The 57,671-nt window shown below is 62.2% G+C and carries 43 protein-coding genes and 23 tRNA genes (1 of these 66 cut by a window edge); 49 read left to right on the forward strand and 17 right to left on the reverse strand.

The features are described from left to right. The 11 genes from HUW10_RS01625 to thyX form a co-directional block, all read left to right on the forward strand. On the forward strand, positions 1 to 1,107 hold the 3' portion of the coding sequence (locus HUW10_RS01625) for a GspE/PulE family protein (RefSeq protein ID WP_174501923.1). Its footprint begins 780 nt before the window's first position; the window shows 1,107 of its 1,887 coding nt (coding positions 781-1,887); its start codon lies off the left edge, out of view; the stop codon is at positions 1,105 to 1,107. A 1-nt stretch (position 1,108) separates the two neighbouring features. Next, a complete protein-coding gene (locus HUW10_RS01630; protein WP_174501924.1) occupies positions 1,109 to 2,377 on the forward strand; it encodes a type II secretion system F family protein in 1,269 nt (422 codons plus the stop codon). A 69-nt stretch (positions 2,378 to 2,446) separates the two neighbouring features. Next, the gene (locus tag HUW10_RS01635) at positions 2,447 to 2,962 is read left to right on the forward strand and encodes a type 4 pilus major pilin (protein ID WP_174501925.1); all 516 of its coding nucleotides are present in this window, start codon (positions 2,447 to 2,449) and stop codon (positions 2,960 to 2,962) included. A 51-nt stretch (positions 2,963 to 3,013) separates the two neighbouring features. Further along, a complete protein-coding gene (locus HUW10_RS01640; protein ID WP_174501926.1) occupies positions 3,014 to 3,982 on the forward strand; it encodes an ATPase, T2SS/T4P/T4SS family in 969 nt (322 codons plus the stop codon). Between the two features lie 100 nt (positions 3,983 to 4,082). Then, a complete protein-coding gene (locus HUW10_RS01645; RefSeq protein WP_174501927.1) occupies positions 4,083 to 4,478 on the forward strand; it encodes a hypothetical protein in 396 nt (131 codons plus the stop codon). Between the two features lie 3 nt (positions 4,479 to 4,481). After that, the gene (gene pilV / locus HUW10_RS01650) at positions 4,482 to 6,119 is read left to right on the forward strand and encodes a shufflon system plasmid conjugative transfer pilus tip adhesin PilV (protein ID WP_174501928.1); all 1,638 of its coding nucleotides are present in this window, start codon (positions 4,482 to 4,484) and stop codon (positions 6,117 to 6,119) included. A 15-nt stretch (positions 6,120 to 6,134) separates the two neighbouring features. Beyond that, on the forward strand, positions 6,135 to 6,410 hold the full coding sequence (locus HUW10_RS01655; protein WP_174501929.1) for a hypothetical protein: 276 nt from the start codon (positions 6,135 to 6,137) through the stop codon (positions 6,408 to 6,410). Beyond that, entirely contained in the window at positions 6,407 to 7,453 is a 1,047-nt protein-coding gene (locus HUW10_RS01660; RefSeq protein WP_201712565.1) for a transglycosylase SLT domain-containing protein, read from the forward strand. Before HUW10_RS01655 ends, HUW10_RS01660 begins: the two co-directional genes overlap by 4 nt. After that, on the forward strand, positions 7,450 to 8,169 hold the full coding sequence (locus HUW10_RS01665) for a hypothetical protein (protein WP_174501930.1): 720 nt from the start codon (positions 7,450 to 7,452) through the stop codon (positions 8,167 to 8,169). The genes HUW10_RS01660 and HUW10_RS01665 overlap by 4 nt, the downstream gene beginning before the upstream one ends. 214 nt (positions 8,170 to 8,383) lie before the next feature. Continuing rightward, positions 8,384 to 8,806 carry a RusA family crossover junction endodeoxyribonuclease gene (locus HUW10_RS01670; RefSeq protein ID WP_174501931.1) on the forward strand — a complete coding sequence of 141 codons (423 nt, stop codon included), beginning with the start codon at positions 8,384 to 8,386 and terminating at the stop codon, positions 8,804 to 8,806. A 5-nt stretch (positions 8,807 to 8,811) separates the two neighbouring features. Then, positions 8,812 to 9,723 carry an FAD-dependent thymidylate synthase gene (gene thyX, locus HUW10_RS01675; RefSeq protein WP_174501932.1) on the forward strand — a complete coding sequence of 304 codons (912 nt, stop codon included), beginning with the start codon at positions 8,812 to 8,814 and terminating at the stop codon, positions 9,721 to 9,723. Positions 9,724 to 10,027: 304 nt separating this feature from the next. Here the strand turns inward: thyX and HUW10_RS01680 are convergent, their stop codons facing one another. The 3 genes from HUW10_RS01680 to HUW10_RS01690 form a co-directional block, all read right to left on the reverse strand. Then, positions 10,028 to 10,615: a hypothetical protein gene (locus tag HUW10_RS01680; RefSeq protein ID WP_174501933.1), complete on the reverse strand. Its 588-nt coding sequence runs from the start codon at positions 10,613 to 10,615 to the stop codon at positions 10,028 to 10,030. Positions 10,616 to 10,682: 67 nt separating this feature from the next. Then, positions 10,683 to 11,648 (reverse strand): ribonucleotide-diphosphate reductase subunit beta, encoded by a 966-nt coding sequence (locus tag HUW10_RS01685; RefSeq protein WP_236656151.1) that lies wholly within the window; start codon positions 11,646 to 11,648, stop codon positions 10,683 to 10,685. A 16-nt stretch (positions 11,649 to 11,664) separates the two neighbouring features. Further along, positions 11,665 to 12,240, reverse strand: coding sequence for a hypothetical protein (locus HUW10_RS01690; RefSeq protein ID WP_174501935.1), 576 nt, complete (start codon positions 12,238 to 12,240; stop codon positions 11,665 to 11,667). Between the two features lie 198 nt (positions 12,241 to 12,438). Between HUW10_RS01690 and HUW10_RS01695 the strand changes: the two genes are divergently transcribed. Further along, positions 12,439 to 12,723, forward strand: a complete 285-nt coding sequence (locus HUW10_RS01695) for a DUF2312 domain-containing protein (protein ID WP_174501936.1) — start codon at positions 12,439 to 12,441, stop codon at positions 12,721 to 12,723. On the opposite strand, the gene HUW10_RS01700 is transcribed toward HUW10_RS01695, so the two are convergent. From HUW10_RS01700 to HUW10_RS01730, 7 genes are all read right to left on the reverse strand, one after another. Next, complete coding sequence (locus HUW10_RS01700) at positions 12,641 to 13,513, reverse strand: sigma-70 family RNA polymerase sigma factor (RefSeq protein ID WP_174501937.1); 873 nt, start codon at positions 13,511 to 13,513, stop codon at positions 12,641 to 12,643. The two genes, HUW10_RS01695 and HUW10_RS01700, sit on opposite strands and share 83 nt — an antisense overlap. A 160-nt stretch (positions 13,514 to 13,673) precedes the next feature. Next, positions 13,674 to 15,644 (reverse strand): AAA family ATPase, encoded by a 1,971-nt coding sequence (locus tag HUW10_RS01705; protein WP_174501938.1) that lies wholly within the window; start codon positions 15,642 to 15,644, stop codon positions 13,674 to 13,676. A gap of 125 nt (positions 15,645 to 15,769) precedes the next feature. Then, a complete protein-coding gene (locus HUW10_RS01710) occupies positions 15,770 to 16,771 on the reverse strand; it encodes a hypothetical protein (RefSeq protein ID WP_174501939.1) in 1,002 nt (333 codons plus the stop codon). A gap of 23 nt (positions 16,772 to 16,794) precedes the next feature. Next, positions 16,795 to 19,113, reverse strand: a complete 2,319-nt coding sequence (locus tag HUW10_RS01715) for an AAA family ATPase (protein ID WP_174501940.1) — start codon at positions 19,111 to 19,113, stop codon at positions 16,795 to 16,797. After that, complete coding sequence (locus tag HUW10_RS01720; protein ID WP_174501941.1) at positions 19,106 to 19,402, reverse strand: hypothetical protein; 297 nt, start codon at positions 19,400 to 19,402, stop codon at positions 19,106 to 19,108. The genes HUW10_RS01715 and HUW10_RS01720 overlap by 8 nt, the downstream gene beginning before the upstream one ends. Further along, entirely contained in the window at positions 19,399 to 20,139 is a 741-nt protein-coding gene (locus HUW10_RS01725) for a hypothetical protein (RefSeq protein ID WP_174501942.1), read from the reverse strand. The genes HUW10_RS01720 and HUW10_RS01725 overlap by 4 nt, the downstream gene beginning before the upstream one ends. A gap of 60 nt (positions 20,140 to 20,199) precedes the next feature. Further along, on the reverse strand, positions 20,200 to 20,640 hold the full coding sequence (locus tag HUW10_RS01730; protein ID WP_174501943.1) for a hypothetical protein: 441 nt from the start codon (positions 20,638 to 20,640) through the stop codon (positions 20,200 to 20,202). 109 nt (positions 20,641 to 20,749) lie between these two features. Between HUW10_RS01730 and HUW10_RS01735 the strand changes: the two genes are divergently transcribed. The 3 genes from HUW10_RS01735 (at position 20,750) to HUW10_RS01745 (ending at position 25,367) form a co-directional block, all read left to right on the forward strand. Then, on the forward strand, positions 20,750 to 21,349 hold the full coding sequence (locus HUW10_RS01735) for a hypothetical protein (protein ID WP_174501944.1): 600 nt from the start codon (positions 20,750 to 20,752) through the stop codon (positions 21,347 to 21,349). Positions 21,350 to 21,417: 68 nt separating this feature from the next. Then, positions 21,418 to 24,306, forward strand: coding sequence for an ATP-dependent RecD-like DNA helicase (locus HUW10_RS01740; protein ID WP_174501945.1), 2,889 nt, complete (start codon positions 21,418 to 21,420; stop codon positions 24,304 to 24,306). 59 nt (positions 24,307 to 24,365) lie between these two features. Continuing rightward, on the forward strand, positions 24,366 to 25,367 hold the full coding sequence (locus HUW10_RS01745) for a hypothetical protein (protein WP_174501946.1): 1,002 nt from the start codon (positions 24,366 to 24,368) through the stop codon (positions 25,365 to 25,367). A gap of 39 nt (positions 25,368 to 25,406) precedes the next feature. Here the strand turns inward: HUW10_RS01745 and HUW10_RS01750 are convergent, their stop codons facing one another. The 3 genes from HUW10_RS01750 to dnaE form a co-directional block, all read right to left on the reverse strand. Continuing rightward, complete coding sequence (locus HUW10_RS01750) at positions 25,407 to 27,590, reverse strand: hypothetical protein (protein WP_174501947.1); 2,184 nt, start codon at positions 27,588 to 27,590, stop codon at positions 25,407 to 25,409. A 12-nt stretch (positions 27,591 to 27,602) separates the two neighbouring features. Next, positions 27,603 to 34,031, reverse strand: a complete 6,429-nt coding sequence (locus tag HUW10_RS01755) for a strawberry notch C-terminal domain-containing protein (protein WP_174501948.1) — start codon at positions 34,029 to 34,031, stop codon at positions 27,603 to 27,605. Positions 34,032 to 34,187: 156 nt separating this feature from the next. Then, a complete protein-coding gene (dnaE, locus tag HUW10_RS01760) occupies positions 34,188 to 38,189 on the reverse strand; it encodes a DNA polymerase III subunit alpha (protein WP_174501949.1) in 4,002 nt (1,333 codons plus the stop codon). A gap of 125 nt (positions 38,190 to 38,314) precedes the next feature. On the opposite strand from dnaE, the gene HUW10_RS01765 reads away from it, so the two are divergent. Further along, positions 38,315 to 40,450 (forward strand): ATP-dependent helicase, encoded by a 2,136-nt coding sequence (locus HUW10_RS01765; RefSeq protein ID WP_174501950.1) that lies wholly within the window; start codon positions 38,315 to 38,317, stop codon positions 40,448 to 40,450. 138 nt (positions 40,451 to 40,588) lie between these two features. Here HUW10_RS01765 and HUW10_RS01770 read toward each other — a convergent pair whose 3' ends face one another. Then, positions 40,589 to 41,596 (reverse strand): hypothetical protein, encoded by a 1,008-nt coding sequence (locus tag HUW10_RS01770; protein ID WP_174501951.1) that lies wholly within the window; start codon positions 41,594 to 41,596, stop codon positions 40,589 to 40,591. Positions 41,597 to 42,084: 488 nt separating this feature from the next. Between HUW10_RS01770 and HUW10_RS01775 the strand changes: the two genes are divergently transcribed. The 4 genes from HUW10_RS01775 (at position 42,085) to HUW10_RS01790 (ending at position 46,229) form a co-directional block, all read left to right on the forward strand. After that, positions 42,085 to 42,870 carry a hypothetical protein gene (locus HUW10_RS01775; RefSeq protein WP_174501952.1) on the forward strand — a complete coding sequence of 262 codons (786 nt, stop codon included), beginning with the start codon at positions 42,085 to 42,087 and terminating at the stop codon, positions 42,868 to 42,870. A gap of 17 nt (positions 42,871 to 42,887) precedes the next feature. After that, entirely contained in the window at positions 42,888 to 43,727 is an 840-nt protein-coding gene (locus HUW10_RS01780; RefSeq protein ID WP_174501953.1) for a hypothetical protein, read from the forward strand. 114 nt (positions 43,728 to 43,841) lie between these two features. After that, positions 43,842 to 44,237, forward strand: coding sequence for a hypothetical protein (locus tag HUW10_RS01785; protein WP_174501954.1), 396 nt, complete (start codon positions 43,842 to 43,844; stop codon positions 44,235 to 44,237). Between the two features lie 288 nt (positions 44,238 to 44,525). After that, the gene (locus HUW10_RS01790; protein ID WP_174501955.1) at positions 44,526 to 46,229 is read left to right on the forward strand and encodes a DHH family phosphoesterase; all 1,704 of its coding nucleotides are present in this window, start codon (positions 44,526 to 44,528) and stop codon (positions 46,227 to 46,229) included. A 103-nt stretch (positions 46,230 to 46,332) separates the two neighbouring features. On the opposite strand, the gene HUW10_RS01795 is transcribed toward HUW10_RS01790, so the two are convergent. Further along, positions 46,333 to 48,225: a pentapeptide repeat-containing protein gene (locus tag HUW10_RS01795; protein WP_174501956.1), complete on the reverse strand. Its 1,893-nt coding sequence runs from the start codon at positions 48,223 to 48,225 to the stop codon at positions 46,333 to 46,335. A 94-nt stretch (positions 48,226 to 48,319) separates the two neighbouring features. Next, positions 48,320 to 49,210 (reverse strand): SLOG family protein, encoded by an 891-nt coding sequence (locus HUW10_RS01800; protein WP_174501957.1) that lies wholly within the window; start codon positions 49,208 to 49,210, stop codon positions 48,320 to 48,322. A gap of 133 nt (positions 49,211 to 49,343) precedes the next feature. On the opposite strand from HUW10_RS01800, the gene HUW10_RS01805 reads away from it, so the two are divergent. The 26 genes from HUW10_RS01805 to HUW10_RS01930 all read left to right on the forward strand — a co-directional run bounded on the left by HUW10_RS01805 (position 49,344) and on the right by HUW10_RS01930 (position 56,234). Beyond that, positions 49,344 to 50,510 (forward strand): hypothetical protein, encoded by a 1,167-nt coding sequence (locus HUW10_RS01805; RefSeq protein WP_174501958.1) that lies wholly within the window; start codon positions 49,344 to 49,346, stop codon positions 50,508 to 50,510. 685 nt (positions 50,511 to 51,195) lie between these two features. After that, a complete protein-coding gene (locus HUW10_RS01810; protein WP_174501959.1) occupies positions 51,196 to 51,840 on the forward strand; it encodes a DUF4236 domain-containing protein in 645 nt (214 codons plus the stop codon). Between the two features lie 4 nt (positions 51,841 to 51,844). Next, positions 51,845 to 51,938 (forward strand) — tRNA-Ser (locus HUW10_RS01815). 14 nt (positions 51,939 to 51,952) lie between these two features. Further along, positions 51,953 to 52,027 (forward strand) — tRNA-Gly (locus tag HUW10_RS01820). A 92-nt stretch (positions 52,028 to 52,119) separates the two neighbouring features. Continuing rightward, positions 52,120 to 52,196 (forward strand) — tRNA-Arg (locus tag HUW10_RS01825). A 73-nt stretch (positions 52,197 to 52,269) separates the two neighbouring features. Beyond that, positions 52,270 to 52,935 carry a hypothetical protein gene (locus tag HUW10_RS01830; protein WP_174501960.1) on the forward strand — a complete coding sequence of 222 codons (666 nt, stop codon included), beginning with the start codon at positions 52,270 to 52,272 and terminating at the stop codon, positions 52,933 to 52,935. 12 nt (positions 52,936 to 52,947) lie between these two features. Continuing rightward, positions 52,948 to 53,022: transfer RNA gene (locus HUW10_RS01835), tRNA-Val, on the forward strand. Positions 53,023 to 53,029: 7 nt separating this feature from the next. Further along, positions 53,030 to 53,103, forward strand: a tRNA-Asp gene (locus tag HUW10_RS01840). A gap of 116 nt (positions 53,104 to 53,219) precedes the next feature. Beyond that, complete coding sequence (locus tag HUW10_RS01845) at positions 53,220 to 53,756, forward strand: hypothetical protein (protein ID WP_174501961.1); 537 nt, start codon at positions 53,220 to 53,222, stop codon at positions 53,754 to 53,756. Beyond that, a tRNA-Ile gene (locus tag HUW10_RS01850) sits at positions 53,747 to 53,821 on the forward strand. Before HUW10_RS01845 ends, HUW10_RS01850 begins: the two co-directional genes overlap by 10 nt. Before the next feature lie 162 nt (positions 53,822 to 53,983). Then, complete coding sequence (locus HUW10_RS01855) at positions 53,984 to 54,739, forward strand: hypothetical protein (protein WP_174501962.1); 756 nt, start codon at positions 53,984 to 53,986, stop codon at positions 54,737 to 54,739. Positions 54,740 to 54,771: 32 nt separating this feature from the next. Then, positions 54,772 to 54,846 (forward strand) — tRNA-Val (locus tag HUW10_RS01860). A 4-nt stretch (positions 54,847 to 54,850) separates the two neighbouring features. Then, a tRNA-Asn gene (locus HUW10_RS01865) sits at positions 54,851 to 54,925 on the forward strand. A gap of 4 nt (positions 54,926 to 54,929) precedes the next feature. Continuing rightward, positions 54,930 to 55,024 (forward strand) — tRNA-Ser (locus tag HUW10_RS01870). 5 nt (positions 55,025 to 55,029) lie between these two features. Next, positions 55,030 to 55,105: transfer RNA gene (locus HUW10_RS01875), tRNA-Lys, on the forward strand. An 8-nt stretch (positions 55,106 to 55,113) separates the two neighbouring features. Next, a tRNA-Pro gene (locus HUW10_RS01880) sits at positions 55,114 to 55,191 on the forward strand. A gap of 11 nt (positions 55,192 to 55,202) precedes the next feature. Beyond that, positions 55,203 to 55,278, forward strand: a tRNA-Thr gene (locus HUW10_RS01885). Positions 55,279 to 55,280: 2 nt separating this feature from the next. Next, positions 55,281 to 55,357: transfer RNA gene (locus tag HUW10_RS01890), tRNA-Pro, on the forward strand. Between the two features lie 30 nt (positions 55,358 to 55,387). Next, positions 55,388 to 55,463, forward strand: a tRNA-His gene (locus HUW10_RS01895). Positions 55,464 to 55,465: 2 nt separating this feature from the next. After that, positions 55,466 to 55,540 (forward strand) — tRNA-Glu (locus HUW10_RS01900). Positions 55,541 to 55,553: 13 nt separating this feature from the next. Further along, positions 55,554 to 55,635, forward strand: a tRNA-Leu gene (locus HUW10_RS01905). 103 nt (positions 55,636 to 55,738) lie between these two features. Beyond that, positions 55,739 to 55,822 (forward strand) — tRNA-Leu (locus tag HUW10_RS01910). Positions 55,823 to 55,894: 72 nt separating this feature from the next. Continuing rightward, positions 55,895 to 55,965: transfer RNA gene (locus tag HUW10_RS01915), tRNA-Gln, on the forward strand. A gap of 13 nt (positions 55,966 to 55,978) precedes the next feature. Next, positions 55,979 to 56,058 (forward strand) — tRNA-Leu (locus tag HUW10_RS01920). Positions 56,059 to 56,070: 12 nt separating this feature from the next. Further along, positions 56,071 to 56,152, forward strand: a tRNA-Leu gene (locus tag HUW10_RS01925). 7 nt (positions 56,153 to 56,159) lie between these two features. Further along, positions 56,160 to 56,234 (forward strand) — tRNA-Glu (locus HUW10_RS01930). Between the two features lie 83 nt (positions 56,235 to 56,317). Here HUW10_RS01930 and HUW10_RS01935 read toward each other — a convergent pair. Beyond that, positions 56,318 to 56,971 (reverse strand): hypothetical protein, encoded by a 654-nt coding sequence (locus tag HUW10_RS01935; protein ID WP_174501963.1) that lies wholly within the window; start codon positions 56,969 to 56,971, stop codon positions 56,318 to 56,320. A gap of 162 nt (positions 56,972 to 57,133) precedes the next feature. Between HUW10_RS01935 and HUW10_RS01940 the strand changes: the two genes are divergently transcribed. The 3 genes from HUW10_RS01940 to HUW10_RS01950 all read left to right on the forward strand — a co-directional run bounded on the left by HUW10_RS01940 (position 57,134) and on the right by HUW10_RS01950 (position 57,620). Next, positions 57,134 to 57,210 (forward strand) — tRNA-Pro (locus tag HUW10_RS01940). 7 nt (positions 57,211 to 57,217) lie between these two features. Continuing rightward, positions 57,218 to 57,290, forward strand: a tRNA-Arg gene (locus HUW10_RS01945). A 21-nt stretch (positions 57,291 to 57,311) separates the two neighbouring features. Beyond that, positions 57,312 to 57,620, forward strand: a complete 309-nt coding sequence (locus HUW10_RS01950) for a GIY-YIG nuclease family protein (protein ID WP_174501964.1) — start codon at positions 57,312 to 57,314, stop codon at positions 57,618 to 57,620. The last annotated feature ends 51 nt before the right edge of the window (positions 57,621 to 57,671 follow it).

Raw genomic sequence — 57,671 nt, forward strand, 5'->3', positions numbered from 1 at the left:
GAATTCCAGAGTGCGCAGCTGTCTGGGAACGACATTTCGAGGCTAGGACTTTCATCTGTCCGACTTGAGCGTGGCGCAGCATATCCCGTCGAGAAGAACGGCAGCTTCGTGTCGATGCGCCTTCAGAAATACGACGTCCGGGCGAAACCTCCATCCTTCGACAAAAAATACTCCTCAAATCTCGCTTCGCCATTACCACCCCCAGAGCAGGTCGATCTGGTTCGGACCGGCTTGACTCCGTCCCAGCAGGAAACGCTGTTCCGGGCTGTCGAGGCGCCAAACGGAATTGTCTTGCTGACCGGGCCGACCGGAAGCGGGAAGACGTCGCTACTCAACCTGATGATGAAGCACGCCGCGCAGGTATTTCCGGGTAAACGCCAGATCTCGGCAGAGGATCCAGTGGAGATTCCGATGCCTTGGGTCGTGCAGCTCCCGATCGTGGGGGCAATCGACGAGTCGACCACCGGGAAGGCGTTTGCCAATTACGTTCGGGTGATGCTCCGCATGGACCCGGAAATCATCCTGCTGGGAGAGCTCCGCGGCGCGGATACCTCGCTTGCAGCAATCAGCGCGGCCGTGACCGGCCATCTCGTGCTCTCGACGCTGCACGTCACTGACCCCTTTCTCGCCATTGATCGCCTCGAGATCATGGATCGCGAGCGGCTCAACCGCCGGATCTACTGCGATCACAAGCTGATCCGGGCGATTGCAGCCCAGCGCATAGTTCCCGTCGTCTGCCCGCACTGCTCAGTGCGGATGGTCGACCACAAAAGCATGGTCGCGCCCTGGATGCTCGATGCAATCCTCACCTACGGAGACCCGGGGGAGATCCGCCTCCAGAAAGAAGAAGGTGGCTGCGAGCACTGCAATTTCGACGGGATCCTTGGTCGAACTGCCGTGGCAGAAGTGGTCGCAACCACACCCGAGTTGATGGATGACCTTATCCGAACCAACACCGCTACGGCTCGCCGAAACCATCGCAAGCGCGATGGGTCGGACAACTCGATGCTCGTGAATGCGATGCACCGTGTTTTGAAAGGCGAACTCGATCCACGCCACGTTGCCGAGGCGGTGGATGTGATCACGCCCATGGGGAAGGAAGACTGAGATGAGCCTGATGACCCACCTTCGCATGAGGATGACGTGGGGTGCCGCCGCCGTGTCGGGCACCAAGCGAAAGGCAGGCAAAGGATTCTGGGCAGAATTGAAGCGCAGCTTCCTTATCGCGCTTTTTGGCAGGAGCTCGCAGCTTACCATGCGACGGGCGCTCCGGAGCAATACGGTCCGGCCGGCGGTAAGCACCGGGTGGCAAGGGGCGATAAATCGCGCCTTCTTCGGCAGCATCGCACGTGAGCGATTCTACGAGCACCTCGCGACCTCGATCGAGAACGGGCGCAACGATGTCGCGGCAATCGAGATCTACCGCGACAGGCTCAAAGAGCGTCGCAGGGGCACCATCGCCTCGATTATGGGGGATCTTTTGCGCCGGTTAACCAGCGGCGGATCGTCGCTGAGTGCAGCCCTGGCGGTTTGGGTCCCGGCCGAGGAGATTCGCATCATCGAAGGCGGCGAGGCGTCAGGCGACATGTCGAAGGCGCTGAACCTCGTCATCGAGATGAATGTTCGCAAACGTGACCTGGCACACCAGATTAGGTCGGCGACACTCACGCCAGCCTTCTACGCAATCGTGGTTTATGCCTTCCTCCTGTTTGTCGGGATCAAGGTCACACCCGAGTTCGCGAAAGAACTACCCAACCCGACTGGTCTAGGAGCATACCTGTATGCAGAGGCGGCGTTCTGTGACAGCTGGCAGGCGTTCCTGCCGCCCTTCTTCATGGTCGCCGGCACCATCGCCTTCAAGCTGTCCCTGACGCGCTGGACGGGCTATGGACGGGCTATCGTGGACGATTATCCGCCGTTTTCCATATTCCGCGACATCCGCGGCTATGTATGGCTGATGACCTTCTCCGCAATGCTGCAATCCGGGATCGCGGATATTCAGATCATACGCCAGCAGCTTCTGAGTGCTGACCCATGGCTAAAGGAACGCCTGAATGCGGCACGACGCGTTCTGTCCAGCGAGGGTGGATCCCTGCCGATGGCATTGGCGCATGCTGGAGTGCGCGGCAAGCGCTTCAACTTTCCGAGCGTAGACATGATCGACAACATGGAGTCCATCTACGGATATTCAGACTCGGCGGAACGCCTGGCCGTGGCGACAAATCGTTGGGCGGTCAAGTTTGATCAGGTGATGAGGGCTCGCGTGAAACGCTTCGGCCTTGTGGCAGAGATCGCCCTTCTGTCCATCACAGCCTTCGTCCTAATCGGCATGAACGCGATCTCGCAGCAAATGACGATGGCCGCATCATTTCATTGAAATCGGAATACCAGTTTGGTAATCTAGGATTGTTCTTGCCGAACGCCGGCAAAATCATGGAGAACTTCAATGCAAGACCTTATGCCGCTGATCATCCGGGCGGTCATCATCGCCGCGATCCTGATCGGCGTCCTGGTTGTCGGCGACCAGCTTACGAGCGGCTCGAAGGCTGAGACCGCCGTATCGCAGATCACGGACATCGCCTCGAACATCCAGAAAGCCTATGACGGACAGGCGGACTACTCCAACCTCAGTTGTTCGACCGGTGGCTGTACCGCCCTGATCGCGCAGAAAGCCATTCCGAGCAACCTGGTGGATAGCACCGGCAATCTTGGCACAGACGGGTGGGGCGGGAATATTTCCATCGTGCAGTCGGCCAGCAATCCTTCACAGATGACCGTGTCCTATAGCTCGCTGGGCCAGTCCTCCTGCATCAAGGTTGCCGAGGGCGTCGGAGGCTATGACGATCTCGCGATCAACGGCACCGACTTCGTCCCCGGATCCAATCCAGTCACGCCGACCAACGCCGCCACAGCCTGCACCACGGGTTTCACCAACACACTCGCGTTCACCTTCGGCAAGTAATTCAGGCGCGCTCCGGCCGGCCCGGAGCGCTGCAATACGGATGGCGAGAGCATGAGCGACACCCTTTTCGAACTCGGCTTCTCGGACCTCTACATTCATCCGGTGCCCAATGATTGCTGGTTCAAGACCCGTTCCGACTCCAAGGAGCGGGTCTTGGTCCCCGAGCGTCTTCACAATGAGCTTGTCCAGCTGCGGAACCACATTGTCGCCGAGGATAAGGGCGAAGAGTTCCGCATCAAGTGGCACAGTGACTTCATGCGCGTTGGGCGCATCAACGGAATCGATGGCACGATCTACGCGCTCCGGAACTGGAAGCGCCAGTCTGTCCGCAACCTCGCCGAACTCGGATTTCCGCGCCGGATCGCGCAGCACATCGTCTCGCCGCGGCTGAAGTCCGGGCTGATCCTCATGATGGGTCAACAGGGCTCCGGCAAGACGAGCTCGGCGGCAGCCTGCCTGATCGAGCGCCTGACTGACATTGGCGGTGTTGCACGCGTGATTGAAGCGCCGGCCGAAATGGCTCTCGAAGGGCAGCATGGCAAAGGCTATTGCTACCAGACCGACCTGAAGTCCGATGCGATGTTCGCCGCCGAAATCAAGCACGCAGTACGTGCTGCGATCGACATCCTCCTGATCGGTGAGATCCGCTCTGCGGAGGTTGCACGGGAGGCCGTGCTTGCAGCTGCGGCTGGTCTGGTCGTGATCAGCACCTTCCACGCCAACAGCCTTCAGATCGGCCTACGCCGCTTCAACCGGATCTGCCATGAACAGGAGCTGTTTGCTGAGGCCCTCCAAGCGGCATTCCACCTTACGCTAACCGAGAATGACGGCCAGATCGACAACAGCCCGCTGCCAGGACGCACGGTGACCAACCAGATGATCCTCTCCGTCGATCCGCTGCTGCTGACAGGCAAGGATACTGATGTCCGGCCGATCCGCAACGCCATTCGGGAAGATCAGATCCAGACCCTTTCTACCGCAATCCAGCGGCAGCGTGATTATTTCATGAGCACGAGATGAGGGGCTGGCGATGATCCAATACATCTTCCCTCTGTTCGCCTTCTTCTTCCTTTTGTCGGTGCAAGCCGCAGTGGGCACTCAAGTTCCGGTCCCGCCTTCGATGAATGATGTCGCTCGGCACCAGGATGCCGCTGCTTTCGTCGCCTACCACACAGCGGTCGAGAACTACGTCGAGAATGTGATCCACTCCGGGGCAGCCTTGCAGCAGGGGGCGATTCCCAATAGCGCCCTCGCAATACCACCGGGGCAGCAGATCCCGCCGGGCGCCGGCAATGACATCGTCTCGGAGCCCGGCGGATGGGGCGTCTACTCCTGGTATGTGCCTCCAGGCGGTGGTGTCGGCGGCGCGGATCCAGCATTCGCGGGGAGTGCTGCCTATGGCTACGCCATGAGCGGGATCTACCGCACCTATTACGGTGGCTCCTCGACCCGCCTCCCTGCTTCCACGCCACAGGGCGGAGTCATCATGTCCTACGTCAACATGTCTGGAATTTGAGCAATGGGCGATCTCCTCTCCTTGATCTTCTTCTTCGCGGTCAGTGCCTTCGTTACGCCCGGCATTCTTTCGCTCCAACATAGCAGCTTCGAGGCTATCCGGGCTTCCTCCGCCGCAGGGCAAATGACCGAGATCGCCGCGGCGGCGAACCAATATGTCCAGGATAACTACAACACGCTCACCGCGAATGCCGGAACGACCACCGTCACGATCGCCCAGCTGCAGGCGCTGCATTACCTGTCGGCCGGCGTCCTGCCCGAGAACCCCTATGGCCAGCAGTGGGAAGTCGAGGTCAATCAGCCGACACCCGGAAAGCTGCAAGCCGTAGTGCTGTCTGTCGGGGGCAACCAGATCCCAGCCATGGATGCCGCATATGCGGCCGCACAGACCAAGGGGCTTGGTGGCTTCGTGCCTTACCCCAACCAGGTCGCCGGCGCGTCCAGCAGCGAGGCGGTCGGCGCCTATGGCGGCTGGAAAATCAGCATGGCCGGCTACACCAATGACGGTCCAGGGCACCTCGTTGGCCTGCTGAGCTACAGTCAGAACGGGCAGCTGAACAACGATTATCTCTACCGCAACGCCATCAGCGGCCAGCCACAGCTGAACAGGATGAATACCAGCATCGACATGGCCGGAAATTCTGTTCAGCACACGACGACACTTGGGTTCAGCAACGGATCCGCCACAAACACAGTGGCGCAGCTGACCAGCGACCCGACAAACAAGATCACTCTTTCCAGCCCGAACGGTGACGGCTCACTGAATATCCAGGGGCGTCTCGGGGTGATGGGCGAAGATGCCCAAAGCGGATACCCGGCGGCCTGGGCTGGCATCCACACATGGGATCTGTACGCAAACGGCAGCATCGGGTCTGGTACGAATGGCAGCCTCCTGGCTGACCTGTCAGGCCAGGTCGGCGCTGGCGGCTTGGTGCAAACGGTCAGCCCGAACGGGGCGGTTGAGGCAAATATCGAAAGTGACAACAGCCAAGCTCACCTCACCGTAGGGAACAGCGCGGGCGCCTACGTGACCATGAATGTGCCGGACAACGGCTCGAACAACGATGCGTCAGTTGCCACAAACGGCGCAATCTCGGTGAATAACCCCAACAACGGATCGGCATCGTTCTACGCCTATAACAACGGCTATGCCGGGGTCACCGATACATTTACCGTGGGCTCTCGCTTGCAGCTGGGCACGGCATTTGGCACGGCGAATCAAGGCGCCGGCTGCGGACCCAACGGAGAAATCGCGGCGAACGCAAATGGCTCGGGTCAACTCATGTCGTGCGTGAACGGCACTTGGCAGGCCCCAGGCGTGAGCGCTGGATTGTCGCAGGCGTTTAATGCTGGCTGTTCGGGAAGCGGCGGATCGGTCGGTTGGACAAATCCATATCCGACGCCAGCCGAGGCTTTCTTCACAACAAACGGCAATGAAGGTAACGGGACGATTGTAGCAAATGTCTATGATAAATATGGACAAGAATACCAAGCTCTCGACTCACTGGATTTGCCTAACGGAACAACACGAGACCAACATTCAACCGTTATGGTGCCAGGGAATGGCTCGATAGTCGTATATCCAGCAAACTACTATTACGGTTCTTCTTCAGGCGTTTGTTTATACGGCTTCGATAACTAATCGGAGCCACCGCAGATGTTCAAGTCGATCCTCATCCATCGCGTCCTCGGCAGGATTTCGTCCGACGGGATCACCCGGGCTTTGCGCCGATTGGATCTCCTGCAAGCCGTAGTCTACGGCACGATTTGGGCGCTCTACCCGTTTCAGGACCCGAGTGGTTTCTGGCGCCTCAACTGGGGACTCGGTGCGCTGGTTTGTGCCCTCTTCGGGGTCACGAATTTCCCGGGCCGGGCCGAGCGCGCTCTGCGCGCGTGGTCGGAAAATGTGATTCGGCGGCGGAGGAAGGCATGATTACTCCGCCTGCCCTGGCCGCCTGCATCCGGATGGCCGCCGCCACATATCATGTGCCCTCCGCGGCCATCACCGCGGAGATCTCGGCGCCGAAGCCGCCCGACGCAGTCGGTATAATGGGCATCCCGCCGGCCTGGCTTCCGGAGCTCGCCGGGCGAGGCTTCGATCCTGCTGAAGTCTCGAACAGCGCCTGCGTCAATGTTCGTGCCGGGGCAATGATTCTGTCCATGACACCCGGGCATAATGCAGCCATTTCCAGCGCTGCGGATTCCATCCCCGCGCCAATCAGGGCCATCGTTCTTGAGGCGGTCCGCCTCTATGACGTCGCCCCCGCCCGCGTCGTGGCCGTCCTTCACTCTTTCCATCCCGCCGGGTCGCTCGGGCCTATGGGCATTCCGCGTGCATGGGTACCGACTCTCGCCGCGAACGGCTTCGACCTCTCGAGGCTGGAATCCGACCCGGGCTATGCCGCGGCGGCCGGTGTTTGGATACTCGGCGTCGAGCGGCTTGGCAGGATGCAAACGTACAGCCTTCCAGCAGCGCGCTTCTCCCCTATCCCTCCTGCCTGGCTGCTCGACATCGCGGCCCCGATCGCTCGCCAACACGGACTTCCGCTGGCCCTGGTGCTTGCCGTCGCGGCCCAGGAGAGCGGATTTCGACCTGGCATCGAAAGCCCGGTCGGCGCGGTTGGGCTGATGCAACTGATGCCCGCCACGGCGACCCGCTTCGGGGTAAGCAACCGGCGCGACGCGACCCAGAGCCTCGAAGGCGGTGCCGCTTATCTCGAGCACCTGAAATCGGTGTTCGCCGGCAATCTCCCGCTCATGCTTGCCGCCTACAACGCGGGCAGCAAGGCAGTCATCGATCACGGCAACCGGATCCCGCCGTTCCGCGAGACCCAGAATTACGTGCCGGCCGTGCTGGCACGCTACCGGTACTACCAGCGGACGCTGGGCGGCCAGGAAGTTGTCGCCTCAGCCACCCCTGCCACGGCCAAGCCCGCCCCCCGAGCCGACCACCAATCGAAAGTCACGACGCCATGAGCCAGACAGACAGCAAGCCGACGCGGCGCCAGATCATTACCAAATGGGGCATCCGCGGGCTGGCCGCAGCGGCCTGGCTCGGCACCCTCGCGGTCTTGGGCGGCTATTTCGGCCACAAGGATCTCATCGCCTCGGCGCGCGCCTTGCCGACGCAGCGGGCCGTGACCCCGGCAGCAAAAGACCCTGCGGTGATCCGTCACGATCTGCCCGCTCTGCTGGCAAAGACTGACCTCGCCGGATTGTCTGAGGGGCATGGGCCCGTGCACCTGACCATATTCGTCGACCCGAACTGCATCTACTGCCACCTTCTCTGGGAGAAGCTGCAGAGCCCGGCTCTGAAGGGGCGCTTTACCATCACCTATGTCCCCGTCGCCTTCCTGAAGAAGAGCAGTCTCGGCAAGGCTGAGACCATACTCGCCCTCGGCCACAAGCCAATGATGAAGAACCCACTGGTCCGGAACGACTTCAGTGGCGGTCTCTCGGCAATGGCGACGGACGAGGCAAATTTCGACCTCGTCCATGAGTCCGGCGCGATCAAGCCGATCGACCTGCCCAGCATCGCGTGGATTATCCAGCGGAACACCAAGGAGTGGGGCGGGCTGATGAAATCCCTCGGCCGCCCGGCGGCGACGCCGACAGTGATCGTCGGCCAGAACCGCATTCTGGTTGGCGATCCCACGCCTGCAGTACTGATGGCCTGGGCTCAGGGCCGATAGCTGCTGGAAGATCCTCATCATGCTCCGCGTCAAGAATGACGACCCGAGGCTTCTGTTCAGCGGAGATCGCGGACAGCTGACTCATGGGAAGCCGACCCGCGTAGCAAAGCCGGTGGCGCTTCCGGGCCGCGCCCGCGTCAAGGGGGCTGCTACGAGGCGGCAACGGGCGGGCCGCGCTCCTCTCGCATGCCCCGGACACCCCGATTTCGGACGCGTGGTCGAGTTCTCGATTGCGGTCAGACCGCTGGTCAAGGAGCGCCATCGGGCAGGCAATGCCGAGCATTTCACTCCGGCGCAGACCCGCCGCTTCGAAGCGCGCGTCGCTGGGGAGGCTGGGTTGGCGATGCGGAACACCAGGATGTTCGTGACGCCGGTCTCGCTGATCATCGGCTTCATGTTCGCCGGAGACGAGGAGCTCTGGCCGATCGCCGGCGACGATGGTGATCTGAGCAATCTGGTCAAGGCCATCGAGGACGGCATGAACAAGGTCGCCTACCCGGATGATCGGGCGATCGTCGCCCTGAGGACGGCAAAGCTGTCCGGCCCTGTCGACTGCATATGGGTCAGGCTCGAGGCGGCGCGAGAAGACGACCTGACCAGGATGATCCGCGAGCGCGCGGGAAGCACGAAAGGATAGGCGACATGGATATGCATATTGAAACCGGTGGGACCAGAACCGACCAGGCGGTGACCCGCCGCCCGGTTGCAGTCGGGATTGAGCCGCTCATCGAGCAGCGCGTGAACGTCCTCGATCATGGCTTTGTCCGCGTCATCGACTACATGGGCGACGACGCGGCCGTGGTTCAGGCTGCCCGGGTCTCATATGGCCGCGGTACCCGCAAATTCAGCGAGGACGAGGGGCTGATCCGCTACCTCATGCGCCACCGCCACTCAACGCCGTTCGAGATGTGCGAGATCAAGCTTCACGTGAAGCTGCCGATCTTCGTCGCGCGGCAGTGGATCCGGCACCGGACCGCCAACGTGAACGAATACTCTGCCCGCTATTCAGTGATGGACCGGGAGTTTTATATCCCCGCTCCAGAGCACCTCGCCGCCCAATCCACCGCCAACCGTCAAGGCCGCGGCGACGTGCTCGAGGGCGACGAGGCCGCCGAGGTCCTCGCCCTGCTGCGCGACGACGCCAACCGCAACTACGCCCATTACGAGCTCATGCTCAACGAGACCGGCGCCGACCCCGCCCGCAAGGGCCTTGCCCGCGAACTCGCCCGCATGAACCTCACCCTCAACGCCTACACCCAGTGGTATTGGAAGACCGACCTGCACAACCTCTTCCACTTCCTCTCGCTCCGCGCCGACCCCCACGCCCAGTACGAAATCCGTGCCTATGCCGAGGCGATGCTCGGCATCACCCGCGCCTGGGTCCCCGCGAGCTGCCGGGCGTTCGAGGAATACCGGATGAATGCCAGGACGCTTTCCGCATCCATGGTCAAAGCCGTGCGCGCCATGGCGGCCGGAAATTCACTGCCAGCCGACATTCCCGGGCTTTCTGGACGCGAGCGCGCCGAACTGATGGAAATTCTCGGGATCGTCTGACCCGGCGTCGGTTTGCAAAATGCACCCGCAAAAATGCCGAATTCGGAGCCTTAGGCATGCCCGGGGCTTCGACAAACCTGCCGAATTACTGAATTTCTTCAGTCAGGAGGGCGTAGCTGACAGCACCGGCCTCCTGATGCAATTTTGTAGGAAATTCAGACGTTGACCTGATTCGAGGTAATCCGCCTGATAAAATGCCGAATTTATCGTGGCAAAGGATGGATTATCGAAAATCATGGGTCGTGCGGCGGAAAATGGAATTTCCCGCCGCCAGTTTGATATTCGAATATTCTAATATGGAATATCAGGGAGCCGGGTGATTTTCCAACCCGTGTCCGTCCCGGCCTGCCGGACGCGGTGGCGCCGTGACGAACACCGCGTCCCCGGCAACCGATATGGGGAGGCGGACGCCAGCCGCCTCGTCGATGGTGAATACCGTAGCGCTCTCCTCATCGGAGACCCAGCCCTCATTGTTACTCCACCAGCCATCTTCGCTCTCGGACCAGATCGTGACACCGCTGGATGGTGCCAGTCCAGATCCAGAGAGCGCAGCAGTTCCAAGGTCGGCTACCTGCAAGGCTAGTGCTGCCTCCGCGTCGACGAGATCCTGCCGCTCGATCGAAACCAGAGGGGCGGCATCATCCGGATGGGCGGAGCATTCCCCTCCGGCCTTGATCTGGCGGGCAATTTCCGCCGCCCGGAGCGCCTCCTCGAAGTCTGATGGCTCGGTCGCCGGCGGCAGGCCGGCATCGGACCGGATCAGGTTGACCAGGCGGAGGGCGATCACCTCAGCCGCCTCCCGAGTGTCGCAGACAACCAGGACACGCCCCGGCGCGGTCGGGTGCGTGCCCTCGACAACATGGACGCTTCGATGATCGGACATCTCGCTCATTGTCTGCTCCTCGTGGTTTCCCGGACAGCGGTCGGACAGCCCGCATGGGCGCGGGCTGTCGATTTCTTCAAAGGAACGCCTGATCCCATGTTCCGCTCGTAGAAGCCCTGCTGTACTCAGTAGATCTGTTCTCGAAAAAGTTGGTGTGCTCGACAGCATTCAGCATATCGTCGAGCCAAGGCAGCGGGTTCTTCTCGACATGAAAAATCGGATCTAGGCCCAACTGGAGCAGTCGGCGGTCGGCGATATAGCGGATGTAGTGCTTCACCTCCGCGGCGTTCAGCCCCTCTACGTCACCCATCTCAAAGGCGAGATCGATGAAGGCGTCTTCGTGCTCGACAATCGTCCGACAGATGGCAGCCAGCTCCGACCTCAGGCGGTCGGTCCAGATCTCCGGGTTCTCGAGGACGAACGTCCTGAAAAGCCGGATCACGGACAGGCAGTGCAGGCTCTCGTCGCGCACCGACCAGGAGACGATCTGGCCCATGCCCTTCATCTTGTTGAAGCGCGGGAAGTTCAGCAGGATCGCGAAGGAGGCGAAGAGCTGCAGCCCCTCGGTGAAGCCGCCGAAAGCGGCCAGCGTCTTGGCGATCTCGTGCTTCGACTCCACGCTGAACTCCTGCATGTAGTCGTACTTGTCCTTCATCTCCTTGTACTTGAGGAAGGCCGAGTATTCGACTTCGGGCATGCCGATGGTGTCGAGCAGGTGCGAGTAGGCGGCGATGTGGATGGTCTCGATGTTGGAGAAGGCCGAGAGCATCATCAGCACCTCGGTCGGTTTGAATACCTGGCTGTAGTGCTTCATGTAGCAGTTATTCACCTCGACATCCGCCTGCGTGAAGAAGCGGAAGATCTGGGTGAGCAGGTGCCGCTCACCATCGGTGAGGTTGCGGTGCCAGTCTTTCACGTCATCCGCGAGCGGCACCTCCTCGGGCAGCCAGTGGACGCGCTGCTGGGTCAGCCAGGCATCATAGGCCCACGGGTAACGGAACGGCTTGTAGACGGGATTCTCGACGAGAAGACCGGTTTCCATGTTCATGTCCTCGAAATCAGGATGGAGAGTGGGTGGCCTCTTCGGCCGGTGCAGCGGTCGACGGTTCAGCCGCGAGAGCGGGCTGCGCCGCCTCGGGGAGAGGATCGCCGCGATAGAGCGGGATAACCGAGCGAACGGCATGTCTTCCGGCATCGGTCAGCACGAAATACGTCATGCCTTCGCCATAGACGTCGCCGGACATCGGAGACATGAGCCCCTTCTCGGTCAGGCCGACCATGAAGGGGTTGGTCCTTTCGGCGTAGTAGTAGTCGCGGTACCCGGCCTTGACGGGGTCGCCGTAATCCGCGCCATAGGAATGAAGGAGGCAGTGGAGCTCTTCGGCGGTCAGCTGGTCAATCACCGGATCGCGGGGCGGCAGAAGATGGTCCTCAAAGGGATGGCGACGCGCGACAACGTCGACGATCCTGACCCCGCTGGTCACATCGCTCAGGCTATTCCACGCCTGCATCCTCGCCTTCGCGGCCGTAGCTGCATGGAACACTGCCGAATGATCGTATCCCCGGACCGTGACCCGCCATGCCTTTCGGACGCGCATATTCGTGGGCGTGATGACGGCGCTGTGCTGGTTCATGACAGGGCTCCGATCGTGGTAGATCCGCGCGCCAACCGCGCGCCAAGAGCCCTACTATATAGATTGGCCGCGCAAGTCAGAAGGAAAAAGGCCGGTCGATCGACAAGATAAATGCAGCCGCATCGCATGGCATCAATCTTATTTCTTGCTTACAATATTATGTTTTTATATTCTGGTTTTCCAACCAGGAGCATCGAAATGAGCGCCACGATCCACACCGAGCAGCATCAAGCCGAAGACGCCGCACCCAACGGCAATGTCGCGGCCGACCGACTTCGGAGCATTGTCAATCGCATCGAGCGGCTCGAGGAAGAGCGTAAGGCGCTCGGCGCCGACATCAAGGACATCTATGCAGAGGCCAAGTCCGCGGGATTCGACGTCAAGGTACTGCGTCAGCTGATCAGGTTACGCAAGCAGGCACCCGCGGAAGTCGAGGAGCAAGAGACCCTGCTCGAGGTTTATCGTCGCGCGATAGGGGTGTGATCGGCCGGCCCGCCTTCACAAGGCGGGCCTCCGCCATTATGGCAGACTCGAAACTGGCCGACCGAAACCGCTTGATGGCGGCCATCAGCTTCTCGATCGCCTTGGCTTCGATCTGCCTGATGCGCTCCCGGCTCACACCGAGTGTCTGGGACAGATCTTCCAAGGTCGCCCGCGCGTCTTCACCGTGCCGAGAAACGATCACCATCCTCTCGCGCGGCGTCAGCATCTCCAGCGCCTTCGCATAAAGCTCGCGCCGGCGCTCATCAAGATTTGCCTCGATAACCAAGGCTTCCTGGTCATCCGGCGCGATCAGAGTGTCCTGCCGCGAGGCCGAGCCCTCATCCTCCCCGACAGGCATATCCAGGCTCACGTCCCGCTGCAGCCGGGGCGACTCCCCGTCGACAGCGACCTTGCTCTGCCGACTACGTGGGCGAACGACGCTGACATTGCGCTCGACGTAGTCACGGATCTCCGCACGAACCCACCAGCCAATATACGTCGAGAAACGGTAGCCCAGTTCGGGGTCATAGCGGTCAAGCCCCTTGATCATGCCGACCGTGCCCTCCGAGACCAGGTCTCCGACGGAAGCGCCGTAACGCCGGGCGAACTGCCGAGCGATGGGCAAGATCATCCTGATGTGGGACTTGATGAGGCGATCTCGAGCGCGCGTATCGCTATGGTCGCGCCAGGCACGAGCCAAGGCGATCTCCTCGTCATGCGACAGCATTTCTGCGCCGCGCGCAGCGACTGCCACCAAGCTCTCGTTGATCTGATCCTGTCCGTTCATCATGACATCCGTGGTCTAACCTTTCGGCGCAACAATACCACGCGAAGCCAGCGGACCCCAAATATAAAATTTTGCGAATAAGCCGTCAGCGAAAGTAGAAATTCAGATTTTATTTTGAATTTCTGGAATCGAAGGCAGCGATTTATGATCTTCACACCAGATTTCAGCCGGCCTCTTGGACCGCCTCTTCGATTTGCGCGACGTCGATCGTTTTATGCTCCAGGAGCAGTTCGGCGATAGCCTCCAGCTTGGCCTTGTTCGAACGCATGAGCTGGAGAACTGCACGTTCTGCTGCAGAGTAGATCTCGCACACCGCGTCTCCAAACCTGTTCAGCTCGACCGGCGAGAGCGGCGTACGCTCATGAACGCCAAACCAGCCGGCGCTCCCCGCATTACGACGCGAGCCTATACTGGCGGCACTATCGATCATCCCGAACCGGCCGACCATGGAGCCAATCATGTCGAGCGCCTCGTCACGATCATTCTCGGCCCCCGTCGTCACGTTATCCTCTCCGAACATCGCGATCTCGGCAGCCCGCCCCGCCAGTGCGACCCTGATCCGGGCCTCGATCTTCGCCTTGGTGACACTGAACTCGTTGTCCATCACATCCATGATGACTGCGCCAAGCGAGTTGCCATGGGGCACGATGGTTGCTCTGAGCGGGCGATCGGCGTGATCCACGAGGAGTGCCGCCAACGCATGTCCCGCCTCATGAAACGCAGTCGTAAGGACGGTCTGGCGAGACATCTCAAGAGAAGGCCGAGGCGTGCCGAGCAAGATTCTGTCGAGCTGGGTCGTAAAATGCTGCATCTCAATCAGTGGTGCATTGTCCCGAACCGACGCGATACCGGCTTCGTTCACAAGATTGGCTACAGCGGCCATGCTGAACCCGGGCATCATGCTTGCGAGGCGGTAGAAGTCGACATCGCTGGAGACCGGCTTGTTGCGGCAGTGCAGGCGCAGGGCAGCCGCCTTCTCGGCTCGATCGGGCATTGGGACGTTGATATGGCGGTCGAGCCGTCCGGGGCGCATCAACGCCGGGTCGATGACCTCTGGTCGGTTGGTTGCGCCGATCAACAGCATTGGCTTACCACCCTGAACGGTTTCGAAGCCATCCAGGCCAACGAGCAGCTCGCTGAGAACGCGATTGCTCTCCTGGCCAGCGTCACTCTGGCGACCAGATCCACCCGAGCGCCAACCGGCGATCTGCTCGATCTCGTCGATGAACAGAATACCACCCGTCTTCTTGATCTGCCTGATCGTCTTGCGGATGCGCGCCGGCGCAATCGAAACGAACATGCTCCCCACGTCGGCGATGTTGAGCGAGTAGAAATTGGTGTTCACCTCGTTGGCGATCGCCTTGGCGATCGTGGTCTTACCATTGCCAGGCGGACCAACGAGCAGAATTCCCTTCGGCATCTTTGCCCGTCCGGCGTATCTCTCCGGCGCCGCGATCATGTCGATCACCTCGGCGATCTCCTCCTTCACGCTCTCGAGCCCAGCGATATCGGTCAAGCGGATGTTTTCGTGCCCACCCCGCACAGCCTTCCGCAGGCGGCTACGACGCAGGGAATCCATGTACTGGAAGGCGATGACCACGAGGAAGATGAGTAGTATGCCCTCGATCAGGAATGATATCCCGCTGGACAGGGTGCTCAGGACACCAGTCGAGAACGGTCCGGACGGGTGGTGAGCGAGGACGATTGCAACGTCATTCTCATACGCGTTCTTGACCAGGCTGATATCCTGCCGGACCCGCCACGCCATGCCGTTACGCATCACCAGAACCAAATACCGGTCGGAATTCTTCCCTTCAGGCACCACGCCCTGAAACGCGATCAGATAGAGAGTCTGGCCAGAACCGATTAGTTCCCTAGCCTTGGCCAGGGGGATCAACGGGTGTGGCGTCACGTACACATGCAGGTAGTTGGCATTAATCTCGGCGGTGGCAGGTCGGTAATAGAGTGGCGGAATGTCGACTTTCGCCGCTTTGCCGGTACCACCGGACGTGTTCTTCTGGTGTTGTGGGACTGAGACGGTCGCAGCGCCGGTGGTATTTCCCCAGGCTGGTCCGGACATGAATGCCTGCCCAAGAATAATTGCCGGGATCACAAGCTTCCGGAGTTTTATCATTACGGGTCCTGGAATGTATTGACCGATCGATGAGCGACGCGGCCGGAAGGTGCCGCACCAAACGCGTGGAGTGGCCGACTGACTTCAATAGCAATATATATTTAGATATCTGTAGTCAATTTAATTCAATTCGGTGATGGCTCACTTATGACCTCGTCATGGAGGCTGAGGATTTCAGCCTGCACGGCGCCTGGCGTGCTCCAAGCCTCCATTCTGGATGAGATTTCATCCCGCATCATGTGCCCGGTGTGGCTCTGTCGTACACCGCCGCCGAGATCGTCCCGCAGCATCTCGACGAAGGCCCCGCGGTCCATAGCCTGGATTTCAACCGGACTGGCCTCGATGATGCGGTCCACCATGCTGAAACAGGCGGACGCGGGCGGGTGCGGCAGGGCATGGCGGAAGAACTCGACCGTGTGACCGGGACCCGGCACCACCTCGAAGGCGCTCGGTGTCTCGTTGATGGCATCGATGGAGGTGCGGGCAATCGAGCCGAAATTGCACCAGATCGTCCCGCCGTAACGGGCCGGATCCCGGTAGAGATGCATGTGCCCGTTGAGAACGACATCGCAGCCCTTGATCGGGTGTGGCTCGATCGAGCCGGGGTAGCTGCCCGCGAATGCCATGTCGTGGTGGGTCATCCAGATCCTGAAGCCGACATCGCCGCCCACCCCCTCGACGGAGTGGGGGATCGGCGCTCCGTATGGACTGGCGCCGACAGCGACCAGGACACCGTTCACGTCATAGACTCCGGCCAGACCCGGGTTGACCATCACGAGAGCGCGGTCCGATTTGGCGATCACGGACAGCGAGTCCGCGGCCGACAGCTTTTCCCCCTTCTTGTCGTGGTTGCCGACATTGAATACCGGCTTCGCCCACGAGCGGGCGAGAATGCCGAGCAGGACCGACTTCAGTGTGTCCTCATTACCGGTCGCGACGTGGAACAGGTCGCCGAGAAAAAGGGGAATGAGGCGGCGCTCGTTGGCGATCTCGATCGAGTGGTTGATCTTGACCATCACGTGGCGCCAGTAGCCCTCGGCGCGACGGGAGGGACGCTTATCGTCCCACGCGAGATGCTGGTCGCCAATGTTCAGGAATCCGTTGCAGGCAATGGGCGCGTCAGTCACAGCTGGAGCTCCTGGTCGAACGATTAAAAGCCGAGGTCGAGCGAGAAGCCGGCATCGTCAGCCGATGGTTCCGGCGGCGGGACGGAGACCGATGGAGCCATCGGCTGGACGACAACGGGCTGGGCGACGACCGGCGCAACCGGACGCGACTCATGGATGAGCGCCGTCGGCTCGTCCTCGTCTTCGTGCATCGGGCCGCCGCAGACCGGGCAAAGATCACCGACTTCAGCGACAAGCTGGTCGAAGGCATAGCGTGCCGCAACGATCTGCTCATCCACCTCCCGCAGTCGGGCGAGGGCGCCCGACACATGTCCGTCGCTCAAACGGAGCGACTGGGCGGCAGCCAGCATCGCGTCTGAACGCCCGCGATCCTCGTTGATCTTTTCCTCCGGGCTGCCAGGAAGCCTCGACAACCGCTCCAGGGCCGCCCGAGATTTCGCGACGAGCGCTGCCGTGCCGCGTAGCAATGCGGCGACCTCGGCGCCATCGGTCTCCCGCAATGCCGGTGCTTCGGCCGGCAGGCGGGCAAGGATCGCAGAAATGCGCTCCCCGCGGTCAACCGCACTACGCAGGCTGCGCAGACTGGAAGCGGCAGCGTGATGAAACGAGACGTCCGTGAGAACAGGCGCCTCGGGAAGAGCTCCAAGCCGTTCGAGCACCCGGGCGATCCGCTCGACCGCGGTCGCGCCGTCTGCGATCCGGGCCGCGAGCCCGCGCCGGATATCGATCTCGCTTGCGGGCGGGATTTCGGGGGGGTGAGGAAGAGTCTCCAGGCGAGCTGTCACCGCGGCGAGCCGGTCATGCGTGGCTGCCAGCTCGCGCAACCTCGATGATATCGAGGCGCGCAGGCGAATGGAGGCGACCTTTTCGGCGGTGTCAGAGAGCCCCTGGGCAGCCTTCTCCGCGCGCTCCGAGAGGGTCGCCACGTCGGCCATAGCTTCAAGCCTGGCGACGACATTACCCATCTCGGCCTCGCCGCTCTTCACCTGTTGGTTCCAGCCGACGATCCGCTCGCGGTACTTGGTCTGCATGGCTCTGAGCCACTGTACCTCTTGTCCAATCGACAGAACGGCGGCCTGCCGGGTCGCGGGCAAGTCGAGCAGAAAGATGGGTTTCTTCTGGTGGCCGATCTGCAGATCGAGATCATCCGTCCTGACGATACCCATCATCCTGCAGACCCAGTCCGGCACCATCCGGCCGCCGGTCGAGCAGATCTGGCCGTCATGGGTCATGGTCTCGCCGTCGGCGTCCAGCATCGTCCACTGGTTGACCGGGTTGCGCTTGGTCTCGCGAGAGAAGCGGAGGGTCTGCCGGTTCTCGGCCTCGATCATGATTGCCATGCCCGTCTCGCCATGGCGGATGTCGTCATCCGTGACGTCGCCATAGAAGATCGCCCGGAATGCCCGGGTGACCCGCGACTTGCCGATGTCGACATCGCCCGTGATCACGGTGAGATAGGGGTCGAGCTCGATGTCGATATCCTTGAGCGTCGCGAGGTTGCGAATCTCGATCTTCCGGATGCCGGGAAGCTCCGCCGGCACGTCCTGCCATCTCGTGCCGCCCGCCATCTCGCGGATGACAGCCGTGCGGAGGCTGCGAGCATCCGGCGGCGGCGGCTTCTTGCTGCCGCGGCGGCGGACAGGCTTGGCCGGCTCATCCTCGGCCGGCCCGTCGAAATCGACGGCGGCGTCATCGCGGCCGAGGGTGATGACCCGTGAATCGGTACCGAACATCTCGGGGCGGTGGTGGGAGACCACGACGATCTGGAACCCGATGTCGCGGCAGAGACCCCGCAGCACGCGGTAGAATGCCTCGACGCGATCGCCGCGGATCCAGCAGTCCGGCTCGTCGAGGACGAGCAGGCGCCGCCCGCCCGACCTGACGACCGAAATGCACCGCAGGCCGGCGCAAACCACGTTCGTCATCGCGCCGGAGTTCTCGAAGACTGATGTCTTGTAGTCCGGCGCGCCCTTCACGAAGCTGCTGATCGAAAGGGCGGGCTGCCCCCGCTCGATTCCAAGATCGATCGCGATTTCCTTGTCGGCGTCGATCACGTCCTGGACCAGCGCGGTCAGCAGGCGCGTGTAGACCCCGACGGTCGATTCCAGGGCTTCAGTCTGGATGCGCTCCAGCGTGGCCGTCACGGCATCACGGATCTCCAGGCGTCCCTTGGCCTCCCCGACCGAGGTTCGCAGCTCGTTGCCACGCGCCTCCAGCGTCTCCCGCTGGATGACCGCGCGTTCGACCGCCCGCCGCGCCTTCTGGGCGGCGTCGGTCAGGAGCCCAAGCTGCGCCGTAGCCCCCTGGATGGCCAGATCAGTGCTGATGGCCTCGTCAGCCACCGACGCTGATCCCCATGTCGGCGAGGTCGGTGCAAACCTCCTCGATCTCGCGCTTGAAGGTCGACACTTCAGCTTCCGACGCCGCGAGGATCTGGCTGGCAGCAGCCTCGATCTCGTCCGGATTGTCGGTGCCGAAACGCGCGATCGCATCCTGGCGGGCAGCCTCGAGATCGGCGGTGGCGCGATCGTGCTCGCCCTCGAAGCGGGCGCGCAGGTTGCGGAGCTGCTCAAGCCGGCTCTTGCCGCCGGCGAGGCGGGCGGCGATGTCTGCGGAAGCGTTCGTGCTCATAGAGTGGGGCCCTTTGCTAGTTCCAAATCGACTTCGGTTGGCCGGACGAGCCAGTTTGCCCGGGCGGCATAATCCAGAACGGCTTGTGCCGATCGCTCGGGGAAGCCGAGCTCGTTGGTGACATCGATCTCTCTGAAGCCGCCACGAGCCAGGACATCCGGCCTGACGCTGGCATCGCCGATCCTGAACGGTGCGTTCGTGTCATCCTTGAAGGTGAGCACATGCTTCCAGTGGACGTACGACCTGCTGTCGCCATCGAAGCTCGCATCCATTCCGTGAATCCGGACCAGGAGGGCATTGTCGCCACCCACCTGGTTGATGATGGGGACGATCTCGGAGGCGAAGCCGGTGTCCGCGGTGATGACGACGTCGCCCGGCTTGCAGACCTGGTTGACGGTGTCGAGGAACCACTTGCCGAACACCGTCTTCCCATGACGTGGCTTGATCACCACTTCGGAGACATAGATCAGGGCCTGACGGAAGCTGGCACCGCCGAAGATCTCCAGCGGCTGGTCCTTGATGGCCTCCAGATAGTCCGGTGGCGCGATCTGGCCGTCTGGAGTGCGGACGTTGTAGATCGAATTCGTCAGTGTCTTGAGCCGGTCGGCCATGTTGATGCGATGGGCGCGGCAGCCGTCAGGCAAACTACGACCGATCATGTCCGCAACCAGGTTGGCATTGGTCGTCTTGCCGACCCGCTTGGGCCCGTTGATCAGTATCATGCGGATATGCTTCATCGCGGCTTCCATTGCGTGGATCAGCTGAATTCTATCCGGCAGTTGTGAAAGTGACGGCCTTTAGGGTGCCGGGGCCTCGGGTTCGCACCCGTCGCCTTCTGGTGCGCTGTCGGCCCGCGACCGCCGGGTGCGGAAAAACCCGTCGTACTCGGGGAAGGCTTCGTGGAATTTCCGCGCGTAGTAGGCGCTGTAGTTGTTGTTGATCTTGAATGACTCGCCGCCGCCCAGACCGCCGGCGATGGCGGTCTCCCACCTGACCCTGTGCAGTACCGCATCGGCCGAGTTATGGCGGTGACCGGCGCGGATCAGCTCGAAGGCAAAGCCGCAAAAATAATCCCAGACCTCGGGATGCAGGCGGTCGAAATTGACGAATCTCTCGGTGATCGAATCCCCGCCTTCGGACGGCAGAATAATCTGCCGGTCGTCCTGCGCAGGCCCGGCGCCGCCCCGTGCGAGGTATCCGTCGAAGAGGCCGGAAAAATCGGGGAGATCGGTCGCCATCGAATAATACCGCTTTCAGTGCGCTTCGTTTCAAGGATTGAATCTAGGCCCCGAGTATGCATGCAACAATTAGATGGAATTCTTCCATTCAGATTGATATACTCGCGACATGTTTCTATTGGCTCCCTGGATTTCGGGGGTCGGCGCGGACGATGTCGATATCCTTCCCCACAGGGGGCGGGCCTTGATATTCCTCTCGCCCCGGCACGCCCGTCGCATCGTGATCGGCGCGGACGCGGCCGGAGTTCCATGCATCGGCATGCCCTTCATCGACTCGCGGACATTTTCGACAGTGCTTTGGGAGCGGGCCATCCTTGCTCTCGATTGTATCCGCCCACCCTCGGCGAGCCGGCCCGGCAGTCAGCCCCGACTTGGTGACTTCATCTGCCTCCCCGGACAGGAGCGGCGCAACAACGGCAAGTTTGCCCTGTGGGTGCCCTGCAGGCCCGGTCTGCTGGCAGCTATCATCGAAACCGGGCGGAAGTTTCAGGCGATTGGGGAAAACGAACGGGGCGAGGCGCGGATCGGCTTCTATGATGTCGTACCTGCCGGTGACAGCGAGGCCAGGGCCGAGTGGCTGATGGGGGAAGACGCCGCCATCGTGCCGCTGACGATTGCTCGCGACCTTCCCTGCAACGGCGATATGGCATGGCGCTCATCGGCTGCAAAACCAGCCGGCTCAAGGCAGCGCAAAGGCCAAAAAATTTAGCCGGCTCAAGCGCTTCAGCCGCATCCTTTCCCTTTGTTGCATGCCTTTCTGGTCCGTAGAGTCTGCATATGAGCGACGAACCTGCGGATGAACTGGGCTTCAGCCCGCCGCTGGCCGATGACGGCCAGTTGGCGCTTCCTGGCTTTGGCGACCTATTTTCTCTTGACCCACTCACCGGGTCTGAAGGCGCGTCCGTCGAACAGGATGATCATGATGGCAGCGCAGTCGTCGATCAGTTTCAGTTTGACGGCTTCGGGTTCGATGTCTATCAGCCCGCACCGCAGCCGGCTGCCGGACACACCCCCTCGCCGCACCCGGGACCCAGCGGCGAGATCGCAGTCTCGAAGGCGTCACCGCGCGCGCCGCATCGCTTCAAGGACGTCCGGATACAGCTCCAGGCCCCCGAGCTGACAACGCGCGGCGGCAGGATGCTCGTCAACCTCATGGTCGAGAACGGCGGCGAGGTTGAATTCGACCGGGCCTGGTGCCGTACATCGATGCTGGAATACCGGGGACAATGGCTGTCTGCGGAGGGGTCATATGCGAAGAACCAGAAGACGGGGCTGGTCGAGATGCGCCTGGATCGCGTCACTCCTGGCTTCCCAAGGAGTCCCGCCGCGAGCGCGATCCTGCTGAGCGAGATTCTCCTTCCTGTGATGCTGACCTGGACTGTCGACGCCCAGTCGATGGTGGAGCGCCGCACTTTCTGGGGCAACAAGATCTCCGAGTTCGTCTTCAGCCAGCCGCCCGGCGCGCTGGAGAGGCTGCTGTCCGACATCTCTCCATGCCTGGACAAACTTGCAACGACCGACGAGCAGAAAGCTGGCCTTGCCCGGGCTTGGTTCGATGCTGCCGGGCCCAGCCGTCTCGATGTCGTTCTCAAGGACGCCGGCTTCAACGAGGACGAGCGCAAACGGATCATCCAGCGCTGGCGCGAGAAATCCTATGAGGTGCTGCGTCAGAATCCCTACGCGATCGTCTCGATGGGGTTCACGGTCGACCGTGCCGAGACGCTGGTCGAGCCCCTCGCATCCAGCCCCGACCGTGGGATGAAGCTGGTCGCTCACCTGCGGGATGCCCTGAACCGCCTCCAGGGAGAGACCGGCTCTACGGCAATCTCACTCGAGATCATGCTCTCCGGTTTGATGGCTGCCGAGGCCGTATCGGTGCCTGACGTAAAGGAGGTGGTCGATCTCGTGCACGCGGCGCGCCGGGATCTTGATGTCGCCGTTGTGGCCGCGGATCGACGGAATTACTGCGGAGTGGGGCGCAACATCATGGCCGAGGTGCGCTTTGCCCGCTACATCGCCGGTCGCCTGAACGAGGCGCGACAGAAGCGGGCGCGGGACCCGCAATCCTACCAGCAGAAGTACGACAGGGCGCTGAAATATGCACAGGCCGCCCTCGCTGCCATGATGCCTGGCAAGCCGGTCGACCAGACCCAGGCAGAGGCGGTGGCGCTATCAGCCATCGAGCCGGTGTCCGTTCTTACGGGCGGCCCCGGCACTGGCAAGAGCACAGTCAGCAAGGCTCTCGTTGAGGTGCTGGAAAAAATGGCGGCTGAACGGCCGGCATCCGAGCGCGGCAAGATCGTACTCATGAGTCCAACCGGGCAGGCTGCGATCAGACTGGCCAAGATGTCTGGCCGGGAAGCCGCGACCATGCATCGGGCGCTCGGGATCATCCCCAGCGATCTCGATCCAGGGGATTTCGAGGTCCGGGAGCACTTCTCCCCGAACGATATCTTCGTTGTCGACGAGGCATCCATGGTCGACAGTCAGCTCGCGGAAGCCTTGATCCGCGCCGCGCCGACCCGGCCCGGTCCAGGCTTCCGCATCATCCTGATCGGCGACGATTCACAGCTGGATCCGGTCGGGCCAGGCCGGCCGTTTGCAGATATCCTGGCCGCCTGCAACGGCAGCGCGGCGCGGGTGCCGTTCACAAGGCTGACCAAAGTGCACCGGCAGGATGACAAGGGCGGCATCGCCATCGGAGCGGCGAGGGTCCGTCAGCGCGAGGCACCGGTGATACGCCAGGCAGCCGGGATCGCATCCGTACCCGACGGCGCGGTTGGGTTGCTCCCGGCGCAGGCCAACCAGGTGACCCGGATGATTCGCCGCGAATTTGCGGCAATGCTGGAGCGCGGAGAAGACCCGGCCAATACCGCGGTGGTGTTAACCCCGATGCGAAAGGGGCCTGGCGGTGTCTACGAGCTGAACGCCGCCCTGTCGAATGTCCTGAATCCGAATGGCGAACCGATCATGAGCGAAGACCGATGGAGGGGCGACGGCCCGATCCCGCGGGTCGGAGACCGCGTGGTGATGGGGTCCAGGGTGGTGCAGCGAACGCGCGGAACGGATCACGGCACTGAGATCGTCAACTCGGCGACCGGGCGGATCCTCGAAAGGCTGGAGAAGGGCCGGGTGGCCGTCGAATTCGACGGACTCGGCCGGATAGAGCTCGATGCCATGCATCAGAAGGCTCTGATGATCGGCTACGCGATCACGATTCACAAATCACAGGGCTCGCAATACCCGAACGTCTTCATGCCGGTGTTGCTGAACCAGTCGTCGATGCTGGAAAACCGTCTGCTCTACACCGGCTGGACAAGAGCCATGAACCGTCTGTTGCTGGTTGGCGACATGAATGCGATCAACCTCGCGATCTCGTCCGACAAGAGCAAGTTGCGCCGGACCGTCCTGGGCAAACTTCTCGAAGAATGCCTGATGCCCGATCCGGTCGCGATGCCTCTGATTGTCCAGGAGCAGGCCAGCCCGGACGATCTCGACCTGTTCACGCAGTCATACTTTCATGCTCAGGGGGCCACCGAAGACGAGGTGGACCTGCAAGACGTCATGCGTGAGACAGGTCACGCCGGGTCGCCCTCGACAAGCCCGCACCCGGAAGTGGCACCGATGTTCGAGAATATGAATTTCATCGACCTTCCGTCGCCCTGAAAGCCAGTTCCGGAATTTTCCCTTTGCTCTGTGACTGGCATTGCCGGTATTGTTTTTGTATGACAACCCGACCGAACCACGCCAGTCGCCCCAATACCGCGCTCATTCGCGCCACGCTCTTCGGAACCCTGTTCGTCGCGGGATGGCCATCACTTGCTCATGCGGCGACTGGTAGCGACACAGTTGGCAGCGCCATTCAATACGCGCTGAGCAGCACGATCAACGCTGCCGCCCACCTGATCATCCTGCTGGCCTTCCTGGCCGGGATCTACCTCCTCGGATCGGGCCTGATGCTTCTCTACGAGGCGTCCGATCAGAACCGAGGAACCGGGATGAGGGAGGGCGTGCTCAAGCTGCTCGCCGGTAGCGCGCTCTGCGCCCTGCCCGCCCTGCTCGGGATCAGCGTCGAGACGATCCTGAATACCGCGGTCTATGGCGGGTCGACCAGCGCCCCGATCGGCGCGGTCCAGTCTTGCGTCAGCATCAGCGGCAGCATCCCGATGACGTGCGTGCTGAAGAATATCGCTTCCAACGTGGTGCCGATCGCGACCGAGGCGGCTTTCGTGATCTGCTGGGTCGTGGCCCTGATCCTGCTGTTCAACACCGTATATGGTCTGGCTGTATCTCAAGGCCGCGGCGGATCGGCGGCGCCCCAGTACTGGAAACTGAAGCTGGTGGCGGCTGGTATCTTGGCCAATCTGCCGATCTTCCTCGAAATCATCGCCAATACGCTGGGCATCCACACAGGGACGGTGAATGCCAGCGGCTTCCAGGGAATGAGCGGTGGACAGGTGTCGAGCATCCTGGCCTATGCACCGAGCGGCGTCTCGGGACAGCTCGCGCAGTACACCCAGGAGATCAGCTACGGCTTTGTGATCATCTCGATGTTCGGGATTTTCTATGCGCTGTATGGCCTCGCGCTCCTGATGAACCCGCAGTCGAATAAATCGAAATTCGACATCGCCTGGCACATTATCGGCGGCGTCGCTCTCGCAAATCCGAATTATTCCGTGTGTCTGCTCGTAAATACGCTGATGGGATCGAAATTCGGATTTTGCTGACCGGGCACGTCGTCCCGGCCAGCAAGCCGAAAAAAATCCTTAAAGCGTGAGCCGCAGCATGCTGCTGACGGCTCGATTCCTGGCATCCACAGCCGGGTTGATCACACGGCCGATCTGCCTGATCTCGGGCAGCTGCGACAGCCCGTCCAGAGACAGGCTGCGCCATTTCTTGCCGAGGCACTGGCGCCAGACCTGCAAGATGCCCTCGACTTCATCATCCTTCATCCAGTCATAGCCACAGATGTGGTGGACGCGATCCCTCAGGATCGCACGAGCGGGCGCAGCCACTGCCGCAGCAGGGGGCTGATTGTCATCGAAAGCGCCATAGCGATCAGTGACCTGTTCGTGTGTGAAGCCCCGCAGTGCCTCGGCGTTGAAGCGAAGCCGGCCGGCCGCGGCCTGTGCGTAGAACCAGGCCAGTGCTTCCTGGCCTTCCGGCGGCGGGACCTGGTTCGAGAAGTACCGGTATTCGACCGTCTCGAGATCCTGCTGGTCGCCCTTGTCCGGGTCAAAGCCCTTGACGCAGGCAGTTCCGAGCCGGGAATAGCGCCCCGCGATCGGCATCCGCACGGACAGGATGTGGGTCCCGCCGAGGCAGCGGTTCACATTGTAGCCGTTCATCGATGCGCAGCAGTGGTTGAGGCCGAAGGCACCGAACGGGTCACGCTTGTTGGCTCCCTCGTAATAGAGAAGGCGGTCGCTGTTCAGATCCACGATCCAAGCCCCGTTCGGCGCCTGGACGGGCTCCATCCAGGCCGGCCATGTCACCTGCTTCGCGGGCACATCCAGGCCAAGCCGCTTCCTGATGTCGTCACCATCCCTGATGATGATCTCCAAATTGGGCGCGCCCGCCTCGATCAACTTGCTCCGCTCGGCCTCGGCATGGACATTATACCGATGCAGGGTTTCGGCGATGGAGATGAGGTTGCGGTCGTTGACTGTCATTGATGTCGCCAGGACCAGTCCGGCCGCATCCGCAGCGTCGGGGATGGTGTTGATCCGGTCCCGACGGGAAACCCTTGCTGCCACCGGGAGAACCAACTGGTTCTTGGCGCTTTCGACCATTGCCACGATATCGTGCAGGCCGCTGGCGAGCGTCGCCCTCGCGGTCCGGTTCGGATCGATCTTCAGCGACAACCACTGAAGGCACGACACGGGGTTGGCCTGGATGTTCTCTTCCTGAATCGCCGCCGGCGCGACGGCTATTGCCGTTTCGGCCCCCTGCCCCTTCGCCACGGCTTCAAGCTTTTTGCCAAGAGCCAGGAGGCGATGGCCATCCTCCTCGCTGATGTCGGCCGGCATGCGACCGTCGGAGAGCGCTGCGACAACCTTGGCGCTGAACCCGGTCCAGTCGCCTTTGCTGTCCTTGAACAGGGAGGCGAGGGTGACGCCATACGCCATGGTCAGAGGGACGGCCATGTCAATCAGGTCGGCGAGGGCCTGCAGCTTGACTGCGTCCGCCTTGGGGATGAAATCGGGCGGCAGGGTAGCGATCTCCCGGCAGAAGGCGACCGGGTCGAGCACGCCAGTATCGAGGGACACTCCGCGCAGGCGGGCGAGCAGTTTTGCGTTGACGCCTGAAATGTCGGAGAGCGCCTCGGCCAGAGAGGCACCCGTATCGACCGTCTTCGCGAGCAGGCCAACGCGGGCGATCAACACGCTGTAGAGCGGCCATACCTCCATCGCCTGGCGGCGCCATTCGCGGTGTGGCGTGTCCTCCGTATAATAGCGGTAGGCGATCGCGTCATTGATCCCACCAGCCATGCCGATGATCCGAAGGACCTCCAGGTCGATCGGCTTATCGGCCTCGCCGGGCCGGGCATGAAAGCCGACAAGCATGTCCGTCATGCTCGCCGTGATGACCGCCTGCATCTGGCGGATCACCCGATCTGCCGGCAGGCGCGTGGCAATGGCCGTGCCGAGACTTCGTGCGACCTCCGAGATGAAGCCTCGCGCCGCCTCTTTGGCCAGCAGACAGGGCTCGTCGAGCAACATCCGGGAGATTTCCTGACTCCGGGCCAGGGCCGGGGCGAGCCAGGGCGCGTCTGCATATGCCGCCATGTGCAGAGCCGCGTCACGGATGCCGACGCTAAGCCATCCACCCTCGCCGCGGCGAAACACGACGTAGCGACCACCGTCATAATCGGCGACTTCCGGACGGAGAGCCTCGACATGACGGTCAAGGATCTCCTTCATTGCCGCTGCGAGTTCTTTGGGATCCATATCACTCACCTGTCACGCCGCCTGCTGGCCCGGGGCGGGGGCATCGTCGTCATCACCGATGAAGCGCATCGCCGCCGGCACGGCGGCCGGAGCCGGAGCCGGCTGCTGAGCCGGCGGCCCCGCTTCCGGTTGCGCGGCACCACGCTGAGCCGGGGCACCCGGGCGACGCAGCCGATTACGTGCCACCCCAGCACCTCCAGCCACGTCGTCTTCATTGTCGGCGACCTCGTCCTCGACCTGCTGGACCGGCGCATCACCGCGCTCCGCCCGGGCGGCAAGCTTCGACGCCTCGCCGTTCCGAACCGCCTGGTCCTCGATGATCGCGGTGCGCATGGCGCCGTGGCCGTAGAACCGGATGTCGTGGCTGAGCATCAGCCCGAACACATCCCGGAATTCTTCGATCCCGAACTCGATCGAGGTGGTCGACCGCAGATCCTCACCAGCGAGGATCTGCGCGAGGTCCTCATGCGTCGCCTCGGCCAGCGCCTGCGAAACGACGCCGTTCAGGCGAAGCTCCTGACCATAGATGTCAGCCATGCGGGTGCCGATCGTATGGTTGCGGATCTGGTAGTCGAGCCAGTCGCGGGTCCGCTCGGTGGCCGCAGCGAACATCTGCATGAAGTCGTCGCGATACGCCTCGTAGGCGGAGGAGCTGATATCCATGCGGGAGACGAAGGCCATCAGCCCGGTCGTGGTCCGGAACGTGCCGCGACGCAGGATCTCGATCATCAGGTCCGGGATCTGGAAGATGTCGATCTCGTGGTCCTGGACGCTCTGGTTGATGTCCAGCCGCACGATTTCGGTGTCGGTTACCCGGTTGAACTTGACGTGGCTCTTGTCAATGCGCTGCTCGCCGTTCTTGACCGGCCGGAAGTAGGTTATGTCGGAACGCGCCCGGTTACGGGCGTTGGTCATGGTCATGAGGTACTCGTAGGCCGCCGGACTCGAGATCTCGGTCGGCACGTCCTCGATCCGGATATTCCGGTTCAGAAGGATGCCGCGCTGGACTACGCCGCCCGGGCCGGCCCAGGAGACCATGTGCCCATTCTTCAGGGTTTGGGCCATGACCAGGCCCTGCCAGATGTTGCCGATCAGGACGAGACCGCGGCGCATGCGGCTCGACTCGTTGGCCTGGTCGAACTCGCGCAGCGCCTGATCTGCCGCCTCGCCGTTCAGGCCGTCCTGCACAGCGATGTCCGCATCGGAGAGCATTGTGCGGAGGTTCATGCGGCGGACCTCGACCTCGCCGGGCACCACGAGCTTCACATGGTATCCGCTCGGCGAGTGCGAGCGCCATGTGTCCTCGTAAACGCCGAGCGAGATCGCGTTGACGCGGCCGGAGTCGATCAGGGTGCTGACCAGCTGGCCCGGCCGCAGGTTCTGGACCGACCAGCGGATGTTGTCGACCGAGGCGCGAATGCTCGCCAGCTTGGTGTTGCCGTTCGCGATCTCATCCTCCACCGAAAGGTTCGGCCGCATCCGGTAGAAGGCCATGGCGCTTTCCTCGATCATGTCGAGAGAGCGCAGGCTGATCGCGCCCATCGCCTTGCCACGAGCCTCGGCGACCATGCGCTCGAGTGCCACGCCGCGGATCGGCGATTGCGGGTACTCGGTCAGGATCTTCTGGATCAGGACCGGGCGGGTGAACGCGTTCCGGCCGGCTGCCGCCGTGTCGTCGATTCCGGAGAGCGGAACAACGGACTGCGGATGCACCTTGCCCTCGATCGTCTGGGCGCGGAGCGGGTTCTCGCCGCGGGCGTTCAGCTCCTCGACGGTCGCCTCGTACTCGCGCATCAGCGTCTCGATGACGCGCTTCTCCTCCTCGTGCGGCAGCATGACGAGGCGCTGGAACAGGCGGCCCATCTTCTCGAGCCCCTTGCGAGAGTCCTCGCTCTCTCCAGCCTGGCGGACGATCTGCAGCTGGCCAGCGACGTGGTGGCGCTGCGCCTGGCGGCGTTGGCCGTCCCCGGCCTGTCCTGCATTCTGGTCTGGTATCGGACGCGCGACACGGGCGCGGTCACGCTCGGCCTCTTCCTCGGCCCGGTGGTCTCCATAATGGCGAATGTTGGCGGGCTGAGGGGGCTCCCCGATGATCGCGTCATTCTCGATCCGCGCCACGACATGCCCGCGCGGCTCCAGCCCGAGACGGGCATAGTACTCGGGGTGGGCGTTCAGGAATTGCGTCGCGACGAGATCGCCGATCACGTTGAGCATGTCGGGCACATCGAGCGAGGACGAGCTCTTGCGGTTGCCCGTGACGCCGGCTGCCCAGGTCTTGATCTTGGTGTTGATCATCGACATCAGGTGCGTGTGGCAGGCAAGGCCCGTGTTCGGGAGGATGATTGTCCCCTTCGAAGTCATGCCGACGCGGGTCACGCGGCCATATGCCTGCAGCAGGAAGACGGCGTCGGCCGGCATGTCGCAGACGACCAGGGCGCGCGGGCGCTGGTCCGGGAAGCGCGACGAGGCATGCATGTCCGTGCCGACGGCACCCGACATGTTGATCACCATGCCATCGATCCGGTCCTCTTCCGGAGAAAGACCGTTGAAGCGCGCGAGGGACTCGATACGATCGGTGTCGCTGCGGCGGACGATCCGGCCATCAACGATGCGCCGGCTGCGACCGGTGATCTCGCCCATCTTGTAGCCGGCCGCCTCGATCGTGCTGATGATCTCGTCGATCACGGCGCTGGAGAGGTCGGGGATGGCGTTGATCATGTCCTCGATACGCACGAGGTAGCCGCCCAGCCCCTCGGGCATCACCGGCAGAAGGGTTGCCTGCTCATTGACGGCCTCGACGCAGCCGACTGCCTCGACCCGGTTCAGGATCTCGTTGCGCAGCTCGGCCGCAAGGGGGTCAAGGAACTCTGCCTCGGCATAGCCGAACGTGATCGCGTCGTTGCGGCAGACATCGATACCGGCCTCGACGAGACGCGCGAAGGCGGCCCGGTCGTCCTCATGCGCGATGCGGTCGATTTCCGGGTCGGCGAGAATGAAACGACGGGCCTTGGCACCCATGTAGCCGCGCATGTCGGCCGGGTCTTGGGTGGTCGCGAGGAAGCCCCTCTTGCGGGCCTCGCGACGCAGCGCGGCGAGCCTTGCGCGTACCCGACGCGCCTCGACCGGGTCAACCGCCGCTTCCGCCTCGGCCACCTGGCCGTCGGCAGCTCCCTCGACCTGGGCGGCCTGCTCGCCTTCGGCGGCCGCATGGTCGCGGCGGGCAGGCTGGTTGCGGTTGCGCTGTTGCGGCTCCTCGCCTTCGACCACGCGGCCGCGCAGGCTCATTCGGACGACGCGACGGAGGATGTCGCGGAACTGGGGATCGATCGGCGCGTCAGGCGTGCCGGCCCGCTCGTTCTCCTCCTCGATGTCCCGCAGGATCGAAGAACCCGTGGTGTCGACCAGGATGATCGGCTTGATTCCCTTGTTGAGGAGGTCGACCGACAGGCTGATATTCTTCCGGGCATTGAGGGCCGCGACGAAGAGGCGGATCACCGAGTAGAGCGAGCCGCCCATCTTCCGCATGCGGATGTTGGGGATGTGGCCCAACAGTTCGCCGACCTCGACATTCTCGCGGCGGGCGGCCTCGACCTGGCGGCGCAGGACCGGGTCGGCGTCCAGGTAGGACTCGACCATCGCCGTGTTGGCCGCGTTGGCACGCTGCGACGCCATGCCGCTCATGTAGGCGATCTCAGAGAGGACCACCGCCATCGCGTCCTTCGCCGCGATGTTCTCCTCCATCTCGTCGGGCGTCGGCTCGACCGGGACGATCTCGGACGAGCCGAGCTTGTGCTCGCGGCGGACCATCGTGCCGGACTCAACCATCGCGGCCGCAAGGGCCTCCTGCGCGGTTTCGCCGCCGCGCGCGAGGACCTTCGCCATGTTCCGTCGGGTCATCGAGGGCGGGAAGAGTTCGGGGTACTGATTGATCTGCTCCGGGCCGCGGGCGTAGCTGCCGGAGGAGTCGATCACGAGCCCGGCCTGCTCGACGAGCTGGCGGATGGTCGCCCCGGTCTGGCTGTCCTGCGAGCCGTTCTGGCTCTCGTCGCGGATGAGCAGCGTCTTCTTGGTGACAACCTTCTTGATCCAGGCTGTTTTGCGCGCGCCGGAGCTGTCGTCGCGGCGCTCCTCGAAATGAGCCTTGCGACCCCGGCCGACCTTCACCTGCTTCACATCCGGGCGATTGAACTGCGAGTAGGTCGAGATGATCGTGTTGATCCCCTCGGGGAACGCCTCGCGCTCCATCGCTTCCATCCAGGCTTCACGCGGGAGGCCCATGGTGGTCACTTCGAGCGTATCCCGGTTGAAGATCTTCACCCCATCATTGAGGACGGCAACGTTCATCCGGCTGAGCGCCCCGATGTCGCGGATGTCGCGCACCAGGTCGGAGATGTTCTGCGCACGCTCAGTGAGCAGGACAACGTTTTCGATGCCGTCGAGGGCCCCGGACGCGCCGAGATAGGCCATCGTCGCACAGAACCGGCCCTTGCCGGTTCCCATCTCGTCCGCATTGAGGAAGCCATGGACGCCCGAGAACTCGCGGACCTTGGATGCCATCACGACCGCATCGACCTGCTCGGCGCAGAGGATCTCGGGGAGGGTCTCCTTCGTCACTTCCATCCCGCCGACCCGCAGGGCATCGACGACGATCTGGTCGACGTCTCCAAACTGCTCCTTGAAGCGGCGAAACGCGGTGCGGAGCGGGTGGACGAGATTGACCGGGATCTGGGTGAACGGCTCCGTAGTCGCCGACATCGGCAGATTGATCGCCTGGAACTCGTTGACCGCAGCGGCCTCGCCGGAGCCGGTGCCGATGACCTCATAGAACTTCTTGATCTTGCCGCGGCTGATGACGACCTCGGAAGTCCAGGACCAGAGATCCGCCCAGTCGATGATATGGCGCTTGCGCATCGCCGGCTCGGGCGCCTCGGGCAGGATTTCAGGTCGGCGCGCGCCGACCGAGACGAGCAGGGTTTCACGGCCCGGCACCGCAGTCATCGACCGGCCGAGGATGGCGCGACCCTCCACGGCATGGCGCCTGCCGATATGAGCCCAGAGATCGTCGGTCGAGCCTTCAGCCGGACGCGACCATGCAAAGACAAGGCGGGTAGCAGCGTCCTGACGGCTCATGACGTCGAGCAGCGTGGCCTCGCCGACCGTCGTCGCCTGATAGCCATCGATCTCGACGGGCGCCTCGAGCGGCATCGCGTATTCGGGGCCGGAGAGATCGGCCAGGATCACCTGCGCGCTGTCGATCAGGCGCTCCTGCTGGCCGGCCCGGAAGCTGGGGATCACGCGGGCGTCGCCGTCCAGCGTACGGACCATCGCGTTGCTGCCGATAGCCAGGACCAGATGGCGCTCGGCCTGCGGGATCGAGCGGACGATACGGGTCATCGCCAGTCGCGCGGCAAGCGGATTGGATCCGGGCACCGAGCCCTTCGCGGCGATCTCGTAGGCGGCGCGGAAATCCTGCCGGCGGCGATGGTCGCCGCTCACATGGGCGCTAAGGCGGTCGAGCAGGGCCTCCTCGTGAAGCAGCCGGATATGTGCCGCGCGCTCGCCATCATTCTCGGCGCCGACGATGCGGATGAACTCGGCGATCGGATAGGTGCGATCCTCGCTACCCAGTTGCTTGTCGATCAGGCCCTCGAGCAGAATGCGCAGCGAGACGTCACTGCGGGGGCGCATGAACAGTAGCTCGTCGGCGAGACTAGGGTCGCGGTCCGCCGGACCTTCGGCAACTGTCGACCCGGTGACGCGGAGGGCCTGATGCGACGGATACCAGGCATAGCGCCGTCCATCGGCATCCTCGTGTAGGGAGTATTCATTGCGAATACGCCAGATCTCGCGGGTGTTCGCGGGGATCCGCTCGATGCGCTGGAAATTGAGGACCGAGCCGCGCGACTCGACGAAGTCCATCCGCTCGGCCAGCTCCTCGTTCAGACCATAAAGACCGCTGACATTGAGGCCGGCAGCGGAGAGGCTCGACCAGAAGAGATTCTGACCTGCCACGCGGTCGCGGGGCCCGAAGAGGGACGGCCACCGCGTGGCGCCCGCATCGGGATCGGGTACCGGCGCACCCGGAGGCGCTTCGGGCTGGGCAGTTGCCGGGGTTGAAGCGGCATCGGCGACCGGCACCGGCGCTGGTGCCGCCTTCGGCGGGCCGCCGGCGATCTTGGTGATCTCGTCGGCATCGACCTCGACAATCTCGCTGGCCGGAAACACGGTCTTGATTCGATCCACGTCGAGCGTGTCGCCCGCCCGCAGCCAGATCGCCGCATTCCGCTGGTTCGCACGGAACCCGCAGTAGGTCAGCGCCTCGTGATACTCGGGAACCACGCCAGAGAACACGACAATACGGTTCTCCGAGGCTCCATCCGCGGATTTGATGATCACGCGGGAGAGGGTCATGTCGTATGCCGAGAAATCGAGCCAGCGCATTGTCCTAGATCTCCTTTGACCCGATTATCCCGGGCGGAAATGTAAGCGACAAAGCCCAACCGGCTGGCGCACCTTGGAATTTTCCAAGAGCATACCCTTGTTTTTGAAAATCAGTTCGACGCAACATGGCAGCCCGTTGCCCGGCGCCGTGCGTCGTCAGAAACCCAGTGCCATCGCAGGTGGTGACTCGTCCGGCAAGGCTTCCGGCTCCACGGCCTTCCCGGTCGATGGCTTCGCGAGGCTTGGCACCATCATGCGGCGGCGGCCGGGGTGGCCATATGCAGCCCGGGGCAGGCTATCCTCTCGCTCGGGCGCTTGCTCGCCGGCCGCCGCCGCATGATGGGCATGAGACGCGGAGGCCGCCTTGAGCGCACCGGACATGATCGCCGCCCGCGTCGCCCGGTTGGGGTCATTCGGCTCGATGAGGATGTCGTAGAAATGTGAGCGAACGCGCAAGTCGAAATCTCCCTCGAGCAGATAGAGACCGTCCAGCCGGACGGTCTCGGAATACCCTGGAGCCTCCTTGCGGATGGTAAACGCGACAGCCGAGGCATGACCGTCCGCCCGCATCCCCGACATCCTGCGAATCACCCGCTGCGCGGCCTCATCCGCCGTCTCGGTGTCTTCGGCGCGGATGATCCCGATGCGGCTGTCGAACCGCTCGACTTGGGCAAGCAGGTCGGCGGCCGGCGCGACATGATTGATCACGATGCGCGAGCGCATGCCCCCCTCGGCGTCACCCTCGAAGCTGATCGAGCAATCGACCACGAGAGCCTGATGGTTTGCCTTGGCCTGTTCAATAAGCGCCTTCATTGCCGCATGGCGATCGGCACTCTCTCCCCGGCGCGGCGGGTAGAGATGCGCATCCCAATCCATCGTTCGCGCCCCGAACCGCACCACGCTGTACTGGTTACCCGAGGTCTTCGCGGTCCGCTCGACCGTGTCATACGGCAAGGCCACCACCCGCACCCGCGGCATCCCGCTCGGCGCACCCATCGCCACCGCGTGCCTGATGTGCTCCATCTCGACTACGCCGGCGCGGCGCAGACGGGGAGCGACCCGCTCGATCGGATGGTTCTTCAGATACATCCCGGTGGCGACGAACTCGCGACGGTCCTCGTCAAGCCACGGCTCGGCGAAAACCGGATACTCCACAGCATCGCGAGCCTTTTTCGACTTCGCCGAGCGCAGCGCCTTCAGGGCCTTGAACTGGTCGGCGACCAGGCGGCGATTTGGCTCCATGGCGTCGAACATACCCGCCTGGATCATCGCTTCGACCTGGTTCGCCCGGAACAGGCCAGTCCGCTTGGTCTCCTTTCCGCTCGCCGTCTCCGACTTCACGATGACCGTCATGCAGCGGTCGAAGAAGTCATCGATACCGGCAAACGGACGCTCGACCCGCATCTGGATGAACTCCGGCGGCAGCGACGAAACCCCTTTCAGGATGCCGAAGCCGAGCCGAACCGTTCTGCCATGTGGCGTGCACTCGAAATCCGAGAGGTTGATGTCGGGCATCGCGATCTCAACACCCAGAGCCTGTGCCTCACGGCGCAGCATCATGATGTTGTCGCGGCCCACGTCGCGACCGAACTTCTTCTGCGACGTCGACATTTCGATGCTGATCGCCGCGGCAATGAACTCGGCCGGGTAATGTGTCTTCAGCCACATCGTCTGGTAGGCGATGGTCGCATAGGCAAGGGCATGACTCTTGTTGAACCCGTAATCGGCGAACTTCGCGATCACTTCATAGAGGTGAACCGCGTCCGCCTCCTGCATGCCGAGCTTCACCGCGCCCGGGATGTTTCGCGCCTCGTCTCCATGCACGAACACCGTCTTCAGTGCCGCCATCTCCTCGGCGTTCTTCTTGCCCATCGCGCGGCGCATCAGGTCGGCAGCGGCGAGAGAGAAGCCGGCGCAGACCTGGGCGATCTGCATAACCTGTTCCTGGTAGACGATGATCCCGTAGGTCTCGCCAAGGATCGCCGAGGTCTTGTCCGCCGGCGCGTAGAATTCGAACTTCTCCTCGCCCCGCTTGCGCGCGCCGAAGGAGGGGATGTTGTCCATCGGGCCGGGGCGGTAGAGGGCAACCGCGGCCGACAGGTCGAGCAGTGAGGTCGGGGCGACCTGCTTGAGGGCATTGCGCATGCCAGCTGACTCGAACTGGAAGATGCCCGAGGTCAGGCCGCGTCTGAAGTTCTCCATCACCGCCGGGTCGTCGACGGGGATCGTCTCGATATCGAAGTCCTTGACGTTGGCGCGAATGTTCGTGCTGGCCGCGCCGATCATCGTCGCGGTCCTGAGACCGAGTATGTCGAACTTCACGAGGCCCGCGAGTTCGGCATACTTCATGTCGTAACCGCAGACGAGCTCGCCGGTCCGGCCGGGCGCGCGATCGGGAAGCATCGGAATGCGGTCGGTCAGATCCGATGCGGTGATGGCGAGGCCGGCGGCATGGGCGCCGGCGACATTGTAGTAGCCCTCAGCCTGCTGTGCCGCGCGAAAAATGTCGAGCTTGATGGACCGCAGGTCGACTCCCTGCTTGCGAGCCTCCTGGATCCTGCGAGCGGTGTCGTTCAGCTCGGTGTGCAGCACCTTCGAGGCACGGACGATGTTTCGGAGGTTGACCACCTCGTCGAGCGGCTCGCCGCCCCCCCGGACACGGTCGCTCTGGTTGTACTCCTTGATGAAGTTCAGGACCGCCTTGTCGCCGGGAAGCTGCGAGGAAAGCTTGTTGCCCTCAGCGTAGGAGAGCTCGCCACCGGCGGCGTTGGTCAGGATGCGCTGGACCGTCTTCAGCCCCTTCTTGGCACGCACCTCGCCGAAGGTCGCGATATTGGCGACCCGAGATGTACCGTAGCGCTGACGGATATAGTCCATGACGATCGCGCGCTTGTCGCCGCAGAAATCGACGTCGAAGTCGGGCATCGAGACACGATCCGGATTCAGGAAGCGCTCGAACAGGAGACCATACCGGATCGGATCGGGCCTGGTGATACCGATTGCCCATGCGACCAGGGACCCTGCACCGGAGCCACGGCCGGGGCCGACCGGAATGTCGGAGCGGCGGGCAAAATTGACGAAGTCCGAGACCATCATGAAGTAGCCGGAAAACCCCATGCGGGAGATGACCGACAGCTCGTATTCGAGACGATCGCGATATTCGGCCTGGCGGTCCTGCGGAACCCTGAAGTCAACGAAGCGCTGGGCGAGCCCCTCTTCGGACATGCGCCGCAAGACGCCATCCTCGGTTTCGCCCGGCTTGAGGTCCGGCCAGCGCGGCAGTGAGACGGGCGCCCGGCGCGGCGCGGCGTTCGCCATCACCGCGAGATTCCCGGCATTGACCAGCGCCTCGGGCAGATCGGCGAAGAGCGCCTGCATCTCGTCGGCCGTGCGCATGTAGAAGCGCCGCTCGTTCGGGGTCGCATCGACCCGGTCGATCGAGATCTTGCGATTGCGCCTGTCGGCGTCGATCACCGCCCAGGCCAGATGCTTCTCAGGCGTCGTGTATCGGATGTCTGTCGTTGCGATGATCGGGAGGGCTGGGGCCGTCAGCATGGCGGCGCCGTTCGGTCCGGTGACCGGGAACCCGCCTTCGGCGATCCTGAGAATGGCCTGCTCGGTCTCAAGGTCGCCCGGACGCTCGATCTCGACGAACAGGCGGTCTTTGAAGATGTCGGCGAACCAGTTCAGCGCGATCGCCGCGGTGTTCTCGCCGGCCGAGCCGATGAGCCGGGCCGGCAGGCCGTCCATGGTATTGCCGGTCAGCATGATCAGCCCGTCGCTGTGATCACGGATTTCCACCGCGGTCAGCTGTGCCGCCGGGGCCCTGCGATGCATGATCGCGGTCAGGCGGTTGAGATTGACAAGCCCGGTCTCGGTCGTTGCGACCAGGCCGATCCGGGCCAGCAGTGCGCCCGCCATCTTGAGCCTGACGCGCATCCCCACGATCGGCTTCAGCCCGGCGGCATTGCACGCCATGGCGAAGTCGAGACCGCCCGACATCGACTCCTCATCCATCAGGCCGACACAACGTGCGCCAATAGCCTTCGCCCGCTTGACGATCTCCTTCGTCGTCGCGGCGGCCTGCCCTGTGCTGTAGTGGGAGCGCACCGCGAGATGCACCACACCCAGCCCGTGCCTGTCTATCGTCTCGTCCATAGCTCATCCATCGGTCCGATCGGACGACCATAGCGCGCAGATATGCATCCAACCGCCGTGGGGAGCGGCTTTGGTTGCTCACACAACCGATCGGTACCCTGCCTGGGAAACCAGGAGCCACAAGCATGACCGGCACCCCGACAGACGAACAGTTTCGCGCAATCACGGCAGGTACTGGCCTGGTCCGAACGCAGTCAGGCGCCGGTACCGGGAAAACCTTCATGCTCACTCACCGGCTGAAATGGCTCGCAGAACAGGGGGTGCCGCCCAGTCGCATCCTCGCGGTCAGCTTCACACGGGCCTCCGCGAACGAGCTGGGCGAGCGCGCCGTGGCTCTGAACCCGGGCATGCCGGCCCCGGTAACCTCGACGATCCATTCCATGGCGGTTCGCTTGCTCAGGGCGTTCGGGCCGCTTGCCATCGGCACGGAGGGTCGTTGGGGAGTGGTCGACTCCGATACCACCGAGCCAATCTTCCGCGACATTACGACGAAATGGGTCGAGGAGAACCTCGGGCGCGGCTACGCGATCGATGAGATCCAGGACCTCGGCGTGAAGGGGGTCACTCGCCAGGTGATGAAGAAGGCGCGGCAGGAGATCGACTCATGGAAGGAACGGATGATCTCGCCCGCCCAGGCGGTCGAGCGCTTCTGCGTGCCGGATGGCGATCTCAGCAACCAGTCAATGCATGCCCAGCTCTACCAGCTCCTGCAGGAGGGCCTGCACGAGCACAGCACTCTCGAGATTTCCGACCTGATCCCTGAGGCGGTCAGAATGCTGGAGGCCAGACCCGATGTGGCCGACCGGGTGTCCGCGGCCTTCCAGCATGTCCTGGTCGACGAGTTCCAGGACGTCAATTTCGCCCAGGTCCGCCTCATCCAGTACCTGACGTCCGGCCACCGGAACCTCACGATCGTCGGGGATTCGGACCAGTCGATCTATCTGTTCAGGCACGCCATCCCGAATGCAATGGAGCGCGCGCCAGAATTTTTCCCGCTCGTCGCCGCTGTCGGGGTGGAGGATCATGTCCTCACGATCAACCGGCGCAACCCGGAGGCCGTCCTTCGCTGCGCGAGCATGCTGGTCGACTTCAACCCGCGCAGCGCTCCAAAGGATCTCCGGTCTGGCAAGCCTGGCGACCCGCCGAAGCTGATGAACTACGGGAATGACAATCAGGAGGCTGCGAGCGTCATCAGCCAGATTCGCAAGCTGATCGCCGGCGGAACGCCGCCTTCAGAAATCGCCGTGCTCAGCCGCGCCGGCAGCCTGCTGATGAAAATCGTCGCTCAGGCGTGCGCAATGAAGGTGCCACACGAGGTCACCTCCGGGTTGAAATTCATGGAGCGTCGCCAGGTCCGCGACCTGATGGCCTGGCTGCGTCTCGCGCTCAATCCGGCCTGCCCCATGTCCTTTGAACGCGCCGCCGGCGCGCCCAGCCGGGGTCTTGGTCTGGCGGCGATCAAAACCGTCCGGAACTACGCCGAAGCCAACAGTGTGAATTTCATCGATGCGCTGCGAGGATGCGTTCGCGATGGGCTGATCAGAAAATCGTCGAAAGCCGGCGAAATGGCCGACCTGATCGAAGACCTGGTTCGCATGGCGGAAGACCCCGGGGTTGCCCCAGACATGATGATCCGCGAGGTCCTCGACAGGACGGCCTACGCGACCTGGGCGATGTCGCAGTCGGAGCGGCCGGACCAGGTCCGCGACACGATCAACATCTTCGTGGATCTTGCCGGCAACATGAACCGTGCCGGTGTGGCGCCAAACCTGGTGAAGTTCCTGGACGATATCACTCTTGCCGAAGACGTCCAGGAAGAGCATGGCGCGGTCCGGATCGGGACAATCCACTCGTCGAAGGGGCTTGAGTGGTCACACGTCTTCCTCATCGGTATCGAGGCCGGCGTGACGCCGAGCTACCTGTCGTCCGAGCCGATGGGCGAGATCAGCGACGAATACGACCCATGGGACGACCGTACCGGCTCCCTGGAGGAGGAGCGCCGGCTGCTCTATGTCGCCGCAACCCGAGGCAAGACCAAAGTCTACCTGACGACGGCCAGGGAGAGGGCCAACCGGCCCGGCAAGTCCCGCCCTTCGCCCTTCCTCATCGAAATGGGTATCATGAGCGCGCCGAGCCCGACGGACGGCTACGACGACGAGAGCTTTAGTCAGGTGCGGCTCACGCCCCGGCGCCCGGCCAGGATGACGGCACGCCCACGGATTGTCGGACCGTCGCCGGACATGCCCGACCCATCACCCTGAACGAGATCACCGACCGGCGACCGACAGTCCGCCAGGATGGCGGCGCCCTTCCAGGTTTTTTGCCAACAAGAAAGGGGCGCCACCCGCAAGGATGGCGCCCTTGGTCTTTCCTGCCGCGGAGTGGCGGCGAATTGATCCTCAGCCCACGCCGGGGAACAACTCATTCAGGATGCCAGCCATCGGGTTGTCCTGATCCAGGTCCGGCTCGACCGGTGCAGCCTGGACATGGCTTGCGCTCTCGTCGGCCTGCCGAGGCTGGGGCTCCGGAGCGATGACAGCGGGGCGCTGGCGGGGAGAGGGCATAACCACCGGCGGCGCGGGCTGCTCAACCTGCTTCGGACTGGCGGCGGCGGGCTTGGCATCCTGCTCAGGCTTCGCCTCGGGCTCGACCTGGGCATCATCCCCTTCAACGACGATCGGCTTGGCGGCGCGACGGGCCGGCATGACAACGGGCGGCGGCTCTTCAGCCTTCGGAGCTTCCGCCACCTTCAGGGGTTCGACCGCCTTCGGGGCTTCCGCCACCTTCACAGGCTCTTCAGCCTTCGGAGCTTCCGCCACCTTCACAGGCTCTTCAGCCTTCGGAGCTTCCGCCACCTTCACAGGCTCTTCAGCCTTCGGAGCTTCCGCCACCTTCACAGGCTCTTCAGCCTTCGGGGCTTCCGCCTTCACAGGCTCGACGGGTGCGGCGGACTGCTCAGCCTCTGTCGCCTCGGGTTGCTTGGCCTCGGCGGGCTGCCCGGCATCCCGTGCAGCAGCCTGGGAGCCAACCCTGATGGTCTTCGGTCGGCCACGGCCACGGCTGGTCTTCACCAGAAGGATAGGAGCATCTGGATCGAGCACCTTGCTCTCGATAAGCACATTGAGCCGGGCTTCGGCCACGCGGTGCATGAGATCCACATCCGCGCCTGCGGCTACGATCTCGCCGCGGATCTCCTGGATGCTTGTCTCGATATTGGCGAACCCGTTCTGGGCCTCGTCACGGCTCTGCGTCGCGGCAGTGAGCCGGGCTTCGATGTCGCGTTTCTGTGCTTCGAGATCGCTGACCTCCTTGGCAAGCCTCTGAAGGACACTGCCATAGCGATAACGGGAGAGAAGATTGGTCTCGAGGCTGGAAAGAAGCTTTTCCGGGTCTTTGGCGATCGGCATGTCTCTGTTCCTGACGGATCGAACTCTGATTTCCTGAATTGAACAGGTTTGTCATACTATTTTGGAATCAACATTTCAAGTTAAACTTGACTTTTCGGCCGAAAATAGTATTTTCATCGTCAACCGGAGGAATTCTGGTGCCACATCTGAACGGCGGGATATTCCCGCCGTTTTCATTTCCCCATGACGACCGCATCGCGCGTCACGCGGAAAATTCGAATTTATCTCGACACCATGATCCAACGGCCACGAAAACCTGATCAGAAGAGCCGGTCTGATTGACCGGCGCCTCATGAATTCATGATTATTCGGTCAGTGCGTAAGTGACCAAGAATTTCTCTCGGAAAATTCAAATTCTCAGCATGAGCTGGTCGGTCCATCCAGATGAGCCGGCGTCACTGGCCGACAACGATATCACGTTGGTTCCTTGCATATCCGATCGATAGACTCTGGGTACGAAAACCCGCGCTTCACAGGATCGCATAGCCATGGACATCAAGGCGACAATAACAAAGGCCGAGCTGATTACGACGAAAATGGGAGTATTCGTGGTGATCAGCGGGCGCTCGCCCCATTACGGCGTTCTGGCCGACGAGCCGAGCAACATCGTTGCCGGTCTCGGCGTCCCCTCCGTGGAGGCTGGGGACGCCGTGCTCGAAAGCCTGCGCAACAACGACCGCAACGACCTCGTCGGCACCGCGGTTCTGATCTGCGGGACGATCCTGCACGAGCATTCCAAGCCTGGCCGCCTTGCGTTAACGGCGCGCGAGCTGAAGCGGATGACCGGGCATGAGTTGGTGGCGTACCGGCAGGCCGAGCATTTTGCCGAAGCCATGATCCATATCCAGGAGGCGTCCCGGGCGAATGACGCCCAGCGCATGCTCGAGCTGCTGCGCGGTTACGGTGCGTCGATCGGCTGGTCAGATCGGCCAGCGGAGCCGCTGCCCGGGTTCAGCGCTGAAAGAGCAGCCGCTAGCGAGATCCATGCTGACAAGCGGGCAGCGGCGAGCCCCTCTGTCGAATCTGCTGAAGTCGCGGAAAAGCCGGTTCCCACTGAACAGGTCGCAGCAGAAAACAAGGCCGATGAGAGCGGCGCTCCGCAGACCGGGGAGCAGCAGGACACGCCAGCTGCACCAGTTGCGCCGGTTCCGCGTCCAGTGCCCGCCAATAGACCGCCGCCGATCACTGAGGAACCACCAATGCCTGGCGACACGTTCGACATCGCCGATCCGCTTGGGCTCGGCAATCTCGGCTTCGATGCGCCCACTCCATAAAGCAGGACGATTCCACGATGAACGCTATCACCAACCAGGGCGCCGGCTACCGGTTCAATGGCCTGCCCCATCTTGAGGACTATCTCGGTTGGCGCGAGATGGTGCGGGATCCTCAGCCAAAGGGGTGCATTGGCGCCCTTCAGGGCGGGCTTCTCGACCTACTCAACCTGCGCCCGACCGATGTGAAGGTCAGCGATATCTGTCGCGGCCTTTCAGCGATACCTCGTTACAACGGGCAGACCGACTGCTCGAAATGGGGTGGTGTCAAGGACCGGATCTGGACGGTTTCCGACCACTCGGTGGTCGCCTTCGAGTTCGCAAAGAAGCTTTCGGTGATCCTCGGTCTCCCACAGCCGAGAGCGTACCTGTATGCCGCATACACCTTGCTTCACGACGCGCCCGAGTACATCATCGGGGATATTGTCTCCCCGCTAAAAGAGCTCCTGAAGCCCTTCATCTCAAAGCTCGAGGATGGCCTGGCGCGATCGGTTCACATCTCATTCGGCCTGCCCGCAGAACCCGATGAGGAGATGGCGACGCTGATCAAGCTGGCAGACGAGGTGATGCTTCTGGTCGAGAGCGTGGCAATCCGGCCCGGCTTCGAGCATTACGAGATGCGCATCACTGAGCAGTCTCGATGGCTCCTGCGGAACCTCGCCTTCTCGCATCCCGACAGAATTGAGGATCTGCTGACGGTTAATCCTCGCCTCGAAATTTCCGCGGCCGAAAAAATGGTTGCGGCGCTCGACGAGATCCTCGCCTATCCGCTGGTAGCACAGAATGTCGTCAACATCGCTGACATCGTGAGCCAGAGCGATACTGCCGAGGACATACCCGGTCCATCCATGGAGACGTGACTGAAATATCGATTTTCACGACGAGCATAAGAATATTCATCACCTCCAGCTGTGAATTCGAATTTCACTGCTGGAGGTGATGAAGGTAGTGATTTTTTATCTTGAAATTGGGATATGATCCTCACAGTTGCCGATCGGGCAACATCGGTAACCGAAATGGATCATTTATCTCTGGGAATGACACCGCCGAGTACAAAGAGAGTGCGAGCGACACCCGCGCAGCTCCCTGATGACGGATTTCAGTGGATTGACGCGCACCGCAGGACACTCGAAGCAAACGGCGCGGCGTCAGCCGTTGTCGATTGCCTCAATGCCATCGCGCTCAGGATCGCCATCGAGCGGATGTCAGCCGACGAGGTTGTTCACCTTCTGGGCGGAATCATGGCCAGGCTGCAGATGCCACACAGCGGACCGAAGGCAGATACACAGCTTGCAGAACTGTGCGGACTGACTCCTCACTTTCTGTCCCTCTTGAGAGACCATGAGTTTTTCCCACCAGAAGACGAATAATTTTCCGGAAGGACCTCGACTTTCGAGCACCCATGTCGCCACCCCTACAGATGCACTGCGACCGCAGCATCAGTGGGGGTGGCGCAACCGACTCATTATTCCTTTTTTTATTGATAATTATTTTTTGTATTTGTATAAGAAGCAATGCCGACGAAATCATCCACTGTGACCGATCCTCTTGTTCAGGCACGCGAAATTCTTCGCCGGCGAGACCCATCGCTGGATCCGCATGAATTCTTCACGCCCAATATCAGGCGCTACATCCCGCATTTCGGCAGCCTCAGAAACATGGCGGCGGCGGTCAGCCTTCTGATCGAGGTGCTGGATGATGACGCCAATCCGGCCATCCTTGTCGCCGGTGACTACGATGCAGACGGGATCTGCAGCGTCGCTTCGATGTCGCGCCTGCTCCAGCAGTTCGGCCGCCCGGACCATGGCCTGCTTCTCCCCGACCGAATGACCGAAGGCCATGGACTCTCAGCCGCGGCGACTTCCCGGATCTGCAACGCGAAGCCCGACCTTGTCATCGTACTCGACTGCGGCACGACTTCACACGAGGCCCTTGCCCGGATCTCGGCCGTTGCGCGACGCGGCGTCATCGTTGTCGACCATCACCAAGCGCCCGGCATGGCTTTCCCGGTCATGCCGCCCGGCGTTCTCCTGATCAATCCCGCTCTGGACGACTTCATGGGCACCCAGGTCCCGGCTGATGTTCAGCGCGGGCTAGCAGGGGCGTGTACCGGCGCCCTGGTCTACATTCTCGCGGCACAGTTCATGATCACCTGGCGGATGCGTGCTGTCCAAGATCCGGCTTTCGCCGCGCGCCACGCGCCGGAACAGAGTCCTCTGTTGGCCGATCAGGAGCTGCGCGACCTGCTGGCCGAGATCAGCGGGCTTGGTGCATTCACCACGATCACCGACATGGCCCCCCTCAACCGGTTCAATCGGGCGCTTGTTCGCACCAGCCTGCCCTACATTTCCAGGATCGTTGGCCTGCAGGCTATGGCCGCAAGCTTCGATCGCACGCTCGACATCGAGACACCCACGCCGGCGGATGTCGGATTCCGATATGGCCCCGTGATCAATGCCTCGGGGCGGATCCACCATGGTAACATCGCGTTGCGGCTGATGATCGAGACCGACTACGACGAGGCACTGCCGCTTGCCTGCCAGGCGATCGAGATCAATGTCGAGCGCCGCGCGATCCAGAAGGCCGTCGTGGATACCTGCCTCGAGCAGGTTGACCAGGCCGACGACAGCGGCGTCATGATCCGCAGCGAGGACTTTCACCCCGGGGTGGTCGGCCTCGCTGCCTCCAGGCTGCTCGAACACACCGGCCGGCCATCGATCGTGATCGGGACTGGCGGTGCCGGCTCCGCTCGGTCCGTAGCAGATTTCGACATCGGTGCCTTCATTCACCGGGCGGCCGATGAGGGCCTGATTCTCGGCGGTGGCGGGCACGCCGCGGCGGGCGGCTTTCGGGTCGCGCCGGCTCCAGACTCCCATCTTCGCCTCATGGAGCGCTTCAAGGCTGAGACGCGCGCAATCCGGCGCATCGCCGGCGCGCCTGATGTCGTCGTCGAGTTCGGGCAGATCTGCGACTTCAAGGGGCTCTGGGCCGCTATGGCTCCATTTGGCGTCGGCAATCCGGCTCTGACAATCTTGTTTCGCAACCCGGTGATCACGGACGAGAAGTGGTTCGGCGGGGAAGACAAGCCCCACTGGCGGGGGCGCCTGTCGAACGGCTCCGGCGAGATCGATCTTGTCTGGTTCAGCGCGCGTCAGTCGCTCGCATGGCCGGAGGGGCGCGAGTTCCTGCAGGGGGTCGGCACGATGCGCGGCCGGCTCGACGTCAACAATGGCTGGAAAGGCCCCCAGTTCCAGATCATGGTCGAGTCAGTGACCGAAGCCGGCCAGCCCGATCTGCACCGGCGCCAGGCCCGCCCAGCCGTGGTCGAACTTCACAAGCGGATCGACGTCCTGGAGTTCTAGGCTGGCGGTCGAGCCCGGTGGCTCGAGAGCAGCTCATCTGCCCAACCTCAAAGCCGACCGTCGATTACGACGGAAGCCTCAAAAAGCTGAGCTGATCGGTGCCTCATGCCGGGGCATCAACTGGATCGCCTACCTCATCGGCTTCATCTGTGATCGCGGCGAGTCCGGAATCCTCCGCCTCGGGCGCCTCCTCGTGAGGCTCTCCATCCGCCGCGGCTTCAAGCCTCATCGCTCCGGCCAGCTCGGCAAAATAGCCCGGCTGGCCAGCGATCTCGTCGAACAGGATCGCAACTGCGCCCTCCAGGCCATGGCCACGCACTCGAGCAATCTCCGGGACGCGGGAAATCAGCCGACGGAGCTGACGGGCCGGCATCGGCGGGACCGATGACTCCTGAACCAGGTGACCAGCATGGTTCCAACCGATCACGATGTCGGTTGGTGGCCGATCGACATGCCATGCAATCCTGGTCTCCCGATTGCTGGCGATCTGCGCAGAGACGATCCTCGCCGTTTCGCCAGCCATCGGGGCGGCGGGTACGATGGTGATATCCTGCCGGGGCGGCTCGTTCATTTCGATGGAGCTGGCCGCAATGCGGGCGGCTGCCTCCAAAGACGCGCGATCGCACACCATGATCTCCCCACCCTCGAGGACAAGGCTGCGGTAGCTCGGCTTGAACACGTGCCTATGGCCGTGCCGTTTCTCGATCGGCCATGACTGACGTGCGGCGAGAATTGCGGCCCGAATTGGTTTGAGCGACCGCCGGCGGCCAGCAAGGACGACAACGTCTCGGATATTGTGAACAGCCGCGCCAAGCTCCGACCTGACGGTCAGGCCGCGCCGGAGACTGGTCACGAACCGATCGTCAACGACTTCAATCCCCTCCTCCTTCGCCAAATCCGCCGCAACCGCGGCGCCGAGAAGGACGGTGGCACCGATCGCGCCGATGGCCGAGGATGATACATGGGTGAGGTGCGGGATGACAAAGCGCGCCACATTGCCAAGGAATGTCGGGTCGTGGATCAGTTCCTGGCCGGTGCCCCTCAGGTAATCAAAACCAGACTCGATCGAGATATACCCCGCCGTCGCAAAGGCTGCACGGGCGACAAATCTGGCGACCTTCTGGATTTTCGCGTCCGGAGGGAAGGTCTTGTAATTCGGAATTCTGACTCCGTCATAGCGGCACCCGGTAAATGCCGAGCCGACGTAGAGGGATTCGACAAAATCAGCGAGCTTTGTCCTGCCGATCGAATTCGGATTGCAAAAATCCAATTTATTACGCCGACCGGGTCGGGAGCGTCGCGGCTCTGGAAGAAATTTGAATTCTGAAAAGTCGACACGCTCGCATACCGCACGACGCCAGCGGCTGAACGAGCCCTCACAGTTCTTGAACGAGGAAAATCGATTTATCGAGCCAGACAGGTCAACCCGATACATATCAGAGAAAATTACGTGTGACCGGCTGATCCTCGCATCGGCCAGGCTCGCCTCGCGCATGGTCGACCGCGAAATAATAGTATTTTCAATGGAAGAGTCCGATAAATTGGCATTATCGAAGTCAGCCTGCTCTATTTTCGAATTTGTGAGCACACTCGATGTCAGGTTGGCACCTTCCGCCGAGAATTTCCGAATTTTACTCTGCTTGATCGTCAATCCGGTGAGATCTGATTCGTCAAAATCGATCCCCACAATACGCTCACAACTGCGAAATATGGAATTAACGAACCGGCACTTGCGAGCGGTGAAATCATGGATTGAGCAGCGGCGGAACTCGGTACCCGAAAAATCGGTATTTTCCGGAACCTCGAGATTGCGGATGTCCAGGCCGACGAGGAGGAGGTAGCGCGCGTCGCCGTATTCACGCACATAGGCTGCAATGGCTTCGGCCGCTGTCGCTCCATTGGCTGAGCGAAAGCCGTCATTCGAGGTAACCCTCACGCCGGTCTGCGCCTTTTCACCGATGCGACGTGCGTGGTTCTGGTAGCCTGGCTGCTGCACAACTCTCTCCTGGATTGGACCTGTCCGGTCGCGATGCGCAAGGACCGCGGGGAAACCTAGCCGGCAACTGCGTGTTCAACAGCATCGCGCAGGGTCAGCCGACACCGAAATCGAGCGGTAGTGCCGGCGCCGTCTCGTCCGGGCATGGCGGCGCCTGCACCTGCTGGACCTCTTCATCTCGTCGGGGCTCCGGACTTTCTGCAACCGAGCCGAGGTAGCTGATCGTCCTCACAATCAGCCCGTCCCGTTCAGCCGTCATGATCATGTTTGCGGTTCCAGGGGTATGGCCAGCCCTGACAGCAAGAAGATGGGTCCCAAACCACGCCATCTCGGCATTGCGGATGATCCCGGCGACCTTGGTCCGGTAGCTGTTCCACTCGGCCGGGAAGCCGTGAACCCTGACGCCCTTCCTCGTGCCCCATTCGGCACCGGCCCTGTCTGCGCCACGGGCGCCGCCGCATACAACTTCGATCTCCCCTTGCAGGCCAGCCGTCATCCGGTCGATCGCAGTGCAAGCCCACTCAATGTCGGCCGCATCCCGGCTGCCGGCGATAATCAGCCTCACCAGGCCAGGCCGCCGCCGCCTCAGCCAGAGGCCCGGAAGCAGGCAGTTGTCTGGCGCGCCGTCGAAGAGGGGCGCGATCTGGTCATCGGTGAAGCCAGCATTGTTGCAGCCGATCCGAGTCACTTTGAAATCCGTCTCGGGGTTCGCCCTTGCGTGGTCGAGGAACCTTCCGACCGATTCCGCGACTTCCTGTAAATCCATGGTGACGTACGGCGCACGCTTCGTTGGCAGAGCATATGCCCGCCCGGTCCGCCCCTCTCCGCAGCCCGTCACCGCGCCGAGATAGTCTCGTGCAAACCGGGCGGCCCCCTTTCCGTGGACACCTTCCAGATTGGACCCGAAAACGAATACGGCACCGCGGGATCTGCGGGCTTCACTGTCGTCGAGACAGTTCGGATAGCTTCCATGAGACATTGCCATCTTCCGCTCCAGTCGAATGTACATCACTATACAAACACAATGGTGAAAGCGACAAATAAAAGATCGTTTTATCTTGCTGTTTCCACTTTTGTTTTATATACTGATAGGAATTCAGGACATCAGGAGATAGATCATGCCGAAAGCGCAGGCCCCCGACTTCGCGCCGTCCGCCACTCCCGCTCCCTGGTCGATTTCGCTGCGAAACCAGGAAGCCGGATCCGACAAGGTCTACAACATCACGCTGCGCCCGGACGGAGACCTCTGGCGGGTCGACTACCAGAACGGGCGCTATGGGTCCTCTCTCGTAAGTGGAACCAAGACGGCATCGCCGGTGGCCTATGCCGAGGCGGCCGAAATCGCCACCAGCCTCCTGGTCAGCAAGCTGAAGGGCAAGTACCGGCCGATGGCGATGCCGGGTGCCGAAAGCGCCCCGGTCTATGTCGAGCCGAACGATACCGGGGTCAGGCCGCATCTCCTCTCGGCCATCGGCAAGGACGACCTTGGCGTCTATCTCTCCGATCCGACCTTCATGGCGCAGGAGAAAAAGGACGGGCATCGCCGCTTCATCCGGCACAACCCAGAAACCGGGACGACCGGCATCAACCGCCGAGGTCTCGCGGTCGGCCTGCCGCGCATCATGGTCGACGTGTTTGCCGAGTTCCCGATCGCCTTCCTGATCGACGGCGAGATGGTCGGGGAAACCTTCTGGGCTTTCGATCTTCTCGAGCACGGAGGGGACGATCTCCGTCCGATGGGCGCCGCCAACCGCTACCGCCGTCTCGAATCACTTTACGAGGTCATGTTCAGGAATCCCGCATTTCGGGAGATCGGGTTCAACCTGATCGACACAGCCTGGGGCGAAAGGAACAAGACCGAGCTCCTGCAGCGCGTCACGGCCGAGGGCGGTGAGGGCGTGGTCTTCAAGGAGCACAGCGCTCCCTACGTCGACGGGCGGAATGGGGACCAGCTGAAATTCAAACTGTGGAACGACCTGAGTGCGATCGCCGGCGACGCGAAGAGCGGCAAGCGCAGCGTCGAGATGAAGCTGGTGGACGACGCGACGGGCACCCTCATGCCGGTTGGATATGTCACCATCCCGGCCAACCACGAGATCCCGGCGCCCGGGACCGTCGTGAACATCCGCTACCTGTACGCCTATCCGGACGGGTCCCTGTTCCAGCCGCAATACGAGGGTGAGCGCAGTGACATCACGGCCGCCGAGTGCCTGGCCAGCCAGCGAGCATTCGCGCCGGCTGCCGCTCCTCAGGCCGCGATCGACAGCCCCGAGCCGGGCATGTGATGACCATGCAGGCGGGTCGGTTCTGGCCGGCCCGCGGGGCCGGCCATGCAGCCGCTCGAAAGATTATGACTTTTTTTGTTGACATAGGCGAACCCGATTCGTATTCAGGGTCCATGTTCACCCTTTGCGCACATAACGGCCTCGATATTTCCGCCGTCGCCGCGACGCAAACCGCCGCCCTTACCGGGTCGCGCGGTCATTGCGAAACCGTGCGCATGTTCGGCCGCCCAAATCCGCAGAAAGATCTACGGATTTCATGGAAGCCGAACATGGCTGAGCAGGGATAAGAAGCACCTTTTGCTTCCCTCCCCTGCTCAAACGAGCAAGGGGAGACCTAAATCCCAGTCCACTCGAGTCGAAGGACGAAGTTAGGGGCCTCAGGAGGGCAACAAGCCGGTCTCCGGATCGGTGGCAACCAATCGAGGCGATCCAGACAGGGTCGGCGTGCGCCTAGCGTCAGAGCACGAATGTCGAGACAGGCCCTGCTCTGGAAAAGCCACCCCTCGTCGGTGTGGTTTTTCCAGAGCACCCATTAGGGTGCTGGATCTTGGACGACCCTCCAGGTGGATCCGACATGAATGCCAGACCGGCTGGTGCATGCTTCGCGAACAGGTGATACCCTCCCCCTTCTGTTACCCCCGGCCCCGGGTCGGGTACAGATGAGACTTCTATGGGGATTCCACGCATGGGCTTCAGGTACCGCCGACGCATCAAGGTAGCACCCGGTGTTCGAGTGAACGTCTCGAAGACTGGAACTTCTCTCAGCCTTGGCGGTCGGGGTGCTACCTACAACATCAATCGTGACGGCGGCCGGGCTTCTTTCAGCCTGCCCGGCACGGGTCTCAGCTATACCGGGGCCCGCTCGGGGAAGGCCGGAGATCTTGCGATCCTTGTTGCGCTCTTCAGCGCGGCGATGCTGGCCTTTGTCATCTCGTTCCGGCTCTTACGATGGATCCTGCGCCTGCCGGGCGCGCTGGTTGCCTACCCGTTTACCCGCACCCCCAAGACGGCTGCTGACAGCGCGGGGCAGACAGCGACCCCTTCCGTGAAATCGGTTCTTGTGAGCGCCCCGTTCGGGCCGACAGGTATCGAAACCATCCCTGGATTGTCCGCCACTCCAGACGCCCATGCGGAGGCTGGACGCGCTGCAGCTCTGGCGACCGAGCTTCCCGCTGAAGCGGCGCCGCCCCGAACACTGCGCGACCGCGAGGATATGAATGAGATCGTCCGGCGGATCGCAATGCAAAATGCTGCCGCCGCGGCGCGGGCGCGTGCGGCTGGGCCAGCTCCCCGGCGGCAGCGCAGATCTCCTGTGGCTGACAGATCTTGATTTAGGAAGCGTGGCAGAGCCAGGCTGATTGCACCCGCTTGGAAGGCGGGAGGGCCTGGCAACGGGTCCCGCGAGTTCAAATCTCGCCGCTTCCGCCACCAACTCCGAAATTGCGGGCATAGCTCAGAGGTAGAGCGCCTCGTTGCCAACGAGGATGCCGGGGGTTCGACTCCCCCTGCCCGCTCCAGAGCTGCAGGACGAGCGTAAAGGGGAATGGAGACCCGCCGGATTGCAACCCCGGTCGCAAGCGGATCGAAACCGTCGGCCTGCTCCACGAATGCACCTGTAGCCCAACTGGATAGAGCACCCGGTTACGAACCGGGAGGCTGGAGGTTCGAATCCTCCCAGGTGCGCCAAACCTGCCCGATATCGGCCCGGCGGCCTCTTGCTTGCACGATCTGCACCTAACATCGGCAGACGAGCAACGCGATGGAGGCGATCATGCCGGATGAAAATGGGTTCGAGAGCGCCGCCGACCAGGCGTACAGGATGGCATCCCGCTGGGGTGGCGAATACGTTGTCGTTCGCATGCCGGACGGGAGCTTCGTTGCCCGAGGCGCACGGCAAAAGGACAGCCATGATCGCCCGACGGCAGAGGAAATCGGGCGGGTCATCTCGCATCGTCTGGACCAGCTCGAATGGCGGTGGGCAGACGGCAGGGCGGAAGAGCCGCCGGCCTCGCCCTTCGATCGGACGATCGTCAGCGCTCGGACGACCGTCCTCGCAACGCCTTACTGGTCGGTCGGGAGCTTGCAGCCCGCTTCGCGAGAGCTGGCGCAGTTGATGGCTCACGTGATGTCGATCCAGATTGTCTGGAATTCAGGCCGGCCAGATCGCGCAACCAAGCTGGTTATGGCAGAGCCGGCGTCTCTGGCCGACGATATGTCCGTGCCCTACGCGCAGTACATGGCCAATGTCGAACAGTCAGGCGTGGTCGACAAGGAGCTGTCACGGCTGCGCCGGACTATCGCCGCAGCCCGCCAGATCCTGCAGAGCCGCGAGCGTCGCGACGCCGTGGGCGCGAGCATGGATGTCATGTTTGGCCGGACACGGCTCCCGGAAATTGCGGAGCCGGGCGCGACGCCGGCCCCCTGATCACGCACACCCGGACGCTTAGCTCAGCGGTAGAGCAACGCCTCGACACGGCGTTGGCCGGTGGTTCAATCCCACCAGCGTCCACCAGTTCAAAGCTCCATTCGTTCATGGGTAGGATCGCGGCTTGTCACGCCGCCGAACCGGGTTCGAGTCCCGGATGGAGCGCCATAGCCTTCACGCGATCGTTAGGTGCGGGTTACTCGTCAAGAGGGGCATCATGGGCTCAACCTGCCGCGCTCGACTTGCTGGGCCGGATCTGATGCAACCTAATCTCAGGAGATCGCATGGCTGAAGAAGATGATCCCGATACCCGCCTTGAGGCGTATAGGCGTCGGGGGTTCTCCCCAATTGATCCACCACTCACAGAGCAGATGTCGGCTATGGACGGCCTGGACACTGAAAGTGAGTACCTGGTGGTGAGCGTCCACGCCTACCCGGCTGAAATATTCGAGGAAAGGACCCGACAGGTGAAAGTCGGATCTAGGAAAGTCCTCAAAAAACAGGGCCTCTTCAACAAGGAAATGGCCGAGGTCGACGAGTACATCTTCGAAACCCAGATCGAGCGCATACCGACCGGGAAATTCTACGACACCCACATCGACAAGGCGCGGCTGGCGAAAGATATCCAAGAAGCCTGCAACAAAATGCACCAGCTCGGATACGTCCTGCTCAGCCAATCCGAGGTCATCTCTGGCCGATACGCCTATAAGTTTGTGAATGACATCAACTTTGCAAATCGATACGCGGCCACCGGTGGCTTCGGATACGGATACAGCGTGACCGATGGCGTCGTTCTTACCTTTCGAAAAATGCGCGCGTAGCTCAGTGGTAGAGCAATCGGTTGATAACCGGTAGGCCGTTGGTTCAATCCCAACCGTGCGCACCAGGCATCGAAAACGCAGGGTCACGGGCTATCCGCGGTGACGTCGCCCGTCAAAGTCGAGTGCGAGCCCTGAGGCGGATCGACCCGAACAGTCGCAAAGCTTCAGACGTTCAAAGCGGCGGCCCTGCGACCAATGACTGTCCGGCGCAATGGCCGGCGAAGGCGTTGCTTGCACGCATCCTCGCTATCATGGCGCCGGAAATGGAGCGTGAGATGGGTATCGAGTATCAGAACACGGTTGGAATCCTGCATCCCGACATCCCGGCGAAGAGCGCAGGGCGGAAGGTCGGGGAGTGGAAGTACTCATATCCCGACATTCGCCAGGGCGGGCGGCCGACCATCATACCGATCACGATCCTCATGACATACCGGGGTCGGCGCGCCTCCTTCGCGGCCATAAGCGACCAGCTCCCCGACGATTACGAGCACTCGGACATCAACGAGCTGCATCGCCTCGTCTTCAATGCGCTCGAGGACCAGGCCCGCATCCTGACCGAAGTCGAATGGGAGGAATGGCTCGAGATCACCGTTCAGGGCGCCACGAAGAACACTCTCGAGTGCCAGGATCGCTACTCGGCTCTGCTCGCCGGCGACCTGAAGATCGAGGTGAACAGGATCAAGCGCGGTTTCCACCCGGAGACAGGTCTCCCCCTGACGGTGAACTCGAATGGGGTGGCGCTTCCGTTTCCTGAGCCGACAAGGCTCTCGGCCCCTCAAGAGCAGATCAGCGGCATGCGAATGTTGACACCCAAGGAGCGGTCATACGTGCCGGCCACACCGGAGAACATCCGGATCCTGAACGGCATTATCGACCGGATGGAACAGCTCCGCACCGGCCTGTCCGATATGCTCAGCCACGAGAACGTCGGAAATTCGCATGACATCGGCGAGGCGCCGATGGACCTTCTGCCATCACCCTGAGCCGGGACCACCGGGCTGCAGGGCGATGCGCCAGCCCGTTAGCTCAGAGGTAGAGCACCTGGTTTACACCCAGGCTGTCGGCGGTTCGATCCCGTCACGGGTTACCATTTTTGGCCAGTAGCTCAGCGGTAGAGCCCCCGACTGTTAATCGGGTCGTCGCAGGTTCGAATCCTGCCTGGTCAGCCAGATCGGAGAGGTGGCCGAGCCAGGCCGAAGGCACTCGATTCGAAATCGAGCAGGCCCTTCATAGGGGTCTCGCGGGTTCAAATCCCGCCCTCTCCGCCAACACCGGACCGGTAGCTCAGTGGCCAGAGCGGCTGGCTCTTAACCAGCGGGGCGTGGGTTCGACTCCCACCCGGTCCTCCAGGATTCCTCAGGATGTAGCTCAGCCTGGCTAGAGTGCCGCTTTCGGAAAGCGGAGGCCGCCGGTTCAAATCCGGTCATCCTGACCAGATTGCATGACGCTGCCGTGGCCCAGTTGGCAGGGCGCGCCCATGGTAAGGGCGAGGTCGCCGGTTCGACCCCGGCCGGCAGCTCCAAACGGGACATGGCTCAGCCTGGTAGAGCGCTCGCCTGGGGGGCGAGAGACCGCCGGTTCGAATCCGGCTGTCCCGACCATTCTCATCCGCAGTGCGGATCCTCTCTATGGTGGCATTAGCTCAGTCGGTAGAGCGCCGGTTTGTGGCACCGAAGGCCGCGGGTTCGATCCCCGCATGTCACCCCAACAGCCCCTTCGTCCATGGGTTAGGACGCCGGTTTTTCACACCGGCAAAACGAGTTCGAGTCTCGTAGGGGCTGCCAGATTTCGAAATATGTGCCTGTGGTGGAATGGCAGACACACCAGTCTGAGGGGCTGGCGGGAAACCGTGGGAGTTCGAGTCTCCCCAGGCACACCACCGATATGGACCGGTAGCGTATAGCCGGCTGGCGCTGGCAGCGGCTTTTTAACCCGCCCGCACGGAGTTCGATTCTCCACTGGTCCTCCAGCATCAACAAATCGCGCCCGTGGTGGAATGGTAGACACGCCGGTCTCAGAAGCCGGTGACCACGGTCATGGAGGTTCGAGTCCTCCCGGGCGCACCATCAGAAAGGAGGCCGCGCAATGAGCGCATTCACGACGTCGCCGCGGCGGCTTCAACCACTGACCGGGATATCTCCCCGGTAGTTTAGCGGCAGAACATCCGGCTTTGACCCGGATGGCCGAGGTTCGAATCCTCGCCGGGGATCCCCAACAACAGTGCGCGCATGGTGGAATCGGCAGACACACCGGCTTCAAATTCCGGCGGGCAACCACGCAGGTTCGAGTCCTGCTGCGCGCATTCTCCACCACCGCGGATGTGGCGGAAAGGTAGACGCACCGGACTTAAAATCCGGCGAGACATCATGAGGGTTCGACCCCCTCCATCCGCACCAGATCACCGGCCCTTTCGTCTAGCGGTCAGGACGCCTGGTTCTCAGCCAGGAAACGCGGGTTCGACTCCCGCATGGGCTGCCATCGCCATTTTACAGTGGGCCGCCACTTCGTCACGGCTTGATCGGGGCGAAGGGTGATTGATGAGGATCTTCCATTCGACCCCGTCATGGACCGGTCGTGAGGAAGCTCTTCTTGTAATAGGTCGGGTCTGCCTGGTTACCAAATCCACCCCATCCGAATTTCGAGCCGGTTCGAGGGTGGATCCATGTCTGAGTGCGTTTGCCGCACTGATATTCCGGTTTCCAGATATTCTGGCCATACTCGAAAAGGATAGACATGTGGCTGATGCCATGGGAGTTCATCCATCCGCCACAGTCGGGACAAACCGGTTTCCCAAGGCAGATGATTTTGAGATTTCCAAGGAGACCAATGTTTTGTTTTGCGTCTCCTGGGAGGTCGTTAAGTATAGCCCGGACAAGATACATCTCGGCGTGGAGCCCGTCAGGGACATCCGTCGCGTAGGCAAAATGCACCTCATGCGGAGGTAAAATATCAATTAGCTCGCCGTAAATCCGGTCTCCTGTTGGTATTGACGCCTTGTTTGTGCTTAGCTTCAACACAATAAACAAATGATTTACATTATTATACGTCCAGAATCCAATTGCTATTGTTTCTGTCCCACTTGCCAACACTTCATCGCCCTGGTTGTTCAGCATAGAAGTTATTCTTGTCCAAATGTCCTGTCCTATATTAGTCGGACCAATAAATTTTGCCTTTGCAATCCGATTTTCACGCTTTTGCTTGGGCGTAATTGTCATTGATTCCTCCTGATGTATTTCAGAACTTCATCTTCTGGCGACGCTTTGAGATTTTACTTAGGCTGGCACTTTGCTATTCTAGTTCGCGGATCAAGACCTGGCCTCCATCTGATCGGATAGCAGGGAGCCGCGAGCAATCATACAGAATTCCGGCGGATCGGGCGGGGTGTAGCTGAGCCTGGCAAAGCGCCTGCTTTGGGAGCAGGAGACCGCCGGTTCGAATCCGGCCACCCCGACCAGCAAGACGCGTCAGTAGCTCAACGGATAGAGCGTCCGGTTCCGGACCGGGAGGCTGAGGGTTCGAGTCCTTCCTGGCGCATTTCACTGCTAGACTGTCAGAATGCCAACAGCAGCCACCGAATGGTCCGTCTATCTCCTGGAGTGCAGGTCCGGCGCGCTGTATTGCGGCATCGCCGTGGATGTGTATCGCCGCTTTGCCGCCCACGCCGCCGGCAAGGGAGCGAGGTTCACCAGAATGGATCCTCCGGTCCGCCTGCTGCTCGTCGAGCCCTGCCCGGACCGGTCGTCCGCCCTGAAGCGGGAGTTCGAGATCAAGAGGCTGTCCCGCGCCAGCAAGCTCGCGCTCGTCGCTGATGCTGCGTCTGATGCCATGATCGTCGAGCAGGATGAGCCGCAGCCAACGGCCTGAGGTTTAGATCCAAACCAGGCCACCGCTAGGTCGAATGCATATCGGCCCGAT

This window comes from Acidiphilium sp. C61 (assembly GCF_905116885.1).
In the GTDB taxonomy this organism is placed as follows: domain Bacteria; phylum Pseudomonadota; class Alphaproteobacteria; order Acetobacterales; family Acetobacteraceae; genus Acidiphilium.

Bases quoted from the DNA above. Each gene is read 5' to 3' on its own strand.
- HUW10_RS01630 (WP_174501924.1), top strand. From the start codon at position 1,109: ATGAGCCTGATGACCCACCTTCGCATGAGGATGACGTGGGGTGCCGCC.
- HUW10_RS01635 (WP_174501925.1), top strand. From the start codon at position 2,447: ATGCAAGACCTTATGCCGCTGATCATCCGGGCGGTCATCATCGCCGCG.
- HUW10_RS01640 (WP_174501926.1), top strand. From the start codon at position 3,014: ATGAGCGACACCCTTTTCGAACTCGGCTTCTCGGACCTCTACATTCAT.
- HUW10_RS01645 (WP_174501927.1), top strand. From the start codon at position 4,083: ATGAATGATGTCGCTCGGCACCAGGATGCCGCTGCTTTCGTCGCCTAC.
- pilV (WP_174501928.1), top strand. From the start codon at position 4,482: ATGGGCGATCTCCTCTCCTTGATCTTCTTCTTCGCGGTCAGTGCCTTC.
- HUW10_RS01655 (WP_174501929.1), top strand. From the start codon at position 6,135: ATGTTCAAGTCGATCCTCATCCATCGCGTCCTCGGCAGGATTTCGTCC.
- HUW10_RS01660 (WP_201712565.1), top strand. From the start codon at position 6,407: ATGATTACTCCGCCTGCCCTGGCCGCCTGCATCCGGATGGCCGCCGCC.
- HUW10_RS01665 (WP_174501930.1), top strand. From the start codon at position 7,450: ATGAGCCAGACAGACAGCAAGCCGACGCGGCGCCAGATCATTACCAAA.
- thyX (WP_174501932.1), top strand. From the start codon at position 8,812: ATGGATATGCATATTGAAACCGGTGGGACCAGAACCGACCAGGCGGTG.
- HUW10_RS01680 (WP_174501933.1), bottom strand. From the start codon at position 10,615: ATGAGCGAGATGTCCGATCATCGAAGCGTCCATGTTGTCGAGGGCACG.
- HUW10_RS01685 (WP_236656151.1), bottom strand. From the start codon at position 11,648: ATGGAAACCGGTCTTCTCGTCGAGAATCCCGTCTACAAGCCGTTCCGT.
- HUW10_RS01690 (WP_174501935.1), bottom strand. From the start codon at position 12,240: ATGAACCAGCACAGCGCCGTCATCACGCCCACGAATATGCGCGTCCGA.
- HUW10_RS01695 (WP_174501936.1), top strand. From the start codon at position 12,439: ATGAGCGCCACGATCCACACCGAGCAGCATCAAGCCGAAGACGCCGCA.
- HUW10_RS01700 (WP_174501937.1), bottom strand. From the start codon at position 13,513: ATGATGAACGGACAGGATCAGATCAACGAGAGCTTGGTGGCAGTCGCT.
- HUW10_RS01705 (WP_174501938.1), bottom strand. From the start codon at position 15,644: ATGATAAAACTCCGGAAGCTTGTGATCCCGGCAATTATTCTTGGGCAG.
- HUW10_RS01720 (WP_174501941.1), bottom strand. From the start codon at position 19,402: ATGAGCACGAACGCTTCCGCAGACATCGCCGCCCGCCTCGCCGGCGGC.
- HUW10_RS01725 (WP_174501942.1), bottom strand. From the start codon at position 20,139: ATGAAGCATATCCGCATGATACTGATCAACGGGCCCAAGCGGGTCGGC.
- HUW10_RS01730 (WP_174501943.1), bottom strand. From the start codon at position 20,640: ATGGCGACCGATCTCCCCGATTTTTCCGGCCTCTTCGACGGATACCTC.
- HUW10_RS01735 (WP_174501944.1), top strand. From the start codon at position 20,750: ATGTTTCTATTGGCTCCCTGGATTTCGGGGGTCGGCGCGGACGATGTC.
- HUW10_RS01740 (WP_174501945.1), top strand. From the start codon at position 21,418: ATGAGCGACGAACCTGCGGATGAACTGGGCTTCAGCCCGCCGCTGGCC.
- HUW10_RS01745 (WP_174501946.1), top strand. From the start codon at position 24,366: ATGACAACCCGACCGAACCACGCCAGTCGCCCCAATACCGCGCTCATT.
- HUW10_RS01750 (WP_174501947.1), bottom strand. From the start codon at position 27,590: ATGGATCCCAAAGAACTCGCAGCGGCAATGAAGGAGATCCTTGACCGT.
- HUW10_RS01755 (WP_174501948.1), bottom strand. From the start codon at position 34,031: ATGCGCTGGCTCGATTTCTCGGCATACGACATGACCCTCTCCCGCGTG.
- dnaE (WP_174501949.1), bottom strand. From the start codon at position 38,189: ATGGACGAGACGATAGACAGGCACGGGCTGGGTGTGGTGCATCTCGCG.
- HUW10_RS01765 (WP_174501950.1), top strand. From the start codon at position 38,315: ATGACCGGCACCCCGACAGACGAACAGTTTCGCGCAATCACGGCAGGT.
- HUW10_RS01770 (WP_174501951.1), bottom strand. From the start codon at position 41,596: ATGCCGATCGCCAAAGACCCGGAAAAGCTTCTTTCCAGCCTCGAGACC.
- HUW10_RS01775 (WP_174501952.1), top strand. From the start codon at position 42,085: ATGGACATCAAGGCGACAATAACAAAGGCCGAGCTGATTACGACGAAA.
- HUW10_RS01780 (WP_174501953.1), top strand. From the start codon at position 42,888: ATGAACGCTATCACCAACCAGGGCGCCGGCTACCGGTTCAATGGCCTG.
- HUW10_RS01785 (WP_174501954.1), top strand. From the start codon at position 43,842: ATGATCCTCACAGTTGCCGATCGGGCAACATCGGTAACCGAAATGGAT.
- HUW10_RS01790 (WP_174501955.1), top strand. From the start codon at position 44,526: ATGGCGGCGGCGGTCAGCCTTCTGATCGAGGTGCTGGATGATGACGCC.
- HUW10_RS01800 (WP_174501957.1), bottom strand. From the start codon at position 49,210: ATGGCAATGTCTCATGGAAGCTATCCGAACTGTCTCGACGACAGTGAA.
- HUW10_RS01805 (WP_174501958.1), top strand. From the start codon at position 49,344: ATGCCGAAAGCGCAGGCCCCCGACTTCGCGCCGTCCGCCACTCCCGCT.
- HUW10_RS01810 (WP_174501959.1), top strand. From the start codon at position 51,196: ATGGGCTTCAGGTACCGCCGACGCATCAAGGTAGCACCCGGTGTTCGA.
- HUW10_RS01830 (WP_174501960.1), top strand. From the start codon at position 52,270: ATGGAGGCGATCATGCCGGATGAAAATGGGTTCGAGAGCGCCGCCGAC.
- HUW10_RS01845 (WP_174501961.1), top strand. From the start codon at position 53,220: ATGGCTGAAGAAGATGATCCCGATACCCGCCTTGAGGCGTATAGGCGT.
- HUW10_RS01935 (WP_174501963.1), bottom strand. From the start codon at position 56,971: ATGACAATTACGCCCAAGCAAAAGCGTGAAAATCGGATTGCAAAGGCA.
- HUW10_RS01950 (WP_174501964.1), top strand. From the start codon at position 57,312: ATGCCAACAGCAGCCACCGAATGGTCCGTCTATCTCCTGGAGTGCAGG.